Annotated in this window: 53 protein-coding genes, 2 tRNA genes and 1 pseudogene; 30 read left to right on the top strand and 26 right to left on the bottom strand. The window is 37.9% G+C overall.

What is annotated here, in order from left to right:
* Positions 1–84: 84 nt before the first annotated feature.
* The 4 genes from IEV57_RS15355 to mutS form a co-directional block, all read right to left on the bottom strand.
* Positions 85–168: transfer RNA gene (locus tag IEV57_RS15355), tRNA-Leu, on the bottom strand.
* Between the two features lie 58 nt (positions 169–226).
* A tRNA-Gly gene (locus IEV57_RS15360) sits at positions 227–299 on the bottom strand.
* 136 nt (positions 300–435) lie between these two features.
* Positions 436–1,239 (bottom strand): helix-turn-helix transcriptional regulator, encoded by an 804-nt coding sequence (locus IEV57_RS15365; protein WP_188443934.1) that lies wholly within the window; start codon positions 1,237–1,239, stop codon positions 436–438.
* Positions 1,240–1,298: 59 nt separating this feature from the next.
* Positions 1,299–3,911: a DNA mismatch repair protein MutS gene (mutS, locus tag IEV57_RS15370; protein ID WP_188443935.1), complete on the bottom strand. Its 2,613-nt coding sequence runs from the start codon at positions 3,909–3,911 to the stop codon at positions 1,299–1,301.
* 86 nt (positions 3,912–3,997) lie between these two features.
* Between mutS and IEV57_RS15375 the strand changes: the two genes are divergently transcribed.
* The gene (locus IEV57_RS15375) at positions 3,998–4,534 is read left to right on the top strand and encodes an RNA methyltransferase (protein WP_229744536.1); all 537 of its coding nucleotides are present in this window, start codon (positions 3,998–4,000) and stop codon (positions 4,532–4,534) included.
* A gap of 21 nt (positions 4,535–4,555) precedes the next feature.
* Here IEV57_RS15375 and IEV57_RS15380 read toward each other — a convergent pair whose 3' ends face one another.
* Positions 4,556–5,368 (bottom strand): ion transporter, encoded by an 813-nt coding sequence (locus IEV57_RS15380; RefSeq protein WP_188443936.1) that lies wholly within the window; start codon positions 5,366–5,368, stop codon positions 4,556–4,558.
* 146 nt (positions 5,369–5,514) lie between these two features.
* On the opposite strand from IEV57_RS15380, the gene IEV57_RS15385 reads away from it, so the two are divergent.
* From IEV57_RS15385 to IEV57_RS15430, 10 genes are all read left to right on the top strand, one after another.
* The gene (locus IEV57_RS15385; protein WP_188443937.1) at positions 5,515–6,288 is read left to right on the top strand and encodes a sulfite exporter TauE/SafE family protein; all 774 of its coding nucleotides are present in this window, start codon (positions 5,515–5,517) and stop codon (positions 6,286–6,288) included.
* A 146-nt stretch (positions 6,289–6,434) separates the two neighbouring features.
* A complete protein-coding gene (locus IEV57_RS15390) occupies positions 6,435–7,286 on the top strand; it encodes a heme/hemin ABC transporter substrate-binding protein (RefSeq protein WP_188443938.1) in 852 nt (283 codons plus the stop codon).
* Positions 7,283–8,356: a FecCD family ABC transporter permease gene (locus IEV57_RS15395; RefSeq protein ID WP_188443939.1), complete on the top strand. Its 1,074-nt coding sequence runs from the start codon at positions 7,283–7,285 to the stop codon at positions 8,354–8,356. The genes IEV57_RS15390 and IEV57_RS15395 overlap by 4 nt, the downstream gene beginning before the upstream one ends.
* Position 8,357: 1 nt before the next feature.
* A complete protein-coding gene (locus IEV57_RS15400) occupies positions 8,358–9,161 on the top strand; it encodes a heme ABC transporter ATP-binding protein (protein ID WP_188443940.1) in 804 nt (267 codons plus the stop codon).
* 4 nt (positions 9,162–9,165) lie between these two features.
* On the top strand, positions 9,166–10,209 hold the full coding sequence (locus IEV57_RS15405; RefSeq protein ID WP_188443941.1) for a hemin-degrading factor: 1,044 nt from the start codon (positions 9,166–9,168) through the stop codon (positions 10,207–10,209).
* A gap of 48 nt (positions 10,210–10,257) precedes the next feature.
* Positions 10,258–12,561 (top strand): TonB-dependent receptor plug domain-containing protein, encoded by a 2,304-nt coding sequence (locus tag IEV57_RS15410; protein ID WP_188443942.1) that lies wholly within the window; start codon positions 10,258–10,260, stop codon positions 12,559–12,561.
* 5 nt (positions 12,562–12,566) lie between these two features.
* Positions 12,567–13,175 (top strand): HmuY family protein, encoded by a 609-nt coding sequence (locus tag IEV57_RS15415; protein ID WP_188443943.1) that lies wholly within the window; start codon positions 12,567–12,569, stop codon positions 13,173–13,175.
* A 191-nt stretch (positions 13,176–13,366) separates the two neighbouring features.
* The gene (gene recJ / locus IEV57_RS15420; protein ID WP_188443944.1) at positions 13,367–15,091 is read left to right on the top strand and encodes a single-stranded-DNA-specific exonuclease RecJ; all 1,725 of its coding nucleotides are present in this window, start codon (positions 13,367–13,369) and stop codon (positions 15,089–15,091) included.
* A 5-nt stretch (positions 15,092–15,096) separates the two neighbouring features.
* Entirely contained in the window at positions 15,097–15,834 is a 738-nt protein-coding gene (gene lptB, locus IEV57_RS15425; protein ID WP_188444023.1) for an LPS export ABC transporter ATP-binding protein, read from the top strand.
* Positions 15,834–17,354: a GH3 auxin-responsive promoter family protein gene (locus IEV57_RS15430; protein WP_188443945.1), complete on the top strand. Its 1,521-nt coding sequence runs from the start codon at positions 15,834–15,836 to the stop codon at positions 17,352–17,354. The genes lptB and IEV57_RS15430 overlap by 1 nt, the downstream gene beginning before the upstream one ends.
* Positions 17,355–17,405: 51 nt before the next feature.
* On the opposite strand, the gene IEV57_RS15435 is transcribed toward IEV57_RS15430, so the two are convergent.
* On the bottom strand, positions 17,406–18,629 hold the full coding sequence (locus IEV57_RS15435; protein ID WP_188443946.1) for an FtsX-like permease family protein: 1,224 nt from the start codon (positions 18,627–18,629) through the stop codon (positions 17,406–17,408).
* Between the two features lie 21 nt (positions 18,630–18,650).
* Positions 18,651–19,031, bottom strand: coding sequence for a 30S ribosome-binding factor RbfA (rbfA, locus tag IEV57_RS15440; protein ID WP_188443947.1), 381 nt, complete (start codon positions 19,029–19,031; stop codon positions 18,651–18,653).
* Between the two features lie 93 nt (positions 19,032–19,124).
* Here rbfA and IEV57_RS15445 point away from each other — a divergent pair, with 93 nt between their 5' ends.
* Positions 19,125–20,525 (top strand): hypothetical protein, encoded by a 1,401-nt coding sequence (locus tag IEV57_RS15445; RefSeq protein ID WP_188443948.1) that lies wholly within the window; start codon positions 19,125–19,127, stop codon positions 20,523–20,525.
* 778 nt (positions 20,526–21,303) lie between these two features.
* Here IEV57_RS15445 and IEV57_RS15455 read toward each other — a convergent pair.
* From IEV57_RS15455 to IEV57_RS15465, 3 genes are read right to left on the bottom strand one after another with little or no spacing between them, the layout of a single operon-like run.
* Complete coding sequence (locus IEV57_RS15455) at positions 21,304–22,656, bottom strand: FAD-dependent oxidoreductase (protein WP_188443949.1); 1,353 nt, start codon at positions 22,654–22,656, stop codon at positions 21,304–21,306.
* A 24-nt stretch (positions 22,657–22,680) separates the two neighbouring features.
* Positions 22,681–23,970 carry a kynureninase gene (kynU, locus tag IEV57_RS15460; RefSeq protein ID WP_188443950.1) on the bottom strand — a complete coding sequence of 430 codons (1,290 nt, stop codon included), beginning with the start codon at positions 23,968–23,970 and terminating at the stop codon, positions 22,681–22,683.
* A 35-nt stretch (positions 23,971–24,005) separates the two neighbouring features.
* Positions 24,006–24,518, bottom strand: a complete 513-nt coding sequence (locus IEV57_RS15465; protein ID WP_188443951.1) for a 3-hydroxyanthranilate 3,4-dioxygenase — start codon at positions 24,516–24,518, stop codon at positions 24,006–24,008.
* A gap of 169 nt (positions 24,519–24,687) precedes the next feature.
* Between IEV57_RS15465 and IEV57_RS15470 the strand changes: the two genes are divergently transcribed.
* Both IEV57_RS15470 and IEV57_RS15475 read left to right on the top strand, forming a co-directional pair.
* Entirely contained in the window at positions 24,688–25,680 is a 993-nt protein-coding gene (locus tag IEV57_RS15470; RefSeq protein WP_188443952.1) for a dipeptidase, read from the top strand.
* 27 nt (positions 25,681–25,707) lie between these two features.
* The gene (locus IEV57_RS15475) at positions 25,708–26,325 is read left to right on the top strand and encodes a thiamine pyrophosphokinase (RefSeq protein ID WP_188443953.1); all 618 of its coding nucleotides are present in this window, start codon (positions 25,708–25,710) and stop codon (positions 26,323–26,325) included.
* A gap of 18 nt (positions 26,326–26,343) precedes the next feature.
* Here IEV57_RS15475 and IEV57_RS15480 read toward each other — a convergent pair whose 3' ends face one another.
* The 7 genes from IEV57_RS15480 to IEV57_RS15510 form a co-directional block, all read right to left on the bottom strand.
* On the bottom strand, positions 26,344–27,669 hold the full coding sequence (locus IEV57_RS15480) for a sensor histidine kinase (protein WP_188443954.1): 1,326 nt from the start codon (positions 27,667–27,669) through the stop codon (positions 26,344–26,346).
* A 6-nt stretch (positions 27,670–27,675) separates the two neighbouring features.
* Positions 27,676–28,350 (bottom strand): response regulator transcription factor, encoded by a 675-nt coding sequence (locus IEV57_RS15485; protein WP_188443955.1) that lies wholly within the window; start codon positions 28,348–28,350, stop codon positions 27,676–27,678.
* Positions 28,347–29,174 carry a hypothetical protein gene (locus IEV57_RS15490; RefSeq protein ID WP_188443956.1) on the bottom strand — a complete coding sequence of 276 codons (828 nt, stop codon included), beginning with the start codon at positions 29,172–29,174 and terminating at the stop codon, positions 28,347–28,349. The genes IEV57_RS15485 and IEV57_RS15490 overlap by 4 nt, the downstream gene beginning before the upstream one ends.
* 104 nt (positions 29,175–29,278) lie before the next feature.
* The gene (locus tag IEV57_RS15495) at positions 29,279–29,749 is read right to left on the bottom strand and encodes a hypothetical protein (protein ID WP_188443957.1); all 471 of its coding nucleotides are present in this window, start codon (positions 29,747–29,749) and stop codon (positions 29,279–29,281) included.
* Between the two features lie 86 nt (positions 29,750–29,835).
* A complete protein-coding gene (gene prmC, locus IEV57_RS15500; protein ID WP_188443958.1) occupies positions 29,836–30,669 on the bottom strand; it encodes a peptide chain release factor N(5)-glutamine methyltransferase in 834 nt (277 codons plus the stop codon).
* Between the two features lie 27 nt (positions 30,670–30,696).
* The gene (locus IEV57_RS15505; RefSeq protein WP_188443959.1) at positions 30,697–31,053 is read right to left on the bottom strand and encodes a magnesium citrate secondary transporter; all 357 of its coding nucleotides are present in this window, start codon (positions 31,051–31,053) and stop codon (positions 30,697–30,699) included.
* Positions 31,053–31,337, bottom strand: a complete 285-nt coding sequence (locus IEV57_RS15510) for a hypothetical protein (protein WP_188443960.1) — start codon at positions 31,335–31,337, stop codon at positions 31,053–31,055. The genes IEV57_RS15505 and IEV57_RS15510 overlap by 1 nt, the downstream gene beginning before the upstream one ends.
* Before the next feature lie 155 nt (positions 31,338–31,492).
* Between IEV57_RS15510 and IEV57_RS15515 the strand changes: the two genes are divergently transcribed.
* A complete protein-coding gene (locus IEV57_RS15515) occupies positions 31,493–32,683 on the top strand; it encodes an RsmB/NOP family class I SAM-dependent RNA methyltransferase (protein WP_188443961.1) in 1,191 nt (396 codons plus the stop codon).
* Positions 32,684–32,760: 77 nt separating this feature from the next.
* Complete coding sequence (pheS, locus tag IEV57_RS15520) at positions 32,761–33,789, top strand: phenylalanine--tRNA ligase subunit alpha (protein ID WP_188443962.1); 1,029 nt, start codon at positions 32,761–32,763, stop codon at positions 33,787–33,789.
* A gap of 126 nt (positions 33,790–33,915) precedes the next feature.
* Here the strand turns inward: pheS and IEV57_RS15525 are convergent, their stop codons facing one another.
* The 3 genes from IEV57_RS15525 to IEV57_RS15535 all read right to left on the bottom strand — a co-directional run bounded on the left by IEV57_RS15525 (position 33,916) and on the right by IEV57_RS15535 (position 36,798).
* Positions 33,916–34,455, bottom strand: coding sequence for a virulence RhuM family protein (locus IEV57_RS15525; RefSeq protein WP_188443963.1), 540 nt, complete (start codon positions 34,453–34,455; stop codon positions 33,916–33,918).
* 158 nt (positions 34,456–34,613) lie between these two features.
* Entirely contained in the window at positions 34,614–35,807 is a 1,194-nt protein-coding gene (locus tag IEV57_RS15530; RefSeq protein ID WP_188443964.1) for a class I SAM-dependent methyltransferase, read from the bottom strand.
* Position 35,808: 1 nt separating this feature from the next.
* Positions 35,809–36,798 carry an aspartate-semialdehyde dehydrogenase gene (locus IEV57_RS15535; RefSeq protein WP_188443965.1) on the bottom strand — a complete coding sequence of 330 codons (990 nt, stop codon included), beginning with the start codon at positions 36,796–36,798 and terminating at the stop codon, positions 35,809–35,811.
* Between the two features lie 188 nt (positions 36,799–36,986).
* On the opposite strand from IEV57_RS15535, the gene IEV57_RS15540 reads away from it, so the two are divergent.
* From IEV57_RS15540 to scpB, 4 genes are all read left to right on the top strand, one after another.
* Positions 36,987–40,331: a lamin tail domain-containing protein gene (locus tag IEV57_RS15540; RefSeq protein ID WP_188443966.1), complete on the top strand. Its 3,345-nt coding sequence runs from the start codon at positions 36,987–36,989 to the stop codon at positions 40,329–40,331.
* A 65-nt stretch (positions 40,332–40,396) separates the two neighbouring features.
* Positions 40,397–40,552, top strand: a complete 156-nt coding sequence (locus IEV57_RS15545; RefSeq protein ID WP_188443967.1) for a hypothetical protein — start codon at positions 40,397–40,399, stop codon at positions 40,550–40,552.
* 112 nt (positions 40,553–40,664) lie between these two features.
* Positions 40,665–41,048, top strand: a complete 384-nt coding sequence (locus IEV57_RS15550; RefSeq protein WP_188443968.1) for a TraR/DksA family transcriptional regulator — start codon at positions 40,665–40,667, stop codon at positions 41,046–41,048.
* A gap of 1 nt (position 41,049) precedes the next feature.
* Positions 41,050–41,610 (top strand): SMC-Scp complex subunit ScpB, encoded by a 561-nt coding sequence (scpB, locus tag IEV57_RS15555; protein WP_188443969.1) that lies wholly within the window; start codon positions 41,050–41,052, stop codon positions 41,608–41,610.
* Here the strand turns inward: scpB and IEV57_RS15560 are convergent.
* Positions 41,607–42,233, bottom strand: a complete 627-nt coding sequence (locus IEV57_RS15560; RefSeq protein ID WP_188443970.1) for a SprT-like domain-containing protein — start codon at positions 42,231–42,233, stop codon at positions 41,607–41,609. The two genes, scpB and IEV57_RS15560, sit on opposite strands and share 4 nt — an antisense overlap.
* Before the next feature lie 174 nt (positions 42,234–42,407).
* Here IEV57_RS15560 and IEV57_RS15565 point away from each other — a divergent pair, with 174 nt between their 5' ends.
* From IEV57_RS15565 to IEV57_RS15600, 8 genes are all read left to right on the top strand, one after another.
* Positions 42,408–43,646 (top strand): MFS transporter, encoded by a 1,239-nt coding sequence (locus IEV57_RS15565; RefSeq protein ID WP_188443971.1) that lies wholly within the window; start codon positions 42,408–42,410, stop codon positions 43,644–43,646.
* A complete protein-coding gene (gene treF, locus IEV57_RS15570) occupies positions 43,643–45,169 on the top strand; it encodes an alpha,alpha-trehalase TreF (protein ID WP_188443972.1) in 1,527 nt (508 codons plus the stop codon). The genes IEV57_RS15565 and treF overlap by 4 nt, the downstream gene beginning before the upstream one ends.
* A gap of 19 nt (positions 45,170–45,188) precedes the next feature.
* Positions 45,189–45,947 (top strand): SDR family NAD(P)-dependent oxidoreductase, encoded by a 759-nt coding sequence (locus IEV57_RS15575; RefSeq protein ID WP_188444024.1) that lies wholly within the window; start codon positions 45,189–45,191, stop codon positions 45,945–45,947.
* Between the two features lie 2 nt (positions 45,948–45,949).
* On the top strand, positions 45,950–46,708 hold the full coding sequence (locus tag IEV57_RS15580) for a M15 family metallopeptidase (protein ID WP_188443973.1): 759 nt from the start codon (positions 45,950–45,952) through the stop codon (positions 46,706–46,708).
* 179 nt (positions 46,709–46,887) lie between these two features.
* Positions 46,888–47,634, top strand: a complete 747-nt coding sequence (locus IEV57_RS15585; protein WP_188443974.1) for a ThuA domain-containing protein — start codon at positions 46,888–46,890, stop codon at positions 47,632–47,634.
* Positions 47,635–47,999: 365 nt separating this feature from the next.
* A complete protein-coding gene (locus tag IEV57_RS15590; protein WP_188443975.1) occupies positions 48,000–48,491 on the top strand; it encodes an RNA polymerase sigma factor in 492 nt (163 codons plus the stop codon).
* The gene (locus tag IEV57_RS15595; protein ID WP_188443976.1) at positions 48,475–48,801 is read left to right on the top strand and encodes a hypothetical protein; all 327 of its coding nucleotides are present in this window, start codon (positions 48,475–48,477) and stop codon (positions 48,799–48,801) included. Before IEV57_RS15590 ends, IEV57_RS15595 begins: the two co-directional genes overlap by 17 nt.
* Before the next feature lie 15 nt (positions 48,802–48,816).
* Positions 48,817–49,542: a periplasmic heavy metal sensor gene (locus IEV57_RS15600; RefSeq protein ID WP_188443977.1), complete on the top strand. Its 726-nt coding sequence runs from the start codon at positions 48,817–48,819 to the stop codon at positions 49,540–49,542.
* 60 nt (positions 49,543–49,602) lie between these two features.
* Here the strand turns inward: IEV57_RS15600 and IEV57_RS15605 are convergent, their stop codons facing one another.
* Positions 49,603–50,562, bottom strand: a complete 960-nt coding sequence (locus tag IEV57_RS15605) for a Fic family protein (RefSeq protein ID WP_188443978.1) — start codon at positions 50,560–50,562, stop codon at positions 49,603–49,605.
* Between the two features lie 41 nt (positions 50,563–50,603).
* Complete coding sequence (locus IEV57_RS15610; protein WP_188443979.1) at positions 50,604–51,863, bottom strand: hypothetical protein; 1,260 nt, start codon at positions 51,861–51,863, stop codon at positions 50,604–50,606.
* Positions 51,864–52,373: 510 nt separating this feature from the next.
* Here IEV57_RS15610 and IEV57_RS15615 point away from each other — a divergent pair.
* Both IEV57_RS15615 and IEV57_RS19540 read left to right on the top strand, forming a co-directional pair.
* Positions 52,374–52,595 carry a DUF433 domain-containing protein gene (locus IEV57_RS15615; protein ID WP_188443980.1) on the top strand — a complete coding sequence of 74 codons (222 nt, stop codon included), beginning with the start codon at positions 52,374–52,376 and terminating at the stop codon, positions 52,593–52,595.
* Positions 52,595–52,939: pseudogene (locus IEV57_RS19540) on the top strand (DUF5615 family PIN-like protein). Before IEV57_RS15615 ends, IEV57_RS19540 begins: the two are co-directional and overlap by 1 nt.
* Before the next feature lie 213 nt (positions 52,940–53,152).
* On the opposite strand, the gene IEV57_RS15625 reads toward IEV57_RS19540, so the two are convergent.
* The 3 genes from IEV57_RS15625 to IEV57_RS15635 form a co-directional block, all read right to left on the bottom strand.
* Positions 53,153–53,626 carry a hypothetical protein gene (locus tag IEV57_RS15625; RefSeq protein WP_188443981.1) on the bottom strand — a complete coding sequence of 158 codons (474 nt, stop codon included), beginning with the start codon at positions 53,624–53,626 and terminating at the stop codon, positions 53,153–53,155.
* A 2-nt stretch (positions 53,627–53,628) separates the two neighbouring features.
* On the bottom strand, positions 53,629–54,849 hold the full coding sequence (locus IEV57_RS15630) for a DUF4934 domain-containing protein (RefSeq protein ID WP_188443982.1): 1,221 nt from the start codon (positions 54,847–54,849) through the stop codon (positions 53,629–53,631).
* Positions 54,850–54,948: 99 nt separating this feature from the next.
* Complete coding sequence (locus tag IEV57_RS15635; protein WP_188443983.1) at positions 54,949–55,263, bottom strand: hypothetical protein; 315 nt, start codon at positions 55,261–55,263, stop codon at positions 54,949–54,951.
* Positions 55,264–55,346: the final 83 nt, after the last annotated feature.

The following is a 55,346-nucleotide window of genomic DNA, read 5'->3' on the forward strand; positions in this document are numbered from 1 at the left end:
CTTTCTTTTGGTACTAGAAATAGCATATACAAAAAACATAATCTAATATAAAACAAAAAACCCCGTATTTCTACGAGGTTTATGTACCAGGAGCGGGAATCGAACCCGCACGGCCGTGAAGCCACAAGATTTTAAGTCTTGCGTGTCTACCAATTCCACCATCCCGGCTTCACTAGACTAATCTAGCTACTTGTAAACAACAAAGCCCTTCTTCAAGGGCTTTTTGAGCGAGAGACGAGATTCGAACTCGCGACCCCGACCTTGGCAAGGTCGTGCTCTACCAGCTGAGCTACTCTCGCTTTTGTTGACTTCAACCTTTTGTTTCCGTCTTTTGTGTGTGCAAAGGTATATCAGTTTTCTATATTTGCAAAAGGCAAACCCAAAAAAAATCATTTATTTATGAAGATTTCTCCTCCAATATTGATAATCAGTATATTAATTCATCCGACTGGCAAGTAATATTTTCATCAATTCTACTGTGTTTTTGGCATTGAGCTTTTTCAAAATATTTTTCCTGTGTGTATTTACTGTGTTTTTTGCAATATTTAGCTCATTGGCTATTTCTTGAGAATTTAAACCATCAAGAATCATATTGGCAATCATTCTTTCTTTTCTTGTGAGCTTAGAACTCTGTGTAGAAGGATCTCTTTTTGAAACATGGATTTTATCACCGTTGTCGGATGTATAGGAATAACTCCAGTCAAAATTATTGACCTGCGGAGGATTGGCTAGAAGCACAACTATATGCAAGTCAAAAACGACATTTTTGTTTTTGTCAATCAAATAGGGACGAACTTTGCATGCGAACCATTTGACTTCTTTGGTTTTGAAATGAACCCAGCGAACTGTATAAGAAAACTGGAACGTATCCATTTCCTCTCTGGAAATTTCTTGCAACAGGTCAAAGACAATCTTTTGGAATTTAGCTAATTCGGGGACATCATCAGGATGTAACATGGTAAGCACTGCTTCCATACCCTTTTTTCTAAAAAAAGAGCTTGGATAACCAATAATATCTTCCACGTTATCAGTAAAAAAAGCCAAGCTCAAATCTCTATAATCAATGCAGCCGATGATGATGCCTTCTTTCATCCCCATGTTTTGGCTGATCACTTCTAGGTCTTTGAGAAGCTTATCTTCATCAATATCTTCGGTGTTAAACTCCCGTTCTTTCCATTCTATAAAAAAATCTGAAAACTTATTTTGTTCCCTTAATTGATCTTCTAAAAATCCATCCATTTGATAAATATAACTTAAATAACTCGTCCGAATCTAAATACTAATCCACCATTTTGCAATTAATTATCAAGTTTTTTCTTGATCTCATTAAGTTTTATAAGTGCTTCTATTGGCGAGATGGTATTGATATCAATTGTATCCAACATCTGCTTTGCCTCTTTATATTTAGGATCTATTTCGAACAAGGAAAGTTGAAAATTGTTTTTAGGCATGTCCTTCATCTTTTCTTTTTGTTCATTGAGGTCTTTATCTTTCTCTAAATGAACCATGATCTCGGAAGCCCTTAAGACTACTGGATTTGGCATACCGGCCATTTGTGCGACATGAATACCAAAACTGTGTTCGCTGCCACCTTCTTTCAACTTCCGCATGAAGATTACCTTGTTGCCAACCTCTTTGACAGAGACGTTGAAGTTTTTGATTTTAGGGAAATCATCAGCCAATTGATTCAGCTCGTGGTAATGTGTCGCAAATAAAGTTTTTGCTCGTGATTTGGGGTGATTATGGAGAAATTCTACAATCGACCAGGCAATAGAAATCCCATCATAAGTCGATGTTCCACGTCCAATTTCGTCCATCAAGACCAAACTTCGATCCGAAAGATTATTCAAAATACTTGCTGTCTCGGTCATTTCTACCATAAAAGTAGACTCACCTTTTGCCAAATTATCTGATGCACCTACTCTTGTAAATACCTTGTCAATGATGCCAATTCTAGCGTACGATGCGGGAACGAAACTCCCCATCTGTGCCATCAAAACAATCAAGGCAGTCTGTCTCAGCAAAGCTGATTTACCAGCCATGTTTGGTCCTGTGATAATGATAATCTGCTGATTATCGTTGTCCAAATAAATATCGTTGGGAACATAATCTTCGCCGATGGGCAACTGCTTCTCGATCACAGGATGTCTCCCATCTTTGATTTCTAGGGAATCAGTATCTGAGATTTTAGGCTTGCAGTAGTTGTTGCTTTTTGCCACGGAAGCAAAAGAAAGAAGACTATCCACAGTGGCTAAAACTCTTGCATTTTGCTGGATTTGAGCGACGTATTCTGATGCATCCTGTACAAGTGCCAAAAAGTATTTTTGCTCAATGGCAATCATTCTTTCCTCCGCGTTCAAGATTTTTTCTTCGTACTCTTTGAGTTCTGGAGTGATGTAGCGCTCAGCATTGACCAAGGTCTGCTTTCTGATCCACTCTTCTGGTACTTTATCTTTGTGGGAATTGGTAACTTCAAGATAATAGCCAAAGACTTTGTTGAAAGCGATTTTCAAGGACGAAATGCCTGTTCTCTGTACTTCTCGTTGCTGAAGCTGTACCAGATAGTCTTTTCCAGTATTGGCTAGCCCTCTGTATTCATCCAGTTCCGAATCAACACCATCTTTGATGATATTTCCTTGATGGGTAAGCATCGGTGCATCTTCCTGAAGTTCATTCTCAATTTTTTCAAGTAAAAATTCGCAAGGATTGATTTGATCTGCTAGCTTTTTTAGTGAAGCATTGCTTGACTTTCTCAATATTTCCTTGATCGGCAAGGTGTTTTTTAGAGCTTTTTTGAGTTGGTTCATCTCCCTTGGATTGATCCTGCCAACTGCCACTTTGGAAATTAATCGCTCTAAGTCTCCAATATGCTTTAGGTGATTGAGCGTTTCCTCTGAGAGTTCTCTTTGATTGAAAAAATACTCCACGACCTTCAACCGCTCGTCAATCGGTTCTTTTTCTTTCAATGGAAGGACCATCCATTTTTTCATCATTCTGGAACCCATCGGCGTGACGGTATGATCCAAAATTGAAATCAAAGGAATGCCACCATCTTGCTGTGGATAGACGAGTTCAAGATTACGAATGGTGAATTTGTCCAGCCAAACATATTTTTCCTCAGCTATTCGCGATATCGCTGCGATATGCTTGACTTCTTTGTGTTCTGTTTCTTCCAGGTAAAATAGAACAGCCCCAGCCGCAATGATCCCATGCTCCAAATTCTCAATTCCAAAACCCTTGAGGTTATTCGTAGCAAAATGGTTGGTGAGTTTTTCGTAAGTATAGTCAAATTGATATACCCAATCCTCACAGTGAAAAGTTGAGAAATTGTCCTTCAGAATTTCTGCAGCTCTAGATTTTGCTGTTTTCGAATAGATGACTTCTGAAGGGCTAAAGCTCTGAAGGAGTTTTTCGATATAAGACTGAGACCCTTCGGCGCACATAAACTCACCGGTAGAAAGATCTAAAAATGCAATTCCCAAGGTATCTTTTCCAAAATAGATAGAAGCCAGATAGTTGTTTCTTCTTTTGTCAAGGACATTGTCATTGAAAGAAAGGCCTGGAGTCACAAGTTCGGTGACGCCTCTCTTGACGATACCTTTGACTTCTTTAGGATCCTCGAGTTGGTCGCAAATAGCTACGCGATTTCCTGCGCGGACGAGTTTTGGTAGATAGCTGTCAAGAGAGTGATGCGGAAATCCAGCCAACTCAATATGTGATGCAGCTCCATTCGCGCGCTTGGTCAGGACGATATCCAAGACTTTGCTTGCCTTGATTGCATCTTCTCCAAAAGTCTCGTAAAAATCACCCACTCTAAACAGCAACAAAGCACCTGGATGCTTTGCTTTGATGGCATTGTACTGCTTCATCAAGGGTGTTTCTTTTACTTCTGCTACCTTCGCCTTGGCCATATTGTCCCTTTATTAAATCTTTATGCTAATTTTGAATCTGCTTGAAAGCTTGAAATTAAAATATAAAGAAAGGTAAACAAAACTCAATGAAAAAATTAAGCATGGATGAACTCAATCGGCTTTCGGTTGAGGAGTTCAAAGAAGTGAAAAAAAGCCCTCTAGTGATCGTTTTGGATAATATTCGGAGTTTGAACAATGTGGGGTCTTCTTTTCGAACTGCTGACGCTTTTTTGATTGAGAAAATTTATCTCTGCGGGATTACAGGGACACCACCTCACCGAGATATTCAAAAGACAGCCTTGGGAGCGACGGATTCTGTCGCTTGGGAATACAAAAGCAACACGCTTGAAGCAATTGCAGAACTGAAGCAAAACGGATTTGAAATTTGTGCTTTTGAGCAGGTGGACAAAAGTGTGATGTTACACGAATTCCAGCCTAAAGAGGGTAAAAAATATGCATTGGTTTTTGGAAATGAAGTTTTTGGAGTAGAAGAAGAGGTGATCAATGCCTCGGATCATCTTATTGAAATTCCACAGTTAGGCACCAAACATTCATTAAACATCTCTGTCACCTTGGGGATTGGTATTTGGGATTTTATGAGTAAGATGGGCTTGTTGAAATAAAAGAATAAGAGCAGCTATTTTTTAGAATCGTTCTCCACAAGATTTGCAGAAGATAGAATCGATGTCTTGATTTGCAGTTTTACAAACTCGGCAAGTTTTTCTTTCTTTTTTCAATGCTTCTTTATTGGCCATGGTCAATTCAGATGTGACAATACCTGTAGGTACTGCAATAATTGCATAGCCTAGGAGCATGATGATTGATGCCAATAACTTCCCTAATGGTGTATTGGGAGTAATGTCGCCAAAACCTACCGTTGTCAAGGTCACGATCGCCCAATACATTGACATGGCGATACTGGTAAACCCGTTTTCTGGCCCTTCTACTATAAACATCAATGTACCTGTGATCAATACAATGGTTAATACAGTTCCTAAGAAGAGTTGGATTTTTGGTCGGCTAGATTTGAGAGCAGTTTTCAAAACTTCGGCCTCCTTCATGTATCGGCCAAGTTTTAGAATCCTTACCACTCTCAGAAATCTGAGAGCTCTAATCACGACAAAAAATTGTGTTCCAACAAGGAATAGACTCAAATAAGAAGGGATAATGGCAAGAAGATCTACGATCCCATAGAAGCTAAAAATATATCCAAGTTTTTTCTTACTCAGCCAAATTCTCCCAATATATTCTACAGTAAATAAACCAGTTAGGATCCATTCTAATATCAAAAATTCATTGTGGTATTTGGCATACAAACTAGGTTCGGAATCTAAAATCACAACGACTAAACTTGCCATGATCATTACTAAAATGATTAAATCGAAGTTTTTAGAAGCCTTATCATCATGCTCAAAAACGATGTGTGCAAGTCGTGATTTGGAAGGGAAAAGAGACATAATGATTTGGATTTTTTGAGTTTTACTATTTGAAATTATTTATCCCTAGCGGGAGAATGAACTCTCGTTTACTTCGATCATTTCTAATTCAATCAAATATGTGAATGTTTGCCTAAATTATTACAAAAAAATCCTTAAAATCGATCATGGAAATAATAGTGATCTCAGTTGTAGCTTTTCTAGTCTCAATTCTGACTTTTTTTTCTGGGTTTGGTTTGGGGACGATACTTACGCCAGTCTTTATGATTTTCTTTCCTGTCGATTTAGCGATAGCCTTGACTGGAGTTGTTCATTTTTTCAATAACATTTTTAAACTCGTTTTAGTAGGAAAAAATGCTGATAAACAAGTTTTGATCCGATTTGGTATTCCTGCAGTGATTGCTGCATTTGGAGGTTCCTGGGTATTGCTTAATATTACTGATTTGGAGCCATTTTTTACTTACGAGATGTTTGGAAGTACCTTTATGGTAGAACCGGTAAAATTTATCATTTCGATCTTGCTGATCATTTTTGCTTCGATGGATTTGATTCCTTATTTCCAAAAACTACAATTTGGTAGAGAAAAGCTTCCTTTGGGAGGTGCCCTAAGCGGTTTTTTTGGAGGGCTTTCCGGTAATCAAGGCGCATTTAAATCAGCATTTTTAATCAAAGCAGGTTTATCAAAAGAGGCTTTTATTGGAACTGCTGTTGTTGTTTCCACATTTGTAGACTTTACTCGATTGAGTGTTTATGCCACTCGATTTTTACAAACTGATTTGACTAATAATTTTCAATTAGTAGTGATCGCTACTTTATCTGCTATCTCAGGGGCATTTATTGGGAATAAATTATTGAAAAAAGTAACGCTTGAATTCATTCAAGTTTCTGTTGCCATCTTATTGATTTTGGTTTCTATAGCACTTGGTGCAGGCTTAATATGAAAAAATGAAACCAAGCTAAAGGTTTCTATTCAATTGATTTTATTAATTCTAGCTGTTTTTTCAATAGAAAAAATCAATCAATATTTATTTGGATTTAATCTAAATAACATGATATTTGTCCTGTTATTTAAAATTAGTCTTAATAAATGAAAGCGAAACTCTTCCTCTCTCTTTTCCTTTTGGGAGCCTGTGCCTCACCAAAACAATCCGAAATCAAGTCTGAAAAACGTATCATCACTGCTGGCGGAACGATCACGGAAATAGTATCTGAATTAGGTCTTGGTGACTTAATCGTTGCCACTGATATTACTTCTACTTATCCAGCTAAAATGAAAGAATTGCCTTCTATTGGCTACAGAAATCAAATCAAATCTGAAGGAATTCTATCGATGAACCCAGATGTGATTTTGGCTGAGACAGATTATCTGTCTGCTGATGTTGTCGCTCAACTTACTGCCACGGGCATTGAAGTACGATTCTTTGAGAAGCCGACATCAATCGAAGGTACTTTCAGATTGATTTCAGATTTAGCCGATTATTTAGATTTAGCTGAAAAAGGTAAATTGCTTCAAGAGGAAGTAAAAAACGAGCTTTTAGAGTTAGCCCAATTTTTAGAAAAGCAGGAAGTGGTTGAAAAGCCAACAATGCTGTTCATCATGGCTAGGGGTGAAGACATGGTTTTCGTTGGTGGGGATGATACTTTTGCTTCTTCTATTATTCAGCTTGCGGGTTTGCAATCTCCAGTATTGGGTTTCAAAGATTTTATCCCATTGACTCCTGAAGCATTAGCGAAGTTCAATCCTGATTATATTTTATTGTTTGATTCAGGTCTGGCGACGTTGGGGGGTAAAGACGGTTTGACTAAAATCAGAGGAATTGAACAGACCAAGGCCTTCCAAAATGGGAAAATCTTAGCTTATGACGGACTTTTGCTCTCTGGTTTTGGACCTAGAGTAGCAGAAGTAGCATTGGAAATTGCAAAATCAGTCTACCGATGATCAAAACTTTGCAAGCAAGTATTCCCAAAGTAAAACACCGTATACAAAATACAGTACTCCTGTTTTTGGGTATACTTTTGATAGGGGTTGTTTTGCTTTCTGCATCTCTCGGCGCATATCAGATTCCATTGGAATCCGTTGTAGGTGTGCTTTCGAGCAAGCTGGGTTTGGCTTGGGGTTCTTACACTGAGCCTCAATCCCAAGTCTTATTGAATATCAGGTTCCCTAGGATTTTGATGGGAATACTGATAGGAGGAGGACTTGGACTTGCTGGTGCTGCTTTGCAAGGATTATTTAGAAACCCTCTAGTAGAGCCAGGTTTGATAGGTGTTAGCTCTGGCGGTGCTTTCTTTGCTGTAGTTTTTATCGTCTTTGGTGCTGGACTGACTGCCTTGTCACCTTTATTTTCATTGATTGGGTTACCACTCTTTGCATTCTTAGGAGGATTACTCGTCACTTTGTTGGTATACAACATTTCGAGTCACTCAGGAAAAACAGACATCTCTGTTTTGATTTTAGCAGGAGTAGCGATCAATGCGCTGATGGGTGCATTGATTGGTTTGGTTTTATTTTATGCAGATGATGCAGCATTGAGAAATTTCACATTTTGGAGTTTAGGTGACCTTGGCGGTAGCAATTGGTCAAAACTAGGAATTGCTACAATTTTGATTATTCCTGCATTGGCGATGATTATGAGGCTATACCCACAACTCAATGCCATGGCCTTGGGCGAGCGTGAGGCTTATCATATGGGTGTCAATGTTCAATATGTGAAATATGTATTATTCCTTTCATCAGCTTTGATCGTAGGAACTGCAGTATCTCTAAGTGGAACTATAGGTTTTGTCGGCTTGGTGGTCCCGCATCTAATCCGACTTGGTTTTGGTGCAGATCACCGCTTGGTCTTGCCTGGTTCATTTCTTCTAGGAGCCATTCTGCTTTCTACTGCGGATCTATTTGCCAGGAATCTCGTGCGGCCCGCGGAATTACCAATTGGAATCATTACCGCTTTGCTTGGTGCCCCATTTTTTATCTATCTGATTGTCAACTTCAAAAAAGTTAAGTATTAATATGCTACAAGGAAATAACATACACTTCTGCATTACAGACAGACCGATTATAGGTGATGTCAATATCAAACTTGAACCTGGGAAGTTTACCGTAATCATTGGGCCCAATGGTGCAGGCAAATCCACTCTTTTCAAAATTCTATCAGGAGATATTCCCTGTAGTAAAGGGGAAGTCTTGTATAATGGAAAGCCCGTAAATTCATTTTCAAGTCAACAATTAGCGCGCATTCGAGCTGTTATGCCACAGCATAGTTCCGTTTCTTTTCCTTTTTCTGCCTGGGAAGTAGTCGAATTAGGAACACTCAATGCTCCACAAGAATTCGATCAGAAGGAGATCATCGAGGTTATGAAAAAACTTCAAATCTGGCATTTGAGAGACAGGTCTTACAATCTGCTTTCGGGAGGCGAAAAACAACGTGTGCAGTTAGGAAGAGTGCTTATACAAATCTGGAAAAAGCAAGCTTTCCCTAGATATTTACTTTTAGATGAGCCCATTTCTAGTATGGATGTGTCTTTACAACATTTGGTTTTAGACCTTCTCAATGAGTTGAAGACAAGAAATATTGGTGTTTTGTCTGTATTACATGACTTAAGTCTTGTAGGAAATTATGCAGATGAAGTCATTATGATGAAAAATGGGAATGTCTCTTTTCAAGGAAATGTCGCTGATGTTTTTACCAGCTACAATCTTGAGTTTTTGTTTGGCTATCCTATTCAAGTAAGAAAATTCAATGATGGGCCGGGACTTTTGGTTCATAGTCTCCCACTACATCACATAAATCATAGATTATCACAAGTACAATAAACATATGGAAACTACAATTTTGAATCAAGTAAGCACGCTCAAAATGGCTTGGGAAAAACTGAAAGTTGAGCAACCAAATTTAAGAATCAGAGATGCAGCCATCCAACTTGGTGTATCTGAGGCTGAGCTTTTAGCCTCTCAACTTGGAGAGTCAGTTACCATTTTGAAGTCAGATTGGCCAGAAATTTTGGTAGAGTTCAAAAAGCTTGGAAAAGTAATGTCTCTTTGCAGGAGTAATGGATGTGTATTGGAACACAAAGGAAACTTTCAAAAAATTACGATTGATGGAAAAGCACCTCATCAAATGGCAACGGTAATTGGGCCAATTGAGCAAAGGATCTTTTTTTCAGCTTGGAAATTTGGATTTGCAGTTGAAAATGAGACTCCAAGAGGTGTCATGAGAAGCTTTCAGTTTTTTGATAAAGCTGGGACTGCGATTTTGAAAGTCTATCTACAGGATGATACAAAAGTTGATATTTTTAATCAGCTCGTGTTGGCTTACCGTTCCGAAAATCAGGAACAAGATTTGCAAATTGAGGAATTTGCTAAGCCTGAATATGCCAAGACGATCGATATGGATGCGTTCACCCATGATTGGGAAAACATGAAAGATACCCATGATTTCTTTGGGATGCTTCGGAAGTATAATGTGCATAGACTAGATGCTGTGAAGTGGATTGATGATCGATGGGCGCATGAAGTGGATCGACTTTCTGCACGTAAAATCGTCGAAACTGCCTCAGCATCGCAGTTGCCAATCATGATTTTTGCGGGAAATAGAGGGAATATTCAAATTCACCAAGGGAAAGTAAAAACGATTAGGCAAATGGGAGATTGGCTCAATGTATTGGATCCTCAATTCAATATGCATCTAAATGAGGATTTGATAGCACATGCATTTGTTGTGCATAAACAAACTGAAGATGGTTTGGTCTCTTCGTTGGAATTATTTGATAAGGAAGGGGAAATGATCGCTCAATTTTTTGGATTGAGAAAACCTGGATTGCCGCAATTGCCTGCTTGGAGAGCCTTGATAGATAGTTTGTAAAGTCAGCTTGCAGGGAGGAAACTCCCTGCAAAAAAAAATTTTAAGTTTATGATTAGATTTAATCTAAATAAAATTAGTATTCTCTTTTTTCTCCTTTTAAGTGAGGTGTCCTTTGGCTTTAGTATGCAAGAGGAGAAGAAGATTATTGATTCATCAGGCAAACCTATTCCGCATGCTTTAGTCAAATTAGAAGGTCAGAAGGCACTTTTAGTGGATGAGAGAGGAATGGTATCCTTGGATCAAACAGCAGAAAAAATCATTGTGTATGCCATGGGTTTTGAAAGCTTACAATTGACTTGGGAAGAGTGGGAGAGCAAGAACTTAATTACATTATTGGAGAAAACTGGAAACCTTCAAGAAGTAGTGGTCTCTGCTACACGGACGGAGAGAAGTGTTGAACAATTGCCTATGCCTGTTACAGTTTTGAATACAGAGCAAATTCAAAATACAGGGGGAGTTCGCTTGTCAGAAGTATTGCGTGAGCAAACTGGTCTTCAGATCACTTCCAATCATGGGTCTGGCTTACAAATGCAAGGTTTGGATTCAGATTATATTCTGATTCTGTTAGATGGAGAACCCTTGATAGGTCGAACGGCCGGTACGTTTGATTTAGACCGTATTTCAGTGTCAAATATCGATCGAATAGAAATCTTGAGAGGTCCATCAAGCGCTATCTATGGCAGTGAGGCCATGGGTGGAGTCATCAATATCATCACCAAATCCTATCAGAATAAATCAGATCTGACGCTTGGACTTCGACACCGCTCTTTCAATACCTGGAATCCGTATTTCGAGTTAGGGGTTGGGAAAGATAAATGGAGTACTCAAATTTTCTTAGATCATCTTCAAACTGATGGTTTTGATCTTACGCCTGAGATTGTGGGACAGACTCAAAACCCTTACCAAGCATCTACAGCGCAGGTTAAGGTTTCTGGGATACTTTCTGAGAAATTCACGCTCAACTTATTTGCAAGAGGCTATGGTGAAAATTCGCAAGGTATTCTCCAAACAAATGGAAATGCTGGTGCAGAAATACTCGACTTAGATAACCGAAGGAGGGATTTTAATTTCAATCCTACCTTGCGATTCAAGCCAAATGCAGAGTGGACATTTACACTTAGAGGAATGAGCTCTTGGTTTTCGACCTTGTCTCAGTCAAACTTCAGAACCAGCGGAGAAATATTTGAATTTCAAGAGTTCGATCAATTTTTCCATCGGACAGAATTGCAAACCGATTTTATGGCTAACTCCAAGAACTTAATCACGCTTGGTGTAGGACAATTGATTGAGACTGTAGAGGCCACAAGATATGATGATTTGAACCGATTCGATGCAGGATATATTTTTTTGCAGCATCTCTGGGATCCAATTCCCAAAGTAAATATTGTCACTGGCTTAAGGGCTGATTTTCATAGCCAATTCGGGAATAGACTTAGTCCAAAAATCTCTGGTCAATATCAAATATCAGATAACTTCAGTTGGCAAGCATCGATTGGAGCAGGATTCAAGGCTCCTGATTTCCGTCATTTACTTCTGAATTTCAATAATGCTGCGGCTGGCTATTATGTGTTTGGAGCAAACTTGGCTGCTGATGGGATTTCAAGACTTCAAGAGCAGGGCTTAGTTGCTCAAGTTTTAATCAATCCTGCGTCAATAGGTCAGTTGAATGCTGAAACATCAAGAGCGATCAACACAGGTTTCCGGTGGAAACCAAGTTCTAATAGCCAAGTGATTGTAAATGCCTATCGCAATGAAATAGACAATTTGATTGAAACCGCACCTATTGCCCAGCTGGTCACAGGTCAGAATGCATTCTCTTATTTCAATATCAGAAGTGTCATCACGCAAGGTTTGGAAGTAGATGCACAGGTCAGCCTGTTAGAAAACCTAAGCTTGAGCGCTGGATATGCCTTTTTAGATACCAAAGACTTGGAAGTGATTCAGCAAATAGAAAACGGGGAGCTTTTCAAGAGAAATGCACAAAATCAAACGCGCAGAGTCACTAGGTCGGATTATGGTGGACTATTCAATAGAAGTCGGCATACTGGAAATTTGAAGGTCAATTATCGGGAGAAGCATTCAGATATTGACTTCGCTTTGAGAGCAATTTTCAGAGGCAAATTCGGATTTGCAGATCTCAATGGGAATCTAATCCTCGATGATGAAAGAGAGTTTGCCCCTGGCTGGATTAGCTACAACATCACTGCCTCCAAGACTTTCGGTAATGGGATATTTCTCGAAGCAGGAGGAACGAATCTTCTCAATACCATGACCGCGGCCCAGCCTAATAATCCGGGGAGAGTATTATTTCTCGGAATTAAATTACCAATTCTTAACCTTTTAAATAAATAAATTAAATGAAAACTATCCAAAAATTAATCTTTACAACTAGCATTGCTGCATTCCTCTTTTCTTGTGATAATACGGATGACTTGACACCTACACTTCCGTTGGAAGTCACCATGGTAGAAGATTTGGCCGCACCAAACGACGAAATAGATCGTACCACAGGTGAAGTGGTGGTTGCACGTCCTTTCCAGTTTTTTAGTTTGGAGCGAAATGAACTCGTGACTGAAAATGAAGACTGGGATTTGGCCTTCAAAGGAACAACCATACGCGTGAACAACACAAAAAACGTGGAGGCTGCAATAGTCAATGGTATTTTCGAAGAGATAAGCGAGGTTCCTGCTAATGCTACTTTTAGAACGGATTCTGAGAATACTTTTGCTATTCCAACAGGAAGTGGAAGTGGCTGGTATAATTATAATTCCGCAACGTTTACAGTGACGCCAATTCCTGGAAGAGTGATTTTGGTGAAAACTACAGAAGGGAATTTCCTTAAGCTAGAAATTTTAAGCTATTACAAGGGCAATCCACCTGTAGAAGAAATCAATCCAAGAACAACACCAAGTGGCTATTATACATTCAGGTTTGTGCTTCAAACAAACGGGACTTCTAAATTTTAACCGATAGGTGTTATTGATATTCATTAGAGCGAGCACGCTAAATATTTAATGAAATTTAAAAAGGAAGCTCTTTTGGGCTTCCTTTTTAAATTAGGTGCAAATGATGTTTTTGTACTTAACAAATGTGTGAATAAATCAAAATTATTCCTTTTGCTTACCGAAATAGCAAGACTGTTTAGTAATTTAGCCTTATGGTGTACAATTGGAAGATCAGAGAGAAAGCAGAGGAAGAAAACGTGACTTCCCTGAGTAGTGAGATCAATGTGAACACGACGCTTGCTAATATGCTGGTCAATAGAGGCGTGAGTACTTTTCAGAGGGCGAAAGATTATTTTAGACCAGATCTAGACAAGCTGCATGATCCATTTTTGATGCAGGACATGGACAAGGCTGTGGACCGTTTGATTGAAGCCATAGCTGCGGAAGAGAAGATATTAATCTATGGGGATTATGATGTGGATGGAACCACTTCAGTGGCCTTGGTGTATGGATATTTAAGTCAGTTTTATAAGCATCTGGAATTTTATATCCCTGATCGCTACAAAGAAGGTTATGGAATATCAGAACGAGGAGTAAGATATGCCGCAGAGAATAACTTTAAGCTGATCATTTCCTTGGATTGTGGGATTAAAGCAATAGAAAAAGTCAGTCTTGGAAAAGAGCTTGGGGTAGATTTCGTCATTTGTGATCACCACACCCCAGGAGATACTTTGCCACCCGCAGTTGCGATTTTGGACCCAAAGCGGAACGATTGTGCCTATCCCTACAAAGAGCTCAGTGGCTGTGGTGTAGGTTTCAAATTGATCCAAGGTTACGCCCAAAAAACAGGGAAAGATGCGGCACAAGTTATTTCATACCTTGATCTTTTGGCTATAAGCATTGCAGCAGATATTGTTCCGATTACCGGAGAAAATAGAATCCTGACTTTTTATGGTTTGGAACGTTTAAATAATAACCCAAGACCGGGTATCAAAGCCTTGATTCTTAAGAGTAGAATAGAAAAAGAAATAGAAATCTCTGATATTGTCTTCAAGATCGGTCCGAGAATCAATGCTTCGGGAAGGCTCGAACATGCCAAAGCCTCAGTAGAATTGCTTATTGCGAAAGATTTGGATGATGCCATGAAACAGGCCGAAGCTGTGGACACGGTGAATGCTGCAAGGAAAAATTTCGATGAAAATATCACGAGAGAAGCTTTGCAGATGATCGAAGAGCAGGATAGCGTAGTACAGATGAAATCAACAGTGCTCTACAAAGAAGATTGGCACAAAGGTGTGATTGGAATCGTAGCTTCTAGATGTATTGAAAAATATTATCGACCAACAATTATCCTTACTGAATCCAACAATAAGGCTACTGGGAGTGCGCGATCGGTTTATGATTTCAATATCTACGATGCAATCAGTGAATGTAGTGAGCTTTTGGAACAATTTGGAGGTCATAAATATGCTGCAGGACTTACCATGGCTGTAGATAAAGTCGCTGCATTTCAGCAAAAGTTTGAAGAAGTAGTAAGTGCTCGGATTCAAGATGTTCACATGATGCCAGTCTTGGAAATTGATGACGAGATTCTATTAGATCAAATCAATTACAAATTTTACAATATCTTAAAACAAATGGCGCCTTTTGGACCAGGGAATCCTGAGCCGATATTTTATGCCAATCAAGTCTATGCGGAGGATGTGCGGATATTGAAAGAAAAACATCTTCGTTTCAATGTCGTTCAGAATGGTCAGGTTACAAAACCAGTTTGTATTGCTTTTGGCATGGCAGACCGCACCAAATACGAAGACGAAATCGTTTACAAAATGCTCAAGCAAAAGATGAGGTTTGATCTTGCATTTGAAATCCGAGAGAATACCTTCAGAAATAATAGTAGCTTGCAACTTTATATCAAAGACATAAAATTTGATTAAATATGATGATTTTAAAGGCAGATAACCTTGTCAAAATTTATAAAGGCAGGAAAGTAGTTAACAATATATCTGTGGAGGTGAAGCAGGGAGAGATTGTTGGCCTTCTTGGTCCTAATGGAGCAGGAAAGACAACCTCTTTTTACATGATTGTAGGTTTGATTCAGCCCAACGAAGGGCAGATTTTTTTGGATGAAAGAAATATCACCACACTTCCGATGTATAAAAGAGCCCAACTAGGAATAGGTTATTTGGCACAAGAAGCATCTGTTTTTAGGAAACTTTCTGTTGAGGAAAATATCATGGCCGTCCTTGAAATGACCAACATGAAAAAAGCTGAAAGAAAGGAGAAGGTAGACAGCTTGCTTGAAGAGTTTTCTTTGACGCACGTACGTAAAAACCTCGGTATGGTGCTTTCAGGTGGAGAAAGAAGAAGAACAGAAATTGCTCGAGCTTTGGCAGTTGATCCTAAGTTTGTGCTTTTGGATGAGCCTTTTGCAGGGGTGGACCCGATAGCGGTTGAAGAGATTCAAACGATTGTTGCCAAACTGAAAACAAAGAATATTGGAATACTTATCACCGATCACAATGTCAACGAAACCCTATCGATTACCGACAGGGCTTATTTGATGTTTGAAGGTCAATTACTGAAAGCGGGAACTGCCGAGGAGCTTGCTGCTGATGAACAGGTAAGGAGAGTTTATCTTGGTCAAAATTTTGAGTTGAAACGTAAAGTATTTAATTAATGGAAGTGGTCAATTCTTTTATGACCTGGATTTTCAAGAATCGCATTGGTCAGATCAATAATTTTAAAGAAAATCCGATAGAGGTTCAGGAAGAAATATTATTTGAACTTATCCATGATGCCAAGAGGACTGAGTTTGGTAAAAAACATAATTTTTCACAAATCAAGAACTATAGTGACTTTGCGGCTCAGGTTCCGATTCATGACTATGAGCAAATGAAACCTTACATAGAGAAGACTATGGAAGGTCATCAAAATACGATTTGGAAAACAGAGATTGAGTGGTTTTCGAAGTCCTCGGGTACAACCGCAAGTAGAAGTAAGTACATCCCTGTTTCTCAGGAATCTTTGGAAGAATGCCATTTCAAAGGGGGAAAAGACATGATTACCTTGTATGTGAATAACTACCCTGATAGCAAGCTTTTTTCTGGTAAAGCCTTGACCATAGGAGGAAGTCTTGCGCCTAATCCAATTTCTCCAAAATTGGAGAGTAAAGTGGGAGATATTTCTGCTGTAATCACTCAAAATCTCCCAATTTGGGTTCAGATGGCGAGAACTCCTCAATTGAATGTGGCACTGATGGAAGAGTGGGAGGCCAAAATTGAAAGAATGGCATTGGAAGTGATGAATGAAAATGTCACGAGTATCTCGGGGGTGCCTACTTGGACGATAGTCTTGTTGCAAAGAGTGATGGAATTGAAAGGAGCAAAGCATATTCTTGAAGTATGGCCAAACTTGGAGGTGTTCTTCCATGGAGCGGTAGCTTTTGGTCCATACAGAGCCCTCTTCAAAGAATTGATCCCTTCAGAAAAAATGCGTTATATGGAGACATACAATGCCTCAGAAGGGTTTTTTGGCATTCAAGATCAAAAAGACTCAGATGAATTGCTTCTGATGTTGGATTATGGAATTTTTTATGAATTCATCCCTATGGAAGAGTGGGAAAGTGAAAACCCAAAAGTCATTCCTCTTTGTGATGTCGAGAAGGATAAAAACTACGCCATATTGATTTCTACCAATGCAGGACTTTGGAGATACAAAATCGGTGATACTGTAAAATTCACAAATACGAGTCCTTACAGGATCAAAATCTCTGGGAGAACAAAGCACTTTATCAATGCTTTCGGAGAGGAAGTGATTGTTGAAAACGCAGAGAAAGCAGTCCAAATTGCAGCCGAAAAAACACATTCAATTATCACGAATTTTACAGCTGCGCCTGTTTATTTTGATGGTGCAAAATCTAAAGGTGCACATGAATGGATTATCGAATTCAAGACATTGCCTCAGGATGAACAAGAATTTGTGAATATTCTTGATGCCTCTTTAAGAGAAATAAATTCTGACTATGACGCCAAGCGATACAAGGATATGGCTTTGACTTTACCAAAAGTTCATTTGGTGTCTGAGGGGATTTTTGAGTCGTGGATGCGCTCAAGGGGAAAATTAGGTGGTCAAAACAAGGTGCCAAGACTTTCAAATACGCGAGAGCATATAGATGAAATATTGAAGCTACTTGATTGATTTTTTGTCAAAAGTGTATTCTCTAATACGAGTAATCAGAACTTAATTTAATCAAAGGTCAGTAGACTTTACTCTAGAAGCAATAACGGCAGGCCTGTATGATGCAACAAAAGTAATCGTAATCACTGCAATACTTGTCCATAAAAAATCCGTCCAAATCATTTTTACGGGATAGTTATCTATTACAGAGGAGCTAATTCCTAGAGAAACAATTCCATATCTATCTTGAATCAAGCAAATTATAAATCCTAAGGCTAGCCCTATTGTCGCTCCTGTAAATGCGATGATAGCGCCCTGTTTGATATATATCTGTTTGATCAATTTGGCTTTTGCTCCCATAGCGATGAGGACAGCCGTATCTTTTTTCTTTTCTATGGCCATCATGGACAAGGAAAAGAAAATATTGAATGAAGCTACAGCAAGAATAAAGCTGAGGGTAATAAAAACAAATAGTTTCTCGACTTTGATAGTTCTCAAAAGGCCAGCGTGCTGTTCGTCAGTATCTTTGACTGAGAAATCTTCTCCTAAGATGGTTTTTAATCTTTTTTTGACAGAAGAAATCTTAACACCATCTTCCACTTTGATTTCCACAGAGGTTCGCTTTGCACCATAGTTGAGTAAGTCTTTTACAAAGTTGATGGGAGCGATGATGTAGTTATCGTCAAACTCTTTTTCTATACTAAAAAAAGCAGAAGGTTTGATGACATCTCTAGCATAGAGTTGTCTTGGGTCGAGCGTGCCCGCATTTCTTGGTGCTTTGGGATAGAATACTTGCAGTAGTTCAAATTCATTGTCAAGGTCCATAGATAAATAGAATCCGACTCCTCTTCCTATGATTGCTTTAGGTTGCGTATCAGTTCCCAATTCTAATTGTCCCCAAATGTAGCCTTCTTCAAACCTTCCTTGTTTGAGATAATTATCAGAAACTCCCTTAAGTCTGGCGAGATGTTGGTAGTCTTTGTATTTGAAGAGGGCATTGTCTTCAATGACTTCAGTCAAAATCTCCACACCTTCGGTATTTCTGATTTGATCAAGCCATTCTTCGGTGACTTCAAATGACTTTCCTTTGACTGATTCTATTTTCAGTTCAGCATCAAAAGAGGCATATAGACTTCGGATCAAATCCTCTAGACCATTGAAAACGGAAAGCACGATGACCAATGCCATCGTACCTACCGCCACTCCGATCATAGAGATGCGTGATAGTATGGTGATGAAGTTCCGCTTTTTTTTACTGCGAAAGTATCTTGCTGCTATGAAAAAGGAGAGGTTCAATACCTTTAAGTTGTTTTACGATTAATCTTCATCTTCCCCGTCTTCTTCTGGTGCTTCAGGAATATCTAATGCAGAGATGACTTTGTCCATGTGCTGGGCATAAGAAGCGGATTCGTCTATAAAAAAGGCGACTTCAGGAATGATTCTCACGCTTTTACCAATTCGTCTTCCAAGATGCTTGCGGATTTCTTTTTTGTGATCATTGATTTTATCAAAAAGCTCTTGATTATTGGCAAGCAACAAACTCAAATTAATTTTGGCAACGCTCAAATCAGGGCTCATAATCACTCTAACTACTGTAACCATCGCATTGCCTACCAATGGTTTTGCTTCTTTTTGAAAAATTTCTCCGAGTTCCTTTTGAATCAGCTTTGAATATTTTTGTTGTCTTTTACTTTCCATATCAATAATAGTTGGTACAAATTTAGTGAATTAAATGAGTAACCTTTAATTTCGTATGTTCCGATTGTTACACCACTCAATATAAATTCTATTTTGCTACGATTTTTCAGAATCAACGACCCTTTCCGATTGATCGGTATCTTAATCATTTTAGTCATTCTGAGTGGAGTATATTATTGGGTTTTGAATGTGCCAATGTTGCAGCCGGAGTTGATCTGGATGCTAGCAGGTGAACGACTTGCTGAAGGCTATCACATGTATAAGGATGTCGTAGATGATACTGGCCCACTCTCTTCGGGGACCTATTGGATAATCCATTTGATTTTTGGGAAAAGCCTCACAGCTTTCAGAATCTTGGCAGCTTTGGTAATCCTCTTTCAAGTAACTTATATCAATTCATTATTCATCAGGTATAAGTCCTTCGAAGAGAATACATACATTCCGGCTGCCATTATGGTTGTTTTATTTCATCTATCTTATGATTTCCTGACTTTATCGCCAGCCTTGATGGGGAGTACTTTTATATTGCTTGCCCTTGGTCAATTATTCTCTCAGACCGTTTTACAGAAGGAAGGATCCGATTCGGTTTTATTAGTGGGTGTATTTGGTGGAATCGCAGCTTGTTTTCATTTTCCTTTAGTGGTGTTTTTACCCTTTTTGGTGGTGTCAGGAATTATTGTCAGTGGGTTTACATTTAATCAATTTGTCTTGGCATTAGTGGGTTATATCCTTCCAATAATCCTTTGCGGACTTTATTATTTTTGGATTGACGCATTGCCCGAATTCATATTTGAATATTTTTTAGCTACTCGGATTATTGAGGTGTATCAGCATGTCAGATTAGAAGACACAATATTTCTTTTTGCTCTTCCGGTGTCTTTGGCATTTATAGGTTATTTTGTGGGGTTGTGGTTCAAGCAAATCACGGTCAATCAACAAAAGCAAAGACAACTTATATTTATATTTCTATTATTTGCCATTGGGTCTGTGTTCCTGACCAACAGAAGGACTCCCTATCAGTGGATTATTTTATTGCCTGCTTTGACTTATTTTATCAATCAAATTTTCATCTATCTCACCCAGAAAAAAGTCTTACAAGTTTTTGTTTTTGTGTTCTTTTTGGGCGTACCTCTGGTTGGGTACAGCTGGTACATATTTCAAAATAGTTCGGGTAGACTTGATTCTTATTCAGTCGTTTATCAGGAAAAACATCAAATAGCCAATGGTAAGAAAATTCTTGTTCTGGGAGATGATATTGCTTATTACAAAGAAGCGAGTCTCGGTACTTCATATTTGAATAGTAAATTATCAAATAGAATTTTGAAGGATTTTGATGACTTTGCAGATATGGCAGCTGTTTATCAAGAATTTTTTTCTGAGAAACCTGATATCATATTTGATCAGGAGGGAGTTTTTGCTGGTTTAATAGAACGAGTTCCTTTACTTGGTGATTTGTATAAGAAAGAGTCTCCTGGTATTTACCTGCTTCGATAAAAAATCTCAATTTTCAGAATATGAAAAAATTAAGATTTGGTCAAATGAAATTTTATTTTGTTTGGTGGATTTATCCACTTGATAGGGGTGTAGACTTAATTTAAAATTCTCAGTTACAGTGTTTTATCCACAAAATCAAGATTAAAAAATATCACATAACAAATTGAAAGTCAATAAGTTAAGTAGTGGTAATTATTACTTGTTGATAACTTAATGAAATTGTGGATAAAAAAACCTTGCTTTTATGCATCTGTAAATACAGCTCATTTTCAGGTATTTTGAATAGATAGAAAACAAAAAAAGGAAGCTTGCATTACTCTTTTATGATACTAAAATTGTATTTCAAATAGAATAAAATTTGGTAGAAAAGTTTAGTCATTCACTATGATTTTACTTAATCCACAATTGACAAGATTTAACTTAAATATTATGTCAATTTTATAGTGGGATAATTCAATTGGTAAATATTAAGTAATATGTCACAAAAATTTAATGTGTTCCTTTTTTAGTTTTTGGGATTAGGTTTATCGTAAAATATATTGGGGCGATTGATAATAATTATCAAGATGCGGCAGCTGTAACAGAAAAATACGTGGAGGATGCAGTGGATGCTTTGATGGAGGGGAAGAAAATTGCAGTAGAGACTACAAAAGCAATTGGCTGTACGATTAAGTGGACCAAAGCTGATTGATAGCTTTTCAAAAAACGAGAACATGTGTAAATCCAAAAGGGGAACATTCGTTATTTGAATGTTCCCCTTTTTCTATTTATATGCTTATCACACTGCTTTTGCTGCATCCATTTGATCTATGATATCTTCATAGTCTAGCTTGTCCCAATTTTGCGTGATAAGTGGATTTGACATTACCTTGTCCATGATGCTTTCTTGAAGTTTGCCTTGTGCATATGCTTCAGAATAGGGTATATCAGAGAATGTAACCATGGTGTAGAGTGGAATCCAGTCCTTTGGATATAGACTGTGTAGTTTTGCCTCTATTTTTTTCCTAATCATAAATTTAGGATCAGCAACAGCATCTCTCATTTCAACAAAGTTCTCCAAAGCTAATTGGCAAATTGCATCTGTATCAGGCTTTCTATTTTTCTGGAACTTTGCAAACACCAAATCCCAAGCTGTTGTACCGTACTTATCGATTAGGCTATCTAGAATAAAGCAATCTTCAAATCCACAATTCATACCTTGTCCATAAAAAGGAACCATAGCATGCGATGCGTCTCCAATCAGCAGCGCCTTATTTTGAACCCAAGGATAGCATTCTATATTGATCAATGCGGAAGTCGGGTTTCTCAAAAATTCTTCGGCAAGATTTGGCATCACCTGATGGGCATCATCAAAGTAGGTTTTGAATACACCGATGACATCTTGCTCGTCATTAATTTTATCAAAGCAGACCTTAGTTCCTTCAAATGGGAGAAAAAGCGTACAGGTAAATGATTTATCTGGATTAGGAAGTGCAATTAACATGAACTTCCCTCGAGGCCAGATATGAAGTGCATTTGGATCCATGGCAAACTCACCATTTGGAGTTGCTGGGATTGTCAATTCTTTGTAACCATGAGTGATATACTCTTGCTTGTAATTGAATCGCCCTTGCTTTTGCATGGCCATCCTCAAAGCACTGTAAGCACCGTCTGCACCTATAATAATATCGGAAAAGACCTTTTTCTTTTCAAATCCAACTGAAAAGTGGAGTTCATTTTTATGTAAATTGATATGGTCACAGCGGTGTCCAAAATTCATTCTTACACCTTCTTGCTCAGCTTCATCAATCAATACACGATTAAATCGACCTCTAGAGATGGAATAGATAGCTTGGTTTTCTTTTCCATAAGGCATAAAAGTAGTCTGTCCATGTTCATCATGAATTCTACGTCCATACATTGGAATTGCAAGAGGCATGATTTTGTCTTTCAAGCCGACCTTTTCCAAGGCCTTCCAGCCCCTGTCACTCAAGGCCATATTGATTGACCTGCCTTCTTCCTTGTATTGTGAGCTTCTATTGTCCTCTCTCTTTTCATACAGAGAGACATCCAAACCTCTTTTTTTCAAATATATACTTAATAGAGACCCAATAAGGCCTGCACCTAAAATGCTAATGTCGTTTTTTTCCATTACTTCTAATTCAATCCCCTTCTTTCACACAAATTTTTTAATCGACTTCTCTAAGATTTGAGCGAATCTATATACATCCTCAAAGCTGTTGTATAGCGGTGTGGGTGCTATGCGTATTACATTTGGATTTCTCCAATCTCCGACGATTCCGTTTTTGTAAAATTCGTCAAATACTGCTTTTCCTCCTTTATGAATCAGCAAAGATAATTGACAACCACGCTCCTTGACGTTTTTTGGAGTTATTATTTCAATCACACCGGTGTCCCCACTAATTTCTTCAATCAAAAACTCCAGATAGGATGTTAAAGTTTCGCTTTTTTGTCTTAAGTTTTTAATTCCAGCCTCTTGAAAGATATCTAAAGAAGCTTGGTGCGCGGCTAGTGCCAATACATTGGAGTTGGCAAGCTGCCAACCATCAGCACCAAACATCGGCTTGAAACCCTTTTCCATCTTGAATCGCTCGCCTTCGTCATGACCCCACCAACCTGCAAAACGGATCATATCTGGTTTTTCTGCATGTTTTTCGTGTACAAAGATTCCTGAAACATTTCCTGGGCCAGAGTTCATGTACTTGTAACTACACCATGTAGCAAAATCTACGCCCCAATCATGCAAAGCCAAAGGAGCATTTCCAGCAGCATGTGCCAGATCAAATCCAACATAAGCACCCACCTCTTTGGCAACTTGAGCAATCGCTTTCATGTCAAAAACTTGACCTGTATAGTATTGTAATCCAGCCATCATCACCAAGGCCAATTCTTCACCTTGCTCTTTGATTGCGAGAAGGATGTCTTCAGTTCTCAGTGTATGCTCACCCTCTCTTGGAGCTAATTCCACAATTACTTCATCTGGATTTAGGCCATGAAATTTCACTTGCGTTTCCAACATATACATGTCAGATGGAAAGGCACCTGCTTCGGTGATGATTTTGAATCTCTTTGCTGTAGGCTGATAGAATGAAACCATCAAAAAGTGAAGATTTGACGTCAAGTTATTCATCGCCACCACTTCATGCTCGTGTGCTCCAACAATCTCTGCTAGTGCTGGTTTGGATTTTTTCCGGATATGATACCAAGCGTCCTCTCCATGAAAATGTCCGTCTACCGCCATTTCAGCCCAATTATCTAGCTCCTTTTGAATGTAGCTTTGAGTTGTTTTGGGTTGTAAGCCTAGTGAGTTTCCACAAAAGTAAATTGCTTCTTTTCCATCAAATTTTGGGAAGAAAAATTTGGAACGGAAGGACTTCAGTGGATCTTGTTCATCCATTTTTTGGGCAAAACTCAAGCTGTATTCAAAATTGATTTGATTACTCATGCTTAATTTTTTTGAAATTTAATTTTGGCGCATTTTTATTTGGTCATGACTGTACCACAACTTTTACAGGTGGTGTGTTCAGAATTTGACCAAAAGCGATCCATAATCGGTGGGAGTTGATTGACAATATCCGTGACAACGGCATATTCTTCATAGAGTTTTTCGCCACAGTTTTCACAGTGCCAGATAAAACCATCCCGCTCACCTTCTCTTCTGTATCTTTCAAATACCAAACCGATGGTATTTGCTGGCCTCCTTGGGCTATGCGGAGTGCGTGGAGGTAATAGAAATATCTCTCCTTCTTTTATATTGATGTCTTGAGGTTTTCCATCTTCTACAACTTTCAAGGTGATGTCACCTTCGATTTGATAAAAGAACTCTTCCCCTTCGTTATAGTGATAATCTTTTCGGGAGTTTGGTCCGCCAACGACCATCACAATAAAATCTTCATTGTCTTTAAAAATTTGCTGATTGCCAATTGGTGGTTTGAGCAAATGTCTATTTTCCTCTATCCACTTGGTGAAATTTATCGGGTTTGATATCGGCATAGTTTGGCGATTTTCGTTTATCTGGTTTTTCTTTTTCAATGCGATAGAAATGATTTTCATCATCTCTGTGTTGCATACTAACTTTCAATACATTCTTAACTCAAAAGAAGGCTAAAAGTATAAAAAAACTGTCATTTTTTGAGTTTCTTTGATTTTCAAATCCATTCTTATGATTCAATTACCCATCGTCGATACGCATTGTGATTTACTTTCCTACTTAGCCAGTGTGCCCGGAGCACGTGCTGATAAGACTGAGGACATCGCTTGTGCCATTCCATTTTTGAAAAAAGGAAATGTCAAATTGCAGATTTTAGCCATCTTCACAGATGTTGTTCCTGGTAGCATGGATTTCGCCTCAAAGCAAGTGACTCATTTTCAAGAGATCTTAAAAACCTTTTCAAATGATTTGCAATATGCTGACAAAGATTTTCTTGCTGGAATAGCGAATCAACAGAAAATTGGTGTGGTTACATCAATCGAAAGTGCATCAGGATTGGCAAATGAAACAGTACCCATCCAAACGGCTATTGATAATTTGGACAGAATCATAGAGAAAACTGGAAGGGTAGCTTACATCAGCTTGACACATCACAAGGAGAATCGATTTGGAGGCGGAAATTATACAGAGGGAATTGGGCTGAAGGATGATGGTAAAAGACTGCTGGATTACATGGCTATTAAGAATGTGCCGGTAGATCTTTCACATACTTCGGACTTGCTGGCTGAGGGGATTTTAAAGCATATTGATAAAGAAAATTTAGAAGTTCCAGTTTTGGCAAGTCATTCAAACTTCCGATCGATTTGGAATCATAAACGGAATCTGACGGATGAATTTGTCAAGGAGATTATTCATAGAAAAGGATTGATTGGAGTGAATTTTCTAAGAGCATTTTTAGATAATGATAATCCAGATAGAATATATTACCATATTTTGTATGGCTTGGAAAAAGCTGCAGAAGACCAAATCTGCTTCGGTGCAGATTATTTTTACACAGTGGGATTTGCTGATATTGGAAGAGAACCTTTTTATTTTCCAAACGTCGAAAATGCTGGAAAATATCCCGATGTCCTGACCACATTAGCTGGTAGAATGAGCTCAAAGCAGCTCGAAAAGCTGGCTTTTAAAAATGCCCAAAATTTCTTTTCAAGAGTTTGGAGTTAAGTGTAAATTCTCAAAAAAAATAGAACAATGTCCTCACATCATTTTGTCAAGGAGCAACAAGAACCTGCATTGCTTATTTTGGATACCAAAGGCTTCAGTTATGAAACAATAGCACCACTTCTTGAGTGGTCACCGACTGTCTTGGTAGCGCAGGAGGAAGTACTTACGGTCATATCTTGGGGTCTAAAAATAGATTTGATTTTGGCACAAATGGATTTCCAAAAAGAAAACTACCATCTACTAGAAGAGCAGTATCCAGTTAAATTTTTAGGAGTTGATAATGATGAGTTTTTGGAAAATGGATTACAATACTTGATTGCGACAAAGCACTCGGCAGTAAATATCATAGGATTCAATCATCAGCAGGTTTTTAGTTTGGAAGAGAAACTGGCTTTCCTCGATTTAGTAATTTGGGATGCACCGATGCGGTATTTTCCAGTTAAAAATGGCGTGTTTAAAAAATGGTTTTCTTCTGCGACATTACAGCTTCATGCTCCTGAGGGGACTTTTATTGAGGTTCAAGAAGATAGTGAAAGTCAGATTCATAGAATCACCTATGCGACTTTTGTTGAGGTGGAAGAAGGTACGACAATATTAAAATCTGATAAGATTTTTTGGGTTGGAGAATTTGTGATGGAGGTTTAATCAAATTGTATTTAGGAATTAATGCTCACTGATTGGGAATAGGAAACTTACATTTGTTCCATTAGAGCTACTTTTTATACTGATTTCTATACCTAGATATAATGCGATTTTATACATAATTTGTAGTCCAAAACCAGACTTATCTTTCTCTACATCTTTCAAAAACACTATACCATCTTTTACTTGTTTCAAAAGTTCATCAGAAATTCCTGGTCCAGTATCTTTTACATTTACGCTATACCTACCTGATTCAAAGTGGCCACTGAGTCTTATTTCGCCTCTCTCTGTAGTATATTTTAATGCATTGATCAGTGCATTTTGAATCATCATATTGCAAAGCGACAGATTACTGTTTGATAAAACGAAATCTTCATTTTGATCAATTATTAAGGCAATATCTTTATCTTCTGCATAGGCAATGCTTTCTTCTTTAAGGTCAGCAATAATTTTATTTACATTGAATGAATCTGATTTTAGAAACTGGGTATTGTTAACTTTAGAAATCAATAAAAGTGCATTGACAGTCTTTTTCATCTTTTGAATTGTCAATTGCATATCCATTAATTTTTCCATCTGCCTATCGCTGACCTCTTCACTTGAAAAAAGAGCCTCAACTTTTGTCTGAAGGATTGAAATGGGGGTTTTGAGCTCATGTGATGCATGTGATATGAACTCCCTCTCCTGATTGAAAGACTTTTGAATCCTTCCCATCATCTCAGTTATCGATTCGTCCAAAAGTTTGAATTCATCAGTTGTTGTGGTTTCTGGAAGGTATGGAAACTGTTGGGGTTCGTGGATTTGAGAAAGCTTATTGGTGATGATTCTCTTAAATGGGCGCAAGATTTTCTCCGTGAAAAGTGAGTCTAAAAATGAAGTCAATACGAGGAAAATGATCAAAGTCACAATTAGAATATTAAAGAGAATAGACTCGATGTCTTTGATCGTTTCTATGCTTCTTCCTATCTCCAGGATGTATGTGTTTTCATCAAATTTAAAAGTATGAGAATACACCCGATAGGTTACTTTTTCTTTTTCGAGAATTCTGTCCTCTACAAATATTGTATCTACTTGATTGTCATATTGCCAAAGTTCAAGTAAGATATATTCTTCTTTGAGGATGTTGTATGATCCAAAACCAATACTGGGATCATCATCGGTAATGAAGTTATCCATTCCTCTTTCCGAAATTATTCCAAGGACTTCATTCTTTTTTTCGAAAAGCTGATTGTCTGTGTTGTTGAAGGCAAAATATTTCAATAAAAAAGGCGCAGCGGTCAAGAATACCAAAAGAATCAGTCCCTTGGAAAGCAGGTTATACAGGAGTAACTTCTTGGATATGCGCATTGAATTTTATTTTCTGATTTTGTAACCCAGTCCGCGCACAGTCTCCAACCAATCTACATCAGCAAGGGCCCCCATTTTTTTTCTTATATTTTTAATGTGTACGTCAATATAGTTGGATTGATGGTCGTCATCCAAATGATCTCCCCACAAATGTTCGGCAAGTTGAAACCTATTGAGGACCCTATTTTTGTTGATCATGAGAAAGTGAAGAAGTCGGAATTCTTTATTTGTCAAAGGGATTTCCACTTTCCCATGTGACACCAACTTGCTGTTCAAATCCATTTGAAAAGCTCCAATTTCTAAAAGATTATTATTCCAGCCACCTTTTCTTCTCGCAATTGCTTGCATTCTTGCCTTGAGTTCTAGAAGTGAAAATGGTTTGGATAAGTAATCATCAGCACCTTGCTGCAGTCCTTCGATCTTATCATTTACCTCTGATCTCGCAGTCAAGATGATGATAGATACATCTTCCTGATAAGCATTGATTTCATTTATCAAATCCAATCCATTGCCATCGGGTAGTCCAAGATCTAGCAAAACAAAATCATAAGGGTTTATTGCTAGTTTTTCAGAAGCATCCTTGAGATTTTGTGACCAATTACAAATATACCCTTCACGCTCTAAGAAATCTTTGATTTCAATTCCTAGTTGTTTTTCATCTTCTACTAATAAAACTCTCATAACCTCTTTGATTTTTTGATAGGAATGGCGTAGGATGTTTGAACGGAGAATATGAATCTTTTGGTAGAACTATCGAAAGAAGGAAGATTTAAAGGGTTGATATATCTTGTGTGAAACCCTATGTCCCAATACCCAATTCCAAAGGTAATGGGTAACACGGCTTCCCAACTTAAGAGCTGCAATTTTTCCAATTCTAGATTCTCTTGGCCACTTAAGTCATATCCTGTTTGGTAAAACTGTGATGTACCAGCCATCAAGGTAAACTTAGGCTCGAATGAAAGGGTGATTTTATTAAATAGTTTTTGGTCAAATTCAAAATACCGAGAGTGAGAACTGCTGATAAAGTAATCCGTTTCTTCGTTGAAAAGAAATTGACCTTGGATATTACTGTATAAAAAACCCCATTCCCAGCCAAATGTCGCCTGTAAAAAGCCAAGGTTTTGAATGCCTGTGACATCGCTAACTTCATTGACGAGAAATTGGGTATAACTTACGTTAATATCTGTTGTCTCACTTAAATCTTTATTGTAACCTAAGCTTAGAGCGTATTGCCAAGGCAAATCTGCTTGTAAAAATTTAATAGAAGAGGCATTGAAATAAATTCCTGAATTGAAATAATACATCAAATCAGCAGTTAAAAGTGGTATATTTTCTCCAAAATCTCTTCCCAAGAAATGAAAAGAATTTTGGTATTTGGTACTGATTAATACAAAGTCATAAACATCCTCTTTTTCAGCAATATCACTAGAATCATTGTCTTGAGCTACTGCCGATTCGATGAGTGCTAAGGATAAAAATATGACTGTGATTAATTTAAATTTCATATTTGACGATCTTGAATAGATAATCTAAAGATAAATATTTAAACGAAAAACAGGTGCATCCTGAAGCTGCACCTGTCATATTTATAGTTTTATTATGTGTAGGGTTAAATTCCACCTGGTTTTCCTCCAGGAGGTGTCACTGGTTTTCCTGGTGGGGTCGGTTTTGTTGGTCTTACTACAGGTGGAGTAGGTCTTGCCGTTGGGACAGTTATATTCGGTCTCGTTGCTTGGCCTGGTACAATGGGTTTGTTATTGGCTTTTGATTTAGCTTGATTCGATATTTCTCTTCCTTTTTCAGCATTCACTGAACCAAGATTTGATTTTTCATTTGCTTTATCACTTCTTCCGATTGCTTTTTCTCTTAGTAAAGTGCTTTTTCTAGCTGCACTTGAGATACTAATTCCTTTTTCCTTTTTTGCTTCAACCGTTGTTGTCGTTTGGCTTGTTTCAGAGCCTTTTTCGACCTTTTCAGGTAATTCTGTTTTAGTTGGTTTTGCTTTCTCTTTTTCTGTTGATTGCGCCAAGCTGTAGCTAGCCAACAGAGTAAAGAAAAGTAAGAATGTTAAACTTTTCATTTCAGTTTAATTTATTATTTAACCCAAATTAAAAACAAAAGAATGAAGCAAAGATGAAGAATGCTAATTTTATGAAATTTAGCACTTTATAATTTAGCTTTTACTATTCTATCTCTGTTATTCAGGTCTTTTAATATCATGATTTCTTTGTAACCCTGTTCTTTGAGAAGGTTTTGAACCCTCTCTCCGAGAGCTTCATTGATTTCAAAATAGAGTTTGCCACTCGATCTCAGTACTGATTTTGCTTTTTTTGCGATGATTTTATAAAAAATAAGTGGGTCATTGTCTTTGACGAATAGAGCTAAATGCGGCTCGAAATTGAGTACATTTTCATGCATCAGAGCTTTTTCTGACTCACAGACATAAGGAGGATTGCTGACAATAATATCCAAATCTTTTACAGGAATATCTTCATTCAGTATGTCAACCTGAAAAAAAGCAACAGGTGCTTCATGCTTTTTAGCATTTTCTTTGGCTACATCCAAAGCTTCTTTGCTGATATCTAAGGCAAAAATCTTCGAAGAAGGAATCTCTAAAGCCAAGCTAATCGGGATGCATCCTGATCCTGTGCCAATATCCAAAATACGTAAATTGAGTTTTTTGTTTTCCTTGATGATCAAATGGACGAGTTCTTCGGTTTCATTTCTTGGGATCAGCACGGAAGCATTTACCTTAAACGCTCTACCGTAGAAGGGTGCCTCTCCTAAAACATATTGAATTGGTTTTTTTTCTAAAAGTTGGGAAAATGCCGATTGTAAATTTTCAGGAATTTCTCCTAAAGCCTCGTCTTTCAGAACATCCATTTTTCCTTTATTAAAAAAAGCCTCAAATAGCCAAAACACCAAACTTTCAGCTTCTTGTTTTCCATAAATGGGTTGGAGTTTCTCTGAATATGTAGTGAAAAGCGATCGGAGTGTCATGTTTTGAAGCTGATTGAAAAGACAAAGTTAAGATTTACTATTGATGAATTTATCAAAAATATTCGTGCCGACTCCATAACAAACCACATCCCAAATGTCAGCAGTGTAAATATCAGACCATCGAGGAAGCAAGACTTCAAAGAGAAAGGAAAAATACAACCATCCTACCGTCAACTGCATTTTAGAGAAATAAAAGTAGTTTTTCAGCGGGTGAATCCATCTGAATACTTGCAAAGTCAATCCCAACACAACAGGCATTGCCAGCAAGTCATCTAAATATGCATGGATAAATGGGATATAAATTCCCAGCAATCGCTCGACAGCTTGATTGATCCAAAAAAGAACACAAGCCGTCAAAAAATATAAGTTTTTGAATACTGTCATCAGCCAGGTAGTGCTGCAATAACCCAAGCTAAAAAGGTAATGATAGCCAGATAGATGGTATAAAAGAAGTTCCCAACTTTTTTCATTCCCTTCACAAACTCACTATCTGTTTCTTTGATGTAAAAGACCCACTGTTCTTCGTTGGCTTGTGTATCTCTATCTCTTTGTTCCTTATATTCTAAATCTCTGCCGGCAAGTGGTTTTCCACAATGTTCACAGAGGTCGTTGATATCCGTAGTCCATTTTGACCATTGCCCACAGTGGGGACATTTTTTTTCTCCCATAGCTCAAAGTTAATCATCTTAATTTTTAATTCTTCAAAAACACCTTATCCGCAATGATGATACCGAAATAATCTTTCAGTATTATATTTTGAATTTTGGACTTTTTCCTTATTCCATCCTTTTCTTCCTATCTTTGCTTTTTCAAACGTAAAATCATGAAACTTCACACCAGTACAGTCCATGGGGTCATCACGGCCATAGAGGATATTTTCAAGAATAATAGATATGCTGACAAAGTAATAGAAAGAACCCTGCGCTCTAATCCCAAATGGGGAGCAAGAGACAGAGGTTTCATTGCTGAGTCTGTTTATGATATGGTTCGCTGGTGGAAATTAATCAATAAAGTAAGCCCCTCAGATGATACTTACCATTTGTTTGGGACTTATTGGTTGCTCCAAGGAAATGAACTCCCTGAATGGCGAGAATTCAAAGGTATAGATTCCAAGATGGTGGAGCACAAATTCAATAAAATTGAAGATAGAGCCACGCTTCAGTCTATTCCAGAATGGCTCGATGAAATGGGTGAAAGTCTCCTAGGAGAAAAATGGGATGCAGAAATCGAGACTTTGAATACCCAAGCAGAAGTGGTCTTGAGAGTAAACACACTCAAGATTTCTAGAGAAGATTTGATGAATCGCTTGGCAGAAGAAGGTGTCGAAACCTATGCGCCAAAAGGATACAAAGATGCCTTGGTACTTGGAAAAAGACAGAATATTTTTAAAAACCCAGCATTCAAAGCGGGTATGTTCGAAGTACAAGATGCTTCTTCACAATTGGTGGCTCAGGCTCTGGAAGTAGAGCCAGGGATGCGTGTGATCGATGCTTGTGCTGGAGCTGGCGGAAAGTCACTACACCTTGCAGCCTTGATGGAAAATAAGGGCAGAATCCTTTCTATGGACATCGAAGGTTGGAAGCTTCAAAATGCAAAATTGAGAGCGCGAAGAGCTGGGATCAGCATCATTGAGCCACGAGTGATCGAAGGGAATAAGACGATCAAGAGACTGAAGGAAACAGCAGATCGACTTTTACTTGATGTGCCTTGTACAGGCTTAGGTGTATTGAGAAGAAATCCGGATACTAAATGGAAAATCTCGCCGGAGTCAGTGGCAAAAGTTCAGGAAATCCAGCAGGAAATCATTCAAAGTTATTCTACCATGGTCAAGCCAGGTGGGATCATGGTTTATGCGACTTGCAGTATTTTGCCAAGTGAAAATCAAGATCAAGTAGCCAAATTCCTTGCCTCAGAGAAAGGTAAACCTTTTGAATTGATTGAAGATCAAAAAGTGCTGGCTCAAGAAAGTGGCTTTGATGGGTTTTATATCGCCAAACTCAAAAAGAAGGCTTAAGCACCTTTTTATTCCATAATTAATCTGCCTTTCAATCAGAATCTTTTAGATTTGTGATTTCCAAAATTCTTGATCCGATGCAACAAGATAAAATAGACGCAATAAAATCTGAAATAGCCGCCACAGATGCTCAAAACGCAGATGAGCTGGAGGCTTACAGAATGAAATATATCAGTAAAAAAAGTGTCGTTGGGGAGCTTTTTGCTGAAATGAGAAATATCCCTAATGAAGAAAAGAAAGCTTACGGTCAGTTGATCAATGAGGTGAAAGTTCTTGCTGAAGAGAAATTCCAAGAATTGATCGATAAGGTAAACAACAGCCAAAAGCAATCTAAATCACAAGATATTGACCTGACACTTCCGCCAACAAACGTGGGAGTCGGAGGGATTCATCCTTTGACAGCTACACGTCAGCGGATTATAGAGATTTTTGAAAGAATTGGCTTCAACCTTTCCGAAGGACCTGAAATCGAAGATGATTGGCATAATTTCACAGCTCTGAATTTTCCTGAAAATCACCCTGCAAGAGAAATGCAGGACACTTTTTTCATTGAGAAAAATCCAGACATCGCTTTGAGAACACATACATCCTCTGTGCAGGTGAGGGTGATGGAAAATCAAAAACCACCTATTCGGACACTTTCTCCTGGAAGGGTTTATAGAAATGAAGCGATTTCAGCAAGAGCACACTGTATCTTCCATCAAGTGGAAGGGCTTTATGTGGATGAAAATGTGGGATTTGCTGATTTGAAGAATACACTATATCATTTTGCGAAGGAAATGTTTGGCAAAGAGACCAAAGTGAGATTCAGACCTTCTTACTTTCCATTTACTGAGCCAAGTGCGGAGATTGATATCTCTTGCCAACTCTGTGGAGGTTCTGGCTGTAATGTCTGCAAAGGTACAGGATGGGTAGAAATCGGTGGCTCTGGGATGGTAGATCCAAACGTCCTTGAAAACTGCGGTATTGATTCCAAAAAATACACAGGATTTGCTTTTGGTATGGGAATCGAGCGGATCGCGATGCTCAAGTATCAAATCAAAGATTTAAGACTCTTCACTGAGAATGATGTCAGATTTTTGAAGCAGTTTAGACCGATGCTTTGATTGATGATTAGGTATTGAAGAAAAAGTATAAATAATTCGAGAGCTTGGGTTTTATCAAATCCAAGCTTTTATTTTTTCAGTCTTTTGATTTCTCTGTCAAAGTCTGAAACAATTTTTTGAGTTTTATTAAACTTCTCGTATTCCTCTCCAGCTTTCTGAAAAAATATCTGTGATTTGTTGGTAAATACGACGCTCACTTGCACGGATAGAGCGAATTCGCTCAAGTAATTCTTTGAAGTAGTCCTTGCCAAAAAGTGTTTCCCCTTGCTTCAATCGGTCATCATCAAGCACAAATCCCTTGATGATATATTCTCTAAGGGTCTTGGTCGCCCAAATTCTGAATTGGGTAGCTTTAGCAGAATTTACCCGGTAGCCTACAGAAATAATGGCATCAAGGTTATACATTTTATATCTCCTTGATACTTCTCTGCCACCCTCTATTTGAACTTGTAAAAATTCTTTACAAGTTGAGTATTCATCTAATTCCCTGCTTTGAAATATATTTTTGAGGTGAATAGTGATATTTTGTGGAGACGTTTCAAAAATCAATCCCATTGCTTTTTGTGTAAGCCAAATGGTGTCATTTTGTATCAAAACTTTAAGCGATACCTCTCCACTCGGAGCTGTATAAAGAATGAAATTATTTTCTGAAGCGAGGTCTGTCATTGTAGATTCTGATTAAAATGGCACTAATTTCCATCAATAAAAAAGCTTAATAAACTCTAAAATAAGTGTTTTTAAGAGAAAAAAGGCAATATCTTAAATTTAATTTAACAGGAGCATAAAATATTTTTACGCTAAAATTTTAATTCCTTTTCAAAGATTTACCTAGCCAATTCCACCAAATACAACACATACTTTTCACCTGATTTTGTCCCAATCAGGAATTGTGTACCGCCGTCTTTTAGTTTATATTTTTTCTTGAACTCGTCAGGGGAGAGTATATAATTTCTCGTGATGACATTGATTTTTCCAGAAGGAACAAGCTGTTTCAATTCCTTTTTGGGATTTTGAATTTCTTGTAAGATTTTAAAAATCCGTCCTGGAATCTGTTCAGCTGGTAATGCATCACAAGTAAAAAGATGACTATTTGGGTGGAGTTTTTTCAAGCCAAAATGCTGTCCAAATATCTTGAAAGCACCCGCTTTGAGGATACTTGACGTGGGTTCGATGAGATAGTTCCCTGCCGCTCCTAAAACACTTTCGGCTTTTTCCTCCGCTTCAAAAGTGAAAGAGAATTCTCTTTTCCTATCGGGGTGTAGATCGACAGCAATGATTTTTTGGTACTCTATTTTGGGTTCTTGCTGCCATTTGAGGAGCACTTCCTTGACTTCATTACGGACAGAGATGACCCACACTTGTTGGATTTCTGGAATCTCAATCAGCGCTTGCTTGATGTCAAGCATTGGAGAGGCTTTGATCAAAATGCTCTCAGCTTTAGACTTCAACAAATCCCAATGCACCACCACATCAGGTTCACAATCCGCCAATTTGTAAAGCTTTTGATTTTGCCCACCACGACGGGCAGGATCTACATAAATTAGGTCGAAAAACTCTTGACTTTTGGAAAGAAAATCCAAGCTATCACCCTGGATGACCGTGAATTTATCCGGAGAGAGCTGCTTGAAATTGTGTTGAGCGATTTTTGCTAACTCTTCCTGTCTTTCGCAGTAAATTGCTTTTTCGAAATTCTGCGCCAAATAATAAGTGTCAATTCCCAAGCCTCCTGTCAAGTCGATCATGGATTTTCCTTTTACCAATTCAGCTTTGAAAATTGCAGTATCTTCCGAAGAAGCCTGTTCCATGGATATGGATGCAGGGAAAAGTAAATTTGGGTTTACAGCCCAAGAAGGGATTTTGTTTTTGGCTTTTTGCCTTGCATGGATTTGTTGCACTGCAAACTTGAGATCAAATTTGGTCTTTCCAGCATATTTTAAAAGCAATTGTGCAGGAACTTCATGAAGATGATCCTGCACAAATTGTTTGAAGGTTTCAGTATCGAATTGGCTAATATCCAAATTATACCAAGTTGTGTTCTACTAAGTATTCTGCGATTTGCACGGCATTGGTAGCGGCGCCTTTTCTCAAGTTATCTGCCACTATCCACATATTTAATGTGTTGGCCTGAGATTCATCTCGTCTCAATCTGCCGACAAACACTTCATCTCTTTTGTGTGCTGTCAATGGCATTGGATACACATTGTTTGCGGGGTCATCTTGTACGATTATTCCAGGAGCAGCGGCGAGCAGGCTTCTTACTTCTTCTAAGTCAAAATCTTTATGGAACTCCACATTGACAGCTTCAGAGTGACCACCCATTGTTGGGATTCTTACTGTCGTTGCCGTGACTTGGATGCTATCATCGCTGAAAATTTTCTTCGTCTCGTTGATCATCTTCATTTCCTCTTTGGTGTAGCCATTTGCTTGGAATACATCAATGTGAGGAAGTACGTTCAAATCTATTTTGTGTGGATAGACCATTTCTGCTTTTTCTCCTGCGCGCTCAGCCATCATTTGGTCTACTGCGGCTTTTCCAGTTCCTGTTACAGACTGATAGGTAGACACCACGATTCTTTTGATCCCATATTTTGCTCTCAATGGCTCAAGTGCCAACACCATTTGGATGGTGGAGCAGTTTGGGTTTGCTATGATTCTGTCGTCGATTCGGAGATCTTTAGCATTGATTTCTGGTACGACCAATTTTTTACTTGGGTCCATTCTCCAGGCCGAGGAATTGTCAATGACAATAGTGCCAGCTGCTGCAAATTGTGGTGCCCATTCTTTGGAAGTGTCTCCTCCTGCCGAAAAAATAGCGATGTCAGGCTTCTCAGAAACTGCCTGTTTAAGTCCAATTATCGTGTATTCCTTACCCTTAAAAGTCATCTTTTTCCCTGCGGATCTTTCACTTGCGACCAAGAGTAATTCATCAAATTGGAAATCGTGCTCTGCCAGCACTTCTAGGATTTCTGAGCCTACCAATCCGGTAGCTCCTACAACGGCTAGTTTCATTTTAATAGTTTTTGATTTGTTAAAATTGAACCGCAAAGGTAAGTCAAGAATTTTCAAAATGAACTCCTTTGGCGGCGATAATTGGTTAAACATCAAAGAAATGCCCTTTTGTTTAAGGATTTTAGAAGAAAAATGATTTAAACGTTTAATTTCCAAATATTTTAAAGGTGATTTTGTAAATTTAGTTCATGAGGATCCTTTGTTTTATGTGGGGTTTTATTGCTTTTTCCCTACTCGGTTTTGGGTATTTTGAACATTCCAAAACTTTTGCCCAAGTTCAGGATTTTGAAAGCAACTTTGAGATCGTAAATCATCCTGATGAATTTTTACCATTTTGGTCTGCAAATGAAGTTAGAAGTACTTCTGCAAGAGTTTTTCAGATCAATCAAGAAGGAAGAAATAGCTCTAGAGCATTGGCTGTACAGCCGATCAGTACTTTTGATGGTGTACTTTATACTCAGCTAGACTTGTCTGACATCACTGAACCTAAAGTTGCCTTTTTTGCAAAGACGATTCAAAATGGCTCAGGAAGCCGCTCAGCTTTGGTATTCATTTCTTTTTCCAATGATCAAGTGCAATATTCTTCACCCATTCAAATCGGGAATAATGATACTTTCAGTAATCAAAATTCTGATTTCAAATTATATGAATTAGCGATTCCTCAAAGCTACGCGCAAGAAGAACGTGTTTATTTGAAAATTGAAATCAAGTATGGTTCGGGATCAGGTTCTGCTGCAAGGGTTGTAGTGGATGACTTTGGGGTTTTTCCAGGAGATCAGCAAGTAGACCCAATTCAAATAGATCAAACCATCATTTTGAACCCTTATGAATTACAAATTCAATTTGACAGAGCGATTCGGAATTTTGATGTAACGCAGATTACCCTTCAAGGAACAAAAGTTGAAGGGGTTAATTTTGTAGATGAAAATACTGCTGTAATTCAGACTTTTGACCCTCTGCCAAAAAGTAAATTTACATTGCTTTTGGAAGATATCTTGTCTGACAAAGAAATCCTGACTGAACAGATAGCTTTTGAAGTTGACAATGAAAATATCCAGTTAGGGAGCATTCTTATAGAAAACCCAAAATTGATGAGGTTGAGTTTTAGTCATCCTTTTTTAAGTGCAGATGTCAGCCAAACTTCCAAATTCAAAATAAACGGGAAGAGCCCTTTATTGAGTACAATTGATGAAAATGGCTTTACAATTTTTCTTGAGTTATCAGATGCGCTTCTTTTAGATCATGAAGTAAAAATAGAAATTGATGCCCTTAGAAATTCAGAATTGGAAATTGGTGAGCCTCAATCGCGAACATTCCTATATACAGATGAAATCGAGTCTATTTATGCGATCAAAGCACATCAAATCAATGTGCTTTCACTTTCTGAATTGGATTTTTCTTCATTTGAGGCAAGTGATTTTTCTGTCCTAGATACAGATTTTGTCTTTTCTGAAGTCGAGAATTCTAATGACCAAAAATCATTTAACCTTAATTCTATATCAGAATTTGAAGAGAATGTGGTGTACACGCTCAGCATTCCTCCGAGGAAATCACCCAAAGGTAAGATGCTCAATGGCTCGTTTAGAGAATTTGTTTGGGATGCAACTCCTCCGGAACTTGTCCGAGTATTTGGCGTCCAGAAGGATGAAGTTTTAGTGATTTTCTCGGAGCCAATTGACCCTGTCTTTGGTGCGATTTTAAATAATTACAGTATCAATGACCAAAATCCAAGCTCAGTGATTCTTCAGGAAGATCTAAGTTCTGTTCTCTTAAAATGGAGCTTCGATTTTGAAGATCAGTTAGAATATTCTATTAAGGTTTCGGGAATCCCCGATCTTGCGGGAAATTTTATGGACGAGATGACATTTTCTTTTATCTACGAGGCACCTAGAAATCTCGCTTTCAAAGACCTAATCATCAATGAAATTATGCCAGCCCCAAGAGCTGGAAATTCACTTCCTAATGTGGAATATATAGAGATTTTTAACCCAAGTGATAGTCCGATTTCATTGGGAGGATTCCAATTGGCAAACTCGAGAAGAACGACCACATTATCCAATGAGGTAATCTTGCCTCAAGAGTATGTGATTCTCTGTCCAAGAACTCAAATCTCTCAATTCACAAGTTATGGTAGAGTAATGGGATTGACCAATTGGCCAACGCTTCTCAACTCGGCGGATCAAGTGAAGCTTTTTGATAATACTGGATTGGTAATTGACAGTCTCAATTTTACTACAGCCAGTTTTGGAGGAAGTTCCTTTGCCTCAGGGGGATATAGCCTTGAAGTTGTTAATCCGTTTATCAAGTGCAATTTATCGGGAAATGTAAGAACCACCATTGCAGCTGAACGCGGGACGCCTGGAAAAGTAAATTCTGTGTTTGACGATACTCCTGATATGTCGAATCCTGTTTTGCTGACCGCAAAAGTGAATAATTCAAATCAAGTGTCACTTGAGTTTTCAAAAAGTCTGAGTCTCAATTTAGAAAATCTCACTTGGGAATTAAGTCCAAATTTGGCAATTCAATCAGTCAGCATAGGAGAAAATCAAGAAACTTTGATCGTGACTTTTGAAGAAATCATTCAGGAAGGAACGCAATATTTGATTCGTGTCAAAGGGCTAAGAGATTGTGTGGGGAATCTGATTCGAGAAGGTGAAAATGAAGCTAATTTCACCATTCCATCTCCTGCTGAGTTGGGTGATGTCATCATCAATGAGGTGCTTTTCAATGCCAATACAGGAGGACCAAAGTTCGTTGAAGTCTACAATCAATCCGATAAATTTATCAACCTGAAAGACTGGAAGCTCGCGAATTTGAATTCTGATAATGAAATAGCAAATCGACGAATTGTATCCAATGCTGATTTGATAATTGCTCCAAAAAGCTTTTTGGTATTTACGACGGATAGTAATAGGCTTTTATCAGAATATCCTAAAGGAGTCAACGACAACTTTGTGGAACTTTCTTCCCTGCCAAGTTATCCTCAAGCAGCAGGGAACGTTGTCTGGCTTGATCCGGAGGAAGAGCTTGTTGATATTTTCTCATATAATGAAAAAATGCATCATCGCTTATTGAAGGAAGTTAGAGGGGTTTCTCTTGAGCGGCTATCACCTACGGAGCCAACTCAAAATCCGGAAAATTGGAAATCAGCATCTGCTTCTGTTGGGTATGCAAGTCCGGGATTCAGAAATTCAAATCTATTTGAAGGTTCGGCTGATTTTGGAATCAAAATCAATCCAAAGGTATTTGTTCCTGATGCGGCAGGTGAGCAAAATTTCACAACACTTTCATACAAAATGGATCAAGCTGGCAGTTTAGCAACAATCAGAATCTACTCGGTAAGTGGTCAATTGATACGTGAATTGTGTCAAAATGATATTTGGGGAACCTCTGGATTTTATACTTGGGATGGAACAGATTCGAGCAGTAGAAAAGTGAGACCCGGTTATTATGTTGTTACTATCGACCTGTTTGACATGCAGGGAAATGTAAATCAAATAAAAAAAACTGTGGTTGTTGCAACAAAATTTTAAGAAATATTTCAATACCAATTTAATATTTCATATTTTGATAGCCTGAACCTCAAAAGACACCTAAAATGAACCATGACATTATTGCTCAAACCTTAAGAACCTACTTTGTAGAAAAAGGGAAAACAATTCAAGTTATTCAGCGCTATCTCAGGATGAAATACCGCTTGGTAATGGATGAAAAATTACTCGAAAAGAGACTTCAAAACCTCTCAATAAATTAAAAACCGCCTTGTGCGGTTTTTTTATTTTTGATTTCCAAAACCTAAGTGTATTTTAGCAACTTTTAAACCTGATGGGTCTAAAAAGAGTATAACTTCACTAAACTACGAGGCCATGAGTCAAGATCAGAAAACAGCTTATTCCCCTGACGAATTAAAGGAATTTGAAGAGATAATATTACAAAAACTTGGTGTTGCTAAAGCAGAGTTAAATTCACTGAAAGAAACACTGAGCAAGAAGAATGATACTGGAACTGACTTTACTGCATCTACATCCAAACTTTTAGAAGATGGAGCAGATACGCTCGAAAGAGAGAACATGAGTCAATTGGCAGCGAGACAGCAGAAGTTTATTATTAACTTAGAAAATGCACTCGTAAGAATCAAGAATGGAACTTATGGCGTGTGCGTAGACACGGGTAAGCTGATTGCAAAAGAAAGGTTGAAAGCGGTTCCGCACACGATGCATTCTATTGAAGCAAAATTAGCGAAAAAGTAATTTGGACTTTCTGCACAGACATATTGAAGCATTGGTCTTTTGCTCTCCTTCACCGATCAGCACTGATGAAATTCAAAAGTGTCTCTCTGAGATGTTTGAATCAGAATTACCTAAGGAGCATATTTTAGCTGCACTTTCAGATTTGCAGTTGAAATATGCCACCGAGGATTTTTCTTTTGGACTTGAGCAAATTGCTGGAGGGTATCAATTTTTAACCAAACCTGCTTATCAAAGCAGTATTTCGATTTTGCTTAAGCAGCAATCTCAAAAACGACTTTCCACTGCACAATTGGAAACACTTTCTATTATTGCTTATAAACAACCTGTTACAAAAACAGAAGTAGAGCAAATCCGCGGAGTGAGTTGCGATTATTCAATTCAAAAATTATTGGAGAAGGAACTTCTTACTATTAAGGGGAAAGCAGAAACCATCGGAAGGCCGATTTTGTATGGTACGAGTGAAAAATTCATGGAATATTTTGGAATCAACGCACTTACTGATCTTCCACAGCCGAAAGATTTCACTTCAGAAGAAAATCAAATCGGTGAAGTAAAAGATTAGCTTTTGATTCTCACTTCTGCATGACTTGATATCAGGTATTTTTTTCCAGATCCGATTTCTAAACAAAGTACACGAGTCCGACGAGTTTCTAACTTTTCAAAGAGGCGTCCGCGAATTTCGAATTGTGTTCCTATTTTGACTTGCTGTAAATATTGGACATCATCCCCCTTTTCTGCTTGATCAAATTTGCGCAGTTCTACCATCAAGAAAAAATCAGATCCTGAACTTGCTTTTGGATTTATCATGTGTCTTTTTAGTGGAATCAAGATATCTCTTGGGAAAATATTCACTTCAAGCAAAGGCTCCATTAATTCTTGAAATGACTTTTTCCATTCTCCCCCGTGAGGTTTGATCCTGAGACCAAACTTTGTAAATGCTCTATAATGAGCTACTTCATGAACATAAGTGATTAGAAATTGATAAGGGTTTAAATTGTGGTTGATTGTGATCGTCTGCACTTTTTTGTCTCTCCTGTAGCGAAAATCACCCAGCTTCGTGTTTCTTTCTCTTGTGATGTAAAAATTGAAAGGATCCTCTTTCCATATGTCGAAGCAATAATTTACAGCCCCTTTTGGGACATGCTTCTCGAAGGCCTCGTAAAAACTCTGATCTTTATTCACCATGCTAATATAGGAAGAGATCAAATTATCATCGTTAGGAAAATGGATTTTTCAAATTGATTCAGCCTCTGTTGTACATTTTCTTTTTTTGATAGACGAAATTAAAATTTAAATCAACATATTAGAGTGAGTTTTGATGTGGAGAAGTTGGGTTTGATTTTTACTTTAAAATAATCTATGAATTCAAAATTACTCGTTCGGCTTTCGTTGATCTTCAATTACATGGTTTTTGCCGTTTTGCTCAATTCGGTCGGTGCAGTTATCCTGCAAGTGCAGCGCACTTATGATGTGAGCAAGGCAGAAGCTTCAGTTCTTGAAGGCTTCAAAGATTTACCTATTGCAATCTTTTCATTCATTGTAGCTTCTTTTCTTCCAAAGTTAGGAATCAGAAAAGGGATGTTGATTGCCCTTTTTGCTGTGGCCGGACTTTGTTTTATGATGCCGATGGCGGCGGATGAGTTTTGGTATTTCAAGTTGCTCTTCGCTGTAGTAGGAATTTCCTTTGCTGTGATCAAAGTGTCTGTTTTCGCTACCATCGGATTGGTAACGAACAGTACCAAGGAACACAGCAGCTTGATGAGCTCAATAGAAGGTTTCTTTATGGTGGGCGTTCTTCTGGGAAATGTCTTCTTCAGCTTGTTTGTTGATGATGCCAACCCCAATTCGAGTACTTGGCTGAATATTTACTGGTATCTGGGAGCCATGACTTTAATGGCTGCCTTGCTTTTGTACTTTGCCCAGATCAATGAATCAGAGTCTAGAAGGGAAGACTCAAAGGCCTCGGAGGATTTTATGGAAATGCTCAAATTGGTTATCAAGCCCTTGGTGTTGGTATTTGCCGCATCGGCATTTCTATTTGTTTTGATCGAGCAGAGTTTTATGACTTGGACGCCTACATTCTATCAGGATGTGCTACAAGTCCCTGCAAGTATGGGAATCCAAGCAGGGGCAGTTTTAGCAGGAGCACTGGCCGTGGGAAGGTTATTGGCAGGAATTATTCTTCGGAAAATACATTGGCTCACTTTCACCTTAACGTGTACCATTTTGGTTGGCGTTTGTGTGATTTTAACTTTGCCCTTGACCACCAATCAGCCTGAACTTACCGAAACGATAACTTGGTTCAATGCGCCTTTTGTTGTCTATCTTTTTCCGATTTTAGGAGTTTTCTTAGCACCAATTTATCCTACGATCAATTCTGTTGTGCTAAGTGCCCTGCCAAAATATATGCAAAGTTCTATGTCAGGTTTGATCGTTGTTTTCTCAGCATTGGGCGGGACGACAGGGTCGATAGTCACAGGACATATATTTGAAGCTTACGGAGGAACTAATGCCTTTTATTTCTCCTTATTACCTATTGCAGCACTATGTGTGGTGCTGATTTTGCTCTATAGACAAGTAAGAAAACAAGCCGAATGAAATTTTACGAACAGCCAGAGGATTTATATTTAGCACTTTTTGAGGTTGTGCAGATGAGTGGGGTCTTCCCTGACTCCAAAACGTTTGTGGATTGTATTCCAAAACGAGATGCACACGATATTTTAAGCGATTTCTACAGAGCCTTAAAAAGTAAGGATTTCGATCTAAGGACTTTCATTGAAGAGAATTTCATCCTACCTGAGGAAATTGAGCATAAAGAAATGCAATTCCCTGAAGGAATCAACCTAGAACAAAGGCTGAAACTTCAGTGGGATTACCTGACACGCGATGCAGATGAAGAAGTGGAAGGCTCGAGCCTGATTCCGCTGCCACAACCTTATATTGTTCCTGGTGGGAGATTTCAGGAAATTTATTATTGGGACAGTTATTTTACCATGCTCGGGCTCAAAGCCTCTGGAAGGGTAGATTTGATAGAGGATATGGTGGAAAATTTTGCTCACCTTATTCGGACAGTTGGCCATATCCCCAATGGGAATAGAACCTATTTTCTTTCAAGATCTCAGCCGCCATTTTTTTCCAAAATGGTTGAACTCTTGGCTGAAGTAAAAGGCGATAAGGAGGTCATTAAAGATTATTTGACTGAAATCTGGGTAGAATATTTATACTGGATCGAAGGCGAGACAGAGATTCCATTGCCTGGAAAATATTACAAGAGAGTGGTCAGAATGGATGACGACACTGCCTTGAATAGATATTGGGATGATGAGAATACACCAAGAGCAGAATCCTACGTGGAGGATATAGAACTTTCAGATCAGAGCAGGCGCTATCCGGAGAAGCTCTACCGTAACCTCAGAGCCGCATGCGAGTCAGGATGGGATTTCAGTTCTAGGTGGTTATACGACCCTATGGATCTTAAAAGTGTCCAAACGATCGCTCTGGTTCCTGTGGATTTGAACGTATTGATTGCAGAAACAGAGAGAATCATCATTGACTCGATGGAGCTGTATGGTGAAGATGAGCAAGTCATCACCCGAATGAAAAATTTCAGAAAGAATAGAATAGAAGGTATTGAGCGCTATTGTTGGGAAGAGGAGCGAGGGATTTTCCTTGATTTTCACATCAAGTTCAAAGAAAAAGTCGATAGACCCTCTTTAGCGATGCTTTATCCCCTTTGGGCAAAAATCGTAGAACCTGTTCAAGCAGATCGGGTGTTGGATTATGTAGAAAAACACTTTTTGAAAGCTGGCGGACTTGTCACCACAGAGATCAATTCAGGACAGCAATGGGACGCGCCCAATGGCTGGGCTCCATTACAGTGGATTGGATTTCAGGCGATGTTAAATTACGGCAGAGAAGACATGGCTAGGATACTTGCAGAAAGATGGACGAAACTCAATGAGTCTGTTTTTGAACGAACAGGCAAGATGATGGAAAAATATAATGTGGAAGATCTAACCTTGGAAGCTGGGGGAGGAGAATATCCTGTGCAAGATGGCTTTGGCTGGACAAACGGAGTTTATCTGGCGATGAAAGCTTGGCTGAAGGAAAATGCTAAATAAAGAATTGGTTTTAGAAATTATGGATAGAAAAATTGCCCTCATCACAGGAGCCACCTCAGGAATCGGAAAAGCAACAGCGATTGCATTAGCTCAACTTGGCTATCATATTATCGCAACGGGAAGAAGAAAGGAGAGATTGGATTCTTTGAAAGAAGAATTGCCTGATGGAATAGATTTTTTTCCACTTTGCTTCGATGTTAGAGATAAAGAAGCTGTGCACTCAGCTATTTCAGGATTGCCTGATAATTGGAAAAACATAGATGTTTTGGTCAATAATGCAGGGAATGCCCATGGCCTAGACCCCATTCAATCGGGTTCTTTGGAGGATTGGGATGCCATGATGGATATCAATGTTAAAGGTTTACTTTATGTATCCCACGAAGTAATGCCCATTATGATAGCTAGAAAATCAGGTATCATAGTCAATATTGGATCGATTGCAGGTAAAGAAGTCTATCCGAATGGAAATGTGTATTGCGGCTCTAAGCATGCAGTCGATGCGATCACGAATGGAATGCGCATGGATTTGAATCCTTATGGGATCAAAGTGATAGGCGTTCATCCGGGTTTGGTAAAAACTGAATTCTCAATAGTCAGATTTAAAGGTGATGCTGAGAGGTCGGATAAAGTATATCAAGGTTTTGAGCCTTTACTCCCTGAGGATATTGCAGATACCATTGCATTTGCCGTGAGCAGACCAAAGCATGTGGTGCTTGCAGATATTGTGATGCTCCCGACCGCTCAAGCTTCGGCGACGATTGTGAACAAAAACTTATAGATATGGCTCGGAATCTGAATAAATATCTTCTTTTTCTTTTGATCATTTCTGTTGTGTCCTGCGAGACGAAGCAAGCGCAAACAGAGATTGCAGTAGAAGAAATATTTGAGCAGACTGAAGATATTATTATTGCTGCCGATGAGTTTATCGGCAAACTTGAACAAAGCCTAATTGATGCAGGATTGGTAGATATCGAGACAATCATTCCTGAGGTTTATGTGGATTTGAAATATTCTACCACTGATAATTTTTTTGGTCAAGATGTTTATGGAGAGTTGACACGTTGCTATATCCAGCCAATTGTAGCAGAGATGCTGCTCAAATCTTTCGAAAAACTGAAAGAAGAGCATCCTGACTTGACTTTTTTAGTGTATGATGGCGTACGTCCTCAGTCTGTTCAGCAGATTTTGTGGGATAATTTGGATAAGCCTGACAGTATCAAGCCACTTTATGTTGCTGATCCGAAAGTTGGGGGATTGCATAATTATGGTGTTGCCATGGACTTGACATTGGCCTATTCTGAAACAGGTAAGGCTTTGGATATGGGAACGAGTTATGATTATTTCGGCTATCCTGCATATCCCGACAGAGAAAGCCAAATGCTCAAAGAAGGAAAAATCACACAAGAACATATATCAAACAGAGAAATTCTCAGGAAAGTGATGAAGCATGGAGGTTTCACCGGAATCGGATCTGAGTGGTGGCATTTCAATGCTTTTTCAAGGAAAGAAGCTGCGGAGAAATTCGGAATGGTAAAGTAGATCTCACGCAGATTCCGCAGATTCCACGGATTTTAATTTACCACAGATGAACACGGATGGACACTGTTTTTTCTTCTGGAGACTTAAAATCTTTCCGCCCTCTGCACCTTAGCCAACTTTGCGAGAACCACAGAATCTAAAATCTACCCTCTAAAATCTAAAATTAACCCTAGCCTATTATGAAATTGAAAAACCTTATCATCTCCTTTCTAGCCTTATTTCTGATTATAATTTCAAGCGCGGAAAGCTTTTCTCAGAATCAATTCAAGGCTCTGGTGTTTAGCAAGACCAAGGGATTCCGTCATCAATCGATACCAGATGGCGTAGTAGCTTTGAAGAAATTGGCTAAGGACAATGTTTTCCAGATTTACACGACGGAAGATGAAGATTTTATTTCTGACAAAAATCTAGCAAGTTTTGATGTGATCATTTTGATGAGTACAACTGGGACGATTTTCAACTCGGAGCAGAAAAGAAGCATAGAGAAGTTTGTCCAAAGCGGAAAAGGAATCGTGGGAATTCACAGTGCCACAGATACAGAATATGAATGGGAGTGGTACACCAAGCTAATTGGGGCACAGTTTCTCAACCATCCCCATCAGCAAACACTCAAGCTCAATGTAGTCGATAGGAATCACCCTGCAACTTACCATCTTCCTGAAAGTTGGGTTTGGTCGGATGAAATCTACGCCTTCAAAAACTTCAACAAAGACATCAATGTCCTAATCACCGCTGATGAAAGAACGTATGATGCCAAAGGTGGCATGGGAGATTTTCATCCCATTTCTTGGACCAATAAATATGACGGAGGCCGCATGTTTTACACTGCTCTAGGCCATACAGATTGGGCTTTTCAAGATGACAACTTTATGAAACACATCCTTGGAGGCATCTGGTGGGCTGCGAAGGGGTATCCAGTGGAGTGAGTGGAAGGGTTAGAAGGTTTTAGATTTGAAAATTTTAAAATTGAAAGATTGAAATATTTTGCAGAATTTTCAATTTTGAGGTTTGGGGTTGATAATTACAAAATTTTAAGATTAAGCAGAGTCTGATATTTTCGATGTTTAGATTAGATCTGGAAAGTCTCTTGTTTCTTGACTCTCGCTGCTCATGTCTCACGTCTTGTATCCCCGATACTCGGGGCAGGCTTTATGTCTTTTTCCTCAAATCTTTTCCCCTGTCTTGCCTCTTGCTTCTCGCTTCTTGTGTCTCAAATCTCATATCTCCCATCTCAAATCTATTTTCCTCACCCTGTCATATATTTTGTATTTTTAGACACTAACCTTTAGATATGACAGCAGCGCAACTGGAAGAGTTTATCAAATCACATCATCGGGAGTCCTTTCTTTGGGCTCGGCAGTGCTGTGATTTTGATAGTCAACTGGCAGAAGATGTGCTTCAGCAATCTTATCTCAAAGTGTTGGAAGGAAAAGCTAAGTTTCATGAACAGTCTAGCCCAAAAACATGGCTATTTTCTGTCATTAGATTTACAGCTTTGGAGTGGCTCAGAAAGAATCACAAGGAAATTCCACTGAGGTCTGATTTTGACTTGGAGGAGGCGGAGCATATTCCTGAGGCAGCAACTCACGAGGAATTGATTCAAAGGCTTCCTGACAGACAAAAGGAGATTTTGCTTTTGGTGTTTTATCACCAAATGACTTTGGAAAAAGCTGCGGATGTCATGGAAGTGAGTTTGGGGACAGCGCGGACACACTACGATAGGGGAAAGAAAAAACTCAAAGAACTTATTCTAAAAAAACAAAGCTATGAAGCGACAAGATGATATTGCAGACCAGGAGCTTGAAATGTTTTTTGCAGAGCTCAAGAATCAAGATAGCGAAATCGCTATTCCTGCTTATAAAAAAAGAACTCCATCTAGGATTTGGAAACTGCTTCCATTAGGGATCGCTGCTTCTGTATTGTTAGGATTTTGGATATGGAATCAGGAGGAAAAAGAAGAGCCATTATACCAAGATTTGATTATTATTTCCTTGGTGGAGGGGGAAAATCAGGAACAAAAATTTGTCATCGAGCAAACCTCTTCTATGGATGTTTGGGAATCTCCTACAGCATCATTATTAGATACTTACTAAACCAATTATACGATTATGAAAAAATTATTCACAGTTTATTTATTGCTTTTGGCTGGCATGGTGCAAGGTCAGGACTTATTTCAGGGAACTTTGTTCCCCGCTGATCTGGTCATGAAGAACAGAGACAAAATTTCGCTTTCTGATCAACAAGCAGATAAGATCAAGGCTATTCATAGCAAGAATGCTGGCGAATTCAGTACCCTCAGGTGGGATTTGGATGCAGAGAATGAAAAGCTGAAAAAAATGCTGCAAGAACCAAAGATTAATTCAGATGCTGCACAAAAGCAAATGGACAAAATTCTCAATTTGGAAAACCAACTCAAAAAGAAGCAATTCAGTAATTTGTTGGCCATCAGAAGTGAGTTGAATGAAAGTCAGGCTACTAGCCTAGCCAAGATGAATGTATCAAAAACTGTATCAGGTTTTGCAGTAAGTCGGGACCAGTCTTTTGGCTCCATCATTTCAAATGGAGTTGTTGTTGATAAAAATGATAATAAGGTAGCAAGTGTGGTTTTGAGAAGCACGAATGGAATATCAGGAGATTATTTACCTCTTACTATTATCAAAAAGGGTGCTAAGGATCAAATAGTTAAAGATATGAGCTCTATTGAACCTAATTCTATAGATGCTATCGAGGTATTGAAAGGTAGTAAGGCAATCTCGGAATATGGGGATTTAGGGAAAAACGGGGTGATTATAATCACCTTGAAAAAGGATAAAAACCCTGATTTAGAGAAGTAAGAATTAATAAAGCCCTTCAATATTCAAAAGCTTGAGGGGCTATTTTTATACTGGATAGTTTTATGCTCTGTTTTTTTGGTATAGGGTTGTTTTTTTATCTCCCGATTTGGTGATCATTCCGAGTTCTACGCCATTTTTTAAATCTCTACTTGCTGTGGCAGAAGACAACACCTTATGGAATTTCATGTATGATTTTCGTGAAAAAGGCTCGTCAGTTTGTTCTAGGAAGACTTCAAGCCTTTCTGTATCACTAAGCTTCCTTGAATCCATTTCAAGAATTTCAGTCAATGATAGCTCAATCACGGCTAACATGTATTCAATAAATTTGGTTGATTTACCTTCTTTGTCACTTGCAGACAATGCCTTATAATACGCATTCTGATTCTTAGCAATTAAACTCTCGAAAGGAAGGAATTCAAATAAGGGGTAATCTTCCATCAATAGGAGCGTTTGCCATAATCTACCCATTCTTCCATTGCCATCCATAAATGGATGAATAAATTCCATTTCATAGTGAAAAATGCAACTTTTGATCAATGAAAGCTCAGATTTATCTTTCAGGTAAGAAAAGAGTTCTTTCATAAGATATGGAACATTTGACGAGGGAGGAGCAAGGTGCTCTACTTTTGAACCCTTGACAATACCTACTCCTTTTGTTCTATATTTTCCTGGTGTAGCAACCAATCCTTTCATCAATATATGGTGAGCCTTTAAAAAATCTTTTTCTGATGAAGGTTTCCATCTATTTAAATTCTTATAAACTTCCAGTGCATTCAATACTTCTATAATGTCTTTTTCTGGGCCTGCGACTCTTTTATCCTCAATGATTGCCGAAATCTGATCTTCTGACAAAGTATTTCCCTCTATGCTTAGAGAGGAATGAATTGTTTTGATTCGATTCTGTTTTCTAAGTATTGGGTTTTCTTTGACTAGGTTTTTGGCATTTACGGCACCTATTTTTTCCGAGACTGAGGTGACAAGTTTTAGTATTGTGGCAGTAAGATCGTAGGGTGGCTTCATGTTTATGATAGTATCAAATGATAGTATCAAATGTAAGGAAATCACTTAGTATCATCACCATCTTTCTTAAGCCGATATTTCACTGTATAACCAAGATAGATGTTCTCAGCATTTTCCAAGGCTTTCTGTTTGTTCATCTCAGATACTATAAAGCCATCAGATGTTGGTAGAAATCTCCATAGTTCAAATATTTCTGTATTCACGGGAATCTCCTGGTGGAGATTCAAGTTTATATCAAAAACCAAAAGAGTTATCTTTCTATTTTGCCAATAGGTTCCTTTTTTTGAATCAGAAATAGATTTTTTGTGGAAGTAAAATCTGGAAAAGAGTTGGGGTTCCTTGTGAAACATCAATTCACTGTAGAAGGGTGATTCAGCTCTCCACTCGTTGAGTTTTACAAAATCTCCACTTGTCAACCAATCTTTGTCGATTGGAAAAGGAATTGATTCTGGGGAAGTAGAAGAAGCTACAATTTCATCTATCAACTCATCGGTTTTATTATTGATCAAGAAGACATGATGGCTGACTGGATAACTCAAATAGCTTGTGTCTCCTTTTACTAGAAAATAGTTTTGGTCAAAAATTTTCGAGAAATTTTTATTTCCACGATGCCTGATTATTCCTCTGGATTTTCCATAGCCACCTTTCCAACCTCTTGAATTCAAATCAAATACACCAATAGTTTGTGAATTAGTTACTTTTTCAAGGAAAATGTAGTCAACCGGAAGCATAGGAATATGGACCGTATGTTCCTTTTTATCAAAGTGTAAATTCCTTAATTGTTGAAGATTGAAGTTGAAATTTCCTTTACCTCCGATTTGATTCATGGATTTCCAAAAAAGATCATCTACATCAAAAGGAAAATAAGGCAATGTTTCTTTATAAAATATATCCCCCTTGGAATTATTAATCATCAGGATTGGTGGCATCACTTGAAGGGTTAAAATTGAATCCTTGGAAATTGGAAGAACATTAATGATGTCACCTCGGATTTCAAAATCATTCAATATGATCTCACTCAGATCACCATTGTTTAGATTTACTATCTTGATCACATTCTCATACGAATAATATAAAAGAGAATCTTGATATATGTAATCAAGAGACATTTTATTGAATCGATGGTCCAAGCTAGGATTTTGAATCTCAATCTCACTTGTTTTTTCTAAATGAATATTTAAAGTATTGGGATGGATTATGTTTTCGGCTGATTGATAATCACTCAGTTTTCCTTCATTGTCTACTTTATTGCAAGCAAATAGAAGAGTACAAAGAATGATCAAAATGTACTTCTGTTTCATAGAATCGATCTGTGTTTCTTGCAAGTGTAATTGCATTCAAATTTCGAATCAAAAAAATGTGATGAAACAGGTAATTTATGTGATGGATTGAGATAGGCACGAGATAGTTTTTTTATAATGCAAAAAACCCCAAAAACATCTCCAATAGATATTTCCGAGGTTTTTTAAAACTCATATTTTCTCTGCGTCTCAGCGTGCACAAAACTTCCGCACCCTCTGCACCTTTGCTTCCTCCTGAGGATCGCGACAAGTTCCGCGAGAAAACTATATCATACTAACAAATCGGTCTACTAATGCTAGTTTGGCTAACTTGATTTGTTCTTTGATTTTTTGTTACAGGTTAACAATCAATTCATTCTTTAAAGGGATATTCATGAGTTTAAAATCACACTCTTTATACAAAAATGAATCATAATCACCTTTTTTTGAGTTTTACATATACTATTATCTTGATGAACTGGCCGAAGATAAATATATAGAAATTTGTGTTTATTTTGTAAATTAGATGTTATGAAAGATTATAAAGAAAATATTTTTATTGATCCGTCAGTACGGTTTGGCAAACCCTGTATCAAAGGTACAAGGATCTCAGTTTATGATATTTTAAGTTGGTTGGCATCAGGAATGGAAATGGACGAAATTATCTCAGATTATCCTGAATTGACAAAAAGCGATATTCAAGCCTGCCTCGCATACGCTGCAGATAGGGAAAATAGGATTCGAGTTGCCTGATGAAGTTACTTTTCGACCAAAATATTTCATTTAGGATTGTAAAGAAAATTTCAAAAATATTCTTTGAAGCCAAGCAAATTAGGGAACTTGGATTAGAGAATTTTACAGACAAATAAATTTGGGATTTTGCAAAAAATAAGGGTTTTACAATTGTTACTTTTGATGCTGATTTTATGGAATTGTCTAATTTATATGGGGTCCCTCCAAAAATCATCTGGTTAAGAACTGGAAACAGAAAAACTGATGACCTTGCTGATTTGCTTTTGTCAAGAAGTGAGGTTATCCATGAATTTCTATCAAATCCATCGTATGGGAAAATGACTTGTTTGGAAATTGATGGGTAAAATTTGTTATTAAATTGTTGATCAATTCTGATTATAACATTAAAAACCCCAAAAATATCTCCAATAGATATTTCCGGGGTTTTCAAAACTCAAATTTTCTCTGCGCCTCTGCGTGCAAAAAACTTCCGCGCCTTCTAAATATTTACTTCCTTCTCGAGGATCGGGACAAGGTCAGCGAGATTCAGCTTAAGCTTCTAAACATCAAGTCATCACCTATTCTTCCCAAGAAGCCTTCTTCTTGAGCGTCTCTTCAATAGATTCGTATTTTAGAAAATGTTTATCTATAATATTGGTGTGTTCTACCGTATTTGAAGAAAACCTAAAAAGAAAAGGCAGGGAAAAATTATCGGATTGAGATGGGATAATCACCAATTCGTTATTTAGTTTGTATGCCATCTTGAAGGCCTCTACATGCGTTTCGTTTGAGAAGTTGGTGATAATGATGACAGATTCTTTGTCTCTTACCTGTGAAAGGATGTCCAATTTACAGGCATCGCAAGTAAGCGCATCATCAAAGTACAAAAACCAATAATCTTTGGGGTCTTTTTCAATTTGCCTATATATAGCTTGCCCATTATTAATTACCCATATCCATACTTCATCTCTGTATTCAGAGTTTACATCTGAAAATCTCACATTACAAGAGGAAAGTATAAGAAGAATCATTACCTGCTTGAAAAGTCGCATGATTAATTCAAGTTAAAATTGATAAATGAAATAATGCCATTATGGCTTGAGTCCATATCTTTGATGATTTCAAAGAATTCGGGGTTTCTTTCTCTAAATACCAAAGAGTCCTTCCCGTAAAATCCTTCTTTTAAAAATTTATCAATCATTTCCGATGAAATTGCTTTAACGAAGGTGTTTTTGTAAGTAGCTTTTATCTCTCCATGTAATAAAGAATTTCCGATTAATGATCGGTTGTAAGATAAGGACTTGTTATCATTAAGATCAATTATAACATTTTGGAGATGTGGATTGCCATACCTGAAAAATAAAAAACTATCTGACACAAAGTAATCATGTATTCCTGTAGTTACTGGATTATTCATCTTAAAATCAATCAAACTACCATAACCTGTATTTTTTTTAGAATAGATCATATCATGAGGAATGCTGTATTTACCAAAATCAATAACAAAAGCAGCGGCTAGCTTTTTTTCTCCGGTATTTACTTCATAAATAGTATCATTAAAGAGCTCGGTGAAATAGACTCTTTCTCCATTTCTAGAAAAACCCATAAAATTGGAATAATCATAGTTTTCTAAATATGGGTTGATTGGGTTTGACTGACTTAAGACTTTAAATTTTTGATCTAAAAAAAGTAAGTTGTGGCATTGAACTAGTTTAATACAGGCATTATCACCCGAAGACAGGTATAAACCATCTTTCTTTTCTATAGCTGAGGCATAACTCTTAAAATCCAATTTTATCTTTTCCACTAGCTCTCCAGTTTTTTTATTGAATTTCATGATTTTTCTACCGCCATAGTCAAGGAGGTCTAGGGTTTCTGAATCTTTGGAAACTGTAAAGTCCCGAAGCTCTATATATTCTTCTGGCCCCTCTCCTAAGTCTGCTATCTTCCACAAGAATTTACCCTCTAGGTCAAATGCAAAGATTGAGTAGGTAATAGACTTGTCCATAATATAGATGATGTCATCGATGATGCTGATCTTGTCAAAAGTCCCTATAAAAGTTTCCTTGCCACTCTCCAAGACCACCACTTTTTCTACTGTCATGATGCTGTCGGCATAAGGAAGCTTTTCAAACGGAACATCCTCTATCTTGATCAATACCTCACCTCCTTTGAGGGTCTCGTATCCGTCAAAGGAGTTACTTTTGCTGCAGGAAAAAAAAATCGAAACAGAAAAAATAAATATTAGATGGATTTTAGGTTTTGATCTTTTCATATTTTTTGTTTAAAAACTGAAAAGGTGGTATTAAAATAATAATTCCACCTTTTCAGTCAATATCATCATTTTTTTACAACGAGTCTTAAGGAGTAGATTTTATATAGGGGTTACTTCATGAAGTGGATAAATAGTTACTAATCTTAAATTTGAATCATCGCAAATACTTGTTAAATAAAATAAACAATCTTCTTTTGACCCAAGATAGTCACTCCATCCACCAAGTGTTACTCCAATTGGTACTTCATAACCATAAATTTCCAATCCCGCATAAATAACAGTTCCTCTCATTTCCACCCAAGCTTTCTTTGCGAACCAAACTGTAGCCTTCGCTTCATTTGGCATAATCGTTAACCCAAAAGTAAACATTAAAGCAAGACTCAAAGACATTAATTTTGTAATTGATTTTTTCATCTTGATAAAATTGAAATTATTAATAAATTGATTAAAAAGCTTTTAGCGCCAAAAACTTGCACTAAACATACCCCCCCCCCCCC

Source organism: Belliella aquatica (assembly GCF_014637795.1).
GTDB lineage: Bacteria > Bacteroidota > Bacteroidia > Cytophagales > Cyclobacteriaceae > Belliella > Belliella aquatica.

Excerpts from the sequence above, each read along its gene's own strand:
- IEV57_RS15550 (WP_188443968.1), top strand. The coding sequence starts at position 40,665 with ATGAGTCAAGATCAGAAAACAGCTTATTCCCCTGACGAATTAAAGGAA.
- IEV57_RS15515 (WP_188443961.1), top strand. The coding sequence starts at position 31,493 with ATGAAACTTCACACCAGTACAGTCCATGGGGTCATCACGGCCATAGAG.
- IEV57_RS15590 (WP_188443975.1), top strand. The coding sequence starts at position 48,000 with ATGACAGCAGCGCAACTGGAAGAGTTTATCAAATCACATCATCGGGAG.
- IEV57_RS15410 (WP_188443942.1), top strand. The coding sequence starts at position 10,258 with ATGATTAGATTTAATCTAAATAAAATTAGTATTCTCTTTTTTCTCCTT.
- IEV57_RS15365 (WP_188443934.1), bottom strand. The coding sequence starts at position 1,239 with ATGGATGGATTTTTAGAAGATCAATTAAGGGAACAAAATAAGTTTTCA.
- IEV57_RS15455 (WP_188443949.1), bottom strand. The coding sequence starts at position 22,656 with ATGGAAAAAAACGACATTAGCATTTTAGGTGCAGGCCTTATTGGGTCT.
- IEV57_RS15495 (WP_188443957.1), bottom strand. The coding sequence starts at position 29,749 with ATGAAAAGTTTAACATTCTTACTTTTCTTTACTCTGTTGGCTAGCTAC.
- IEV57_RS15430 (WP_188443945.1), top strand. The coding sequence starts at position 15,834 with ATGGAAGTGGTCAATTCTTTTATGACCTGGATTTTCAAGAATCGCATT.
- IEV57_RS15480 (WP_188443954.1), bottom strand. The coding sequence starts at position 27,669 with ATGCGCATATCCAAGAAGTTACTCCTGTATAACCTGCTTTCCAAGGGA.
- IEV57_RS15580 (WP_188443973.1), top strand. The coding sequence starts at position 45,950 with ATGGCTCGGAATCTGAATAAATATCTTCTTTTTCTTTTGATCATTTCT.
- IEV57_RS15375 (WP_229744536.1), top strand. The coding sequence starts at position 3,998 with ATGAAAAAATTAAGCATGGATGAACTCAATCGGCTTTCGGTTGAGGAG.
- IEV57_RS15380 (WP_188443936.1), bottom strand. The coding sequence starts at position 5,368 with ATGTCTCTTTTCCCTTCCAAATCACGACTTGCACACATCGTTTTTGAG.
- IEV57_RS15535 (WP_188443965.1), bottom strand. The coding sequence starts at position 36,798 with ATGAAACTAGCCGTTGTAGGAGCTACCGGATTGGTAGGCTCAGAAATC.
- kynU (WP_188443950.1), bottom strand. The coding sequence starts at position 23,970 with ATGAGTAATCAAATCAATTTTGAATACAGCTTGAGTTTTGCCCAAAAA.
- IEV57_RS15635 (WP_188443983.1), bottom strand. The coding sequence starts at position 55,263 with ATGAAAAAATCAATTACAAAATTAATGTCTTTGAGTCTTGCTTTAATG.
- IEV57_RS15470 (WP_188443952.1), top strand. The coding sequence starts at position 24,688 with ATGATTCAATTACCCATCGTCGATACGCATTGTGATTTACTTTCCTAC.
- IEV57_RS15505 (WP_188443959.1), bottom strand. The coding sequence starts at position 31,053 with ATGACAGTATTCAAAAACTTATATTTTTTGACGGCTTGTGTTCTTTTT.
- IEV57_RS15390 (WP_188443938.1), top strand. The coding sequence starts at position 6,435 with ATGAAAGCGAAACTCTTCCTCTCTCTTTTCCTTTTGGGAGCCTGTGCC.
- IEV57_RS15385 (WP_188443937.1), top strand. The coding sequence starts at position 5,515 with ATGGAAATAATAGTGATCTCAGTTGTAGCTTTTCTAGTCTCAATTCTG.
- IEV57_RS15605 (WP_188443978.1), bottom strand. The coding sequence starts at position 50,562 with ATGAAGCCACCCTACGATCTTACTGCCACAATACTAAAACTTGTCACC.
- IEV57_RS15490 (WP_188443956.1), bottom strand. The coding sequence starts at position 29,174 with ATGAAATTTAAATTAATCACAGTCATATTTTTATCCTTAGCACTCATC.
- IEV57_RS15610 (WP_188443979.1), bottom strand. The coding sequence starts at position 51,863 with ATGAAACAGAAGTACATTTTGATCATTCTTTGTACTCTTCTATTTGCT.
- IEV57_RS15585 (WP_188443974.1), top strand. The coding sequence starts at position 46,888 with ATGAAATTGAAAAACCTTATCATCTCCTTTCTAGCCTTATTTCTGATT.
- IEV57_RS15400 (WP_188443940.1), top strand. The coding sequence starts at position 8,358 with ATGCTACAAGGAAATAACATACACTTCTGCATTACAGACAGACCGATT.
- treF (WP_188443972.1), top strand. The coding sequence starts at position 43,643 with ATGAAATTTTACGAACAGCCAGAGGATTTATATTTAGCACTTTTTGAG.
- IEV57_RS15600 (WP_188443977.1), top strand. The coding sequence starts at position 48,817 with ATGAAAAAATTATTCACAGTTTATTTATTGCTTTTGGCTGGCATGGTG.
- IEV57_RS15395 (WP_188443939.1), top strand. The coding sequence starts at position 7,283 with ATGATCAAAACTTTGCAAGCAAGTATTCCCAAAGTAAAACACCGTATA.
- lptB (WP_188444023.1), top strand. The coding sequence starts at position 15,097 with ATGATTTTAAAGGCAGATAACCTTGTCAAAATTTATAAAGGCAGGAAA.
- mutS (WP_188443935.1), bottom strand. The coding sequence starts at position 3,911 with ATGGCCAAGGCGAAGGTAGCAGAAGTAAAAGAAACACCCTTGATGAAG.
- IEV57_RS15565 (WP_188443971.1), top strand. The coding sequence starts at position 42,408 with ATGAATTCAAAATTACTCGTTCGGCTTTCGTTGATCTTCAATTACATG.
- IEV57_RS15545 (WP_188443967.1), top strand. The coding sequence starts at position 40,397 with ATGAACCATGACATTATTGCTCAAACCTTAAGAACCTACTTTGTAGAA.
- IEV57_RS15405 (WP_188443941.1), top strand. The coding sequence starts at position 9,166 with ATGGAAACTACAATTTTGAATCAAGTAAGCACGCTCAAAATGGCTTGG.
- IEV57_RS15630 (WP_188443982.1), bottom strand. The coding sequence starts at position 54,849 with ATGAAAAGATCAAAACCTAAAATCCATCTAATATTTATTTTTTCTGTT.
- rbfA (WP_188443947.1), bottom strand. The coding sequence starts at position 19,031 with ATGGAAAGTAAAAGACAACAAAAATATTCAAAGCTGATTCAAAAGGAA.
- IEV57_RS15510 (WP_188443960.1), bottom strand. The coding sequence starts at position 31,337 with ATGGGAGAAAAAAAATGTCCCCACTGTGGGCAATGGTCAAAATGGACT.
- IEV57_RS15525 (WP_188443963.1), bottom strand. The coding sequence starts at position 34,455 with ATGACAGACCTCGCTTCAGAAAATAATTTCATTCTTTATACAGCTCCG.
- IEV57_RS15475 (WP_188443953.1), top strand. The coding sequence starts at position 25,708 with ATGTCCTCACATCATTTTGTCAAGGAGCAACAAGAACCTGCATTGCTT.
- IEV57_RS15560 (WP_188443970.1), bottom strand. The coding sequence starts at position 42,233 with ATGGTGAATAAAGATCAGAGTTTTTACGAGGCCTTCGAGAAGCATGTC.
- pheS (WP_188443962.1), top strand. The coding sequence starts at position 32,761 with ATGCAACAAGATAAAATAGACGCAATAAAATCTGAAATAGCCGCCACA.
- recJ (WP_188443944.1), top strand. The coding sequence starts at position 13,367 with ATGGTGTACAATTGGAAGATCAGAGAGAAAGCAGAGGAAGAAAACGTG.
- IEV57_RS15540 (WP_188443966.1), top strand. The coding sequence starts at position 36,987 with ATGAGGATCCTTTGTTTTATGTGGGGTTTTATTGCTTTTTCCCTACTC.
- IEV57_RS15615 (WP_188443980.1), top strand. The coding sequence starts at position 52,374 with ATGAAAGATTATAAAGAAAATATTTTTATTGATCCGTCAGTACGGTTT.
- IEV57_RS15575 (WP_188444024.1), top strand. The coding sequence starts at position 45,189 with ATGGATAGAAAAATTGCCCTCATCACAGGAGCCACCTCAGGAATCGGA.
- IEV57_RS15465 (WP_188443951.1), bottom strand. The coding sequence starts at position 24,518 with ATGCCGATATCAAACCCGATAAATTTCACCAAGTGGATAGAGGAAAAT.
- IEV57_RS15595 (WP_188443976.1), top strand. The coding sequence starts at position 48,475 with ATGAAGCGACAAGATGATATTGCAGACCAGGAGCTTGAAATGTTTTTT.
- IEV57_RS15625 (WP_188443981.1), bottom strand. The coding sequence starts at position 53,626 with ATGCGACTTTTCAAGCAGGTAATGATTCTTCTTATACTTTCCTCTTGT.
- IEV57_RS15415 (WP_188443943.1), top strand. The coding sequence starts at position 12,567 with ATGAAAACTATCCAAAAATTAATCTTTACAACTAGCATTGCTGCATTC.
- prmC (WP_188443958.1), bottom strand. The coding sequence starts at position 30,669 with ATGACACTCCGATCGCTTTTCACTACATATTCAGAGAAACTCCAACCC.
- IEV57_RS15485 (WP_188443955.1), bottom strand. The coding sequence starts at position 28,350 with ATGAGAGTTTTATTAGTAGAAGATGAAAAACAACTAGGAATTGAAATC.